Below are 45,290 nucleotides of genomic sequence, written 5' to 3'. Positions count from 1 at the left end.
CGATTAAGCCAAGAGTATCAATGAATATTCTGGTGGGAATAATTCTGGGGCTTGGCCTAGGAGTGGGGGTTGCCTTTATTGTGCACTCTATGGATACAAAGCTGCGGACTCTGGAAGATATGGAAGGCTTTGTCCGCTTACCGATAGTGGGAACGATTCCGGTTATCAGTGAGCCAGAAGGGAAATTAGCAGAGTTTAGTGAAATGATCGAGAAAAGCGACGGCGAAACCCGCCACCAACTTGTACAATCAATGCATTTCGTATTGCAGCAATTGGTATCTCATTATGCTCCAAAATCTCCTATTGCAGAATCTTATCGTACCCTGAGAACAAATATCCTCTCCCGCACGGCTGACGGTAGTGCCACTATGCTTGTTACTTCATCGGGCCCCAAAGAAGGTAAATCAACTTCTGTAGCAAATATGGCTATTACCTTGGCGCAAATGAACAGTAAAGTAGTATTGGTGGATATGGATATGAGACGTCCCACTATTCACTCAAAATTTAACATCGACAAAGAAAACGGTTCCAGCGATTATCTGATTGATCCAGATGTAAAGATTCATCAAATAATCAAAGAAACAGGAATTATGAACTTGAGCGTTATTACTAGTGGATTTGTGCCTCCCAATCCATCCGAATTGATAGCTTCTTCCCGAATGGATCAGATGATTTCCGATTTGCGTAACGAATTCGATTATATCCTTTTCGATACACCTCCAGTAATTGCGGTTACAGATGCTCTGATTTTGACCAAGAAAGTTGACATGACCTTTGTAGTGGTAAGGTGTGGTCAAACCGAGAAAGGTATTATTAAGCGGACAAAAGAGCTTATGGAGAACATTGATGCCAGAATTGATGGCATTATTGTAAATGGCATCTATGTACAGAAGTACTATAATAAGCAAAACTATTACTATTATTACTATTACTATTATTACTATGGGGATGAGGTGCCCAAGAAGCAGAAAAAGAATGTTAGCCGCTTCTTACGCAAAAATAAATCTATTTCTTGAGGTATTAGATCGCCTTCCGGAAAATTACCATAAGGTCAATACTGTTTTATGCAGTATTGACCTTTTTGACGAGATCAAATATGTTTTGACAAAAAGAGAGTCCATAATAGTTTGGTCTTCGGTTGCTGAGCTAAGTGGTGAAAACAACCTTATCTATAAGATAGCCAAGTATTTACAAGATACTTACAAGGTGTGCGCCGGAGTAGAAATCTACTTGAAAAAGCGGATTCCAATTGCTGCGGGATTAGGTGGGGGAAGTTCAAATGCCGCCAGTGCTATTGAGGTACTGAATAAGCTTTGGCAATTGCAGCTAAGCCAAATGGAAAAGGAACATATTGCCGCCAGCTTCGGGAGCGATATAAACTTCTTTCTACATGGTGGAACTGCAAACGGTGAAAACCGGGGTGAAAGGATCACTGAAATGAGCGATATCATAATTGATAACATAGTTTTAGTGAATCCCGGCATATTAATATCTGCCGGTGCTGCTTATGGCGCTGTGGAAGTCCCGCTTCCAAGTGAGGTAAAGCTGTTTGATCCTAATCATCCAATTTCTACAATGTTTAACAGACTTGAGCCGGCAGTACGTAAGTTGTACCCTGTTGTGGATCGATTGCTAGATCAAATTAGTTTACACGGTGCAGTTAAAAGCATGCTGAGCGGCAGTGGGTCAAGTTGTTTTGGAATATTTAAGGACGCAAAGAAAGCCAAGCTCTGTGCGGATTACTTTGCAAAGCTGGGTTATTTTACCCATCACACAAAAACGATATCACAAAGAGAGTACAAAGGATGTTTTCCAAACTAAAGCTAATAACAGGCAATGCCAATCGTCCTCTGGCAGAGGAAGTGGCAAGATATGCAGGCATACCTTTGGGCGATATAGATTTGTTTAAGTTTTCCAACGATGAATCGTTTGTGAAAATAAATGATAATGTGCGGGGAGCAGATGTTTTTGTCATCCAACCAACCAGTTATCCTGTTAATGACAATCTGATGGATCTGTTAATCATCATAGATGCATTAAAACGGGCAAGTGCTCAACGCATCAACTGTGTAATTCCATACTATGCTTATGCCCGAAGCGATAAAAAAGATCAACCTCGAGTTCCGATCACGGCAAAACTGGTGGCAGATATTATAACTGTAGCCGGAGCAGACCGGGTGGTCACTGTAGATCTTCATGCCGATCAGATACAAGGTTTTTTTAATATTCCGGTTGACCATCTTTATGCAATTCCATCATTTGCTCGTTACTTTAAAAGTATCATGCAAATGGAAGATATAGTGGTGGTATCTCCAGATTCTGGAGGGGCAAATCGTGCGCGAGCATTAGCTAAACGTCTGAACTGTGGCTTGGCAATTGGCGATAAACGCCGTAGCGGGAATAATGACCAAACTGAGTTGTTGAATATAATCGGTGATGTTTGCGGTAAGACAGCAATTTTATACGACGACATTATCGATACCGGTGGGAGTTTGATAAAAGTAGCGAATGCTCTTCAAGAACAGGGCACCAAAAAGATATATGCTGCTTGTACTCATGGCGTTTTATCTGGCAAAGCAATAAGCTCTTTGGAGGCTTCACCAATAGAAAAACTATTCGTAACCAATACTATTATGTTAAATGAGCAAAAAAGAAATTGTAAAAAGATAGTACAACTCTCCATTGCGGAAATGCTGGCGATAGCCATCAAAAAGATCCACATTGGAGAATCAATTAGTCTGTTATTCAGATAGTAAATAAATGGAGGAATAAATGATATTTACTCTAAACGCAGAAACAAGAAACACCAAAAAGAAAAGCGATCTTACCCAGCTGCGAGCTCAGGGCTTGATCCCTGTAATTGTATACGGTGGAGACATGGAATCCATAAAGCTTTCCATAAATAGTAATGAGTTTCAGAAATGCTACAAAAAGAGCTTTTCAGAATTAGCTTTCTACGAACTAAATGTAGATGGCACTAAGTACCACACTATTATTAAAGATAAGCAAATCCATCCAGTTAACAGAAACTTCCTGCACCTAGATTTCATGGTTGTTGGAGCAGACAGCGCCATAGATGTAGATATTCCGCTTCATTATATGGGAGAGGCAATAGGCATCAAGGAAGGCGGATTTATGGATGTAATTCAACGCACAGTAAAGGTAAACTGTAAAGCCTCAGAGGTACCAGAAGGGCTTGAGCTAGATGTTAGCGACATGAAAGTTGGCGATTCCAAACATATACGCGATCTTCCACATGGTTCTTGGACATATAGAGACGCCGACGATGTAACGCTTGTGGTTATCCATGCCAAGGCCACAGCTGCGGTTGAACCCACTGCCGAAGAAGCCGAAGAGCCAGAAACAATAGAAGAAGACTGACCCTGTTTATGAAGTTGATTGTGGCTTTAGGAAACCATCCTCAGCGCTATCATCGTACAAGGCATAATATTGGCTTTATAGCGCTTGATAAATGGGCAAAATCACATCAATTGACGTTTAGACAGAATGATCTTTTCGATTATATTGTGTATAAACAAGCGGTTGCCATCAAACCAAAAACATACATGAACTTGGTAGAGAAAGCACTTAAGGCAGCTCTCTTGCGCTGGAAGATATCTGAAATACTAGTAATCCACGATGATATAGAGCTTCCTTCTGCTTCCTTACGACTAAGGAATGGCGGGGGTGATGGTGGGCATAATGGATTGAAATCACTGTTTCAAATCATGCCCCCAACAGAACTGAAACGTATAAGGATAGGAATTGGAAGATCCGATCTTATTCCTGCTGAAAGGTATGTCCTTGAAGATTTTGAGGAAGTTGAACTGACAAGGTTTAACGAAAGCTTAAAACAGGTAGTCCGCTTTTTAGATACATTTATAAAAAGCGATTTCAACAGCATGTTGAATGAATATAGTAAATGGAAGAAATCCTATTCCGATGGTAAAACTGTCGGAATCAAATGTCCAAAGGAGGAAAAGGATGATTAAGGATTACGAACTTATGGTGATGTTTACCCCGAAGCTTAGTGCAGAGAATGCAGATGCGGCTAATGAAGCAGCATTAAAAACGCTGCAAGAAGCCGGTGCTGAAATCATCAAGACAGATGCTTGGGGGAAACGCATGCTTGCATACCCTATCGATAAGCATCAGGAAGCGTATTATTACGTGAACTACATGAAGATGGATAGCCTTTCAATTAAAGCCATCAAACAGCAGTTCAACATCAACGAAAACATAATCCGACATATGTTCGTTGCTCGTGACGAGAAATAAGGAGGTATTATGGCAGACCTAAGATTACCCAGACTCAATAAGTTTATTGCAGCAGGAAGAATAGCTAACGATTTGGAGCTAAAATTTACACCCAAAGGAACAGCGGTAATGCGCTTCACTCTTGCTGTAGACAGAAACTACAAGGATGAATCGGACCAATGGCAAACAGTTACAAGCTGGATAGATTGTGTTGCCTGGAGTAAAACAGCCGAATATCTGGATAAGAACGCCCATAAAGGCAGTGCAGTTATTGTAGAGGGGCGAGTTGATACCAGAAATTGGACTGACCAAAACAACCAAAACCGTAAATCAACGGAAGTGACTGCGGATAGTATTCATTTGTTGGAGTGGAAGCCTCGTGATGGTGAAGCACCTCAGTATGAAACAGATACGCCAATGCCTTCGGAAGAATCTACACAGACAAAAAATGCAACTAACGATGATGTTCCATTTTAGGAGAAACAATGAATTATAGCGATAGAAAAAAGAAATTTAGCCGCAGGAAATACTGTAAGTTCTGCGCCAATGCAGATATTGTAATAGATTACAAAAACATTGATTTAATGCGTCAATATACGTCGGATGTTGGTAAGATCGAAGCAGCTCGTCTAACCGGGACATGTGCCAAGCATCAGCGCAAGTTGGCTACAGAAATCAAACGTGCTAGGCAGATGGCGCTTATTCCCTACGTAGTAGAATAAGCCGATGTTCATTTTGCCTTTCCTGAGTGGCACATTATCTCTTATCAGCCCCTTTTTGGGGATGATAATGGTAATGTATTTCAGTGCAAAGGTATTGGGTCCTGCTTTAGTATCTCCGCAGAGAGCGATTATCCTCTTTTTTGTGATGCCAATCCTTGTGTTGCTGATTGACGGTCGTAGAGGCGATACCCCTTTACTTGCTTGCGATGCAATATTTGGAGTTGGATTGGTTGTCTATATATTCTTGCTTATTCTCAGGCGCAATCAGCTATTGAGTGAAGCCCTGCTAGCGGGGATTATGATGATTATAACCTATTCTCTGGCGAGGATGTTTATTTTTGATGGGATACTAAATGCAGCCTATACGGAAGGAATGAAGATGGTGCAAGAGCAGATGCCGGCTTTTATGGATCAAGAGTATATGCAAATTAGCGCAAACTTATGGCAGAAAGTGATGCCGGCATTTTGGGGAGTGGGGCAGATATTTGCTCTAATGATTGGATATTTGATCTTTCATAAAACCATTCATATTCCCTTGGATACTGGAGCCATGAAGTTTAGCGTATTATACAACGTTCTAATTATGGCATCACTGCCCTTATATTTCTATGAAGCTACTAAGGTAGTATTCTTAAACACTCTAATTCTATTATGTACAGTTCCGCTTATCCAGGGTTTTTTTCTGGTGTGGAATTTTATTTCCAGAGTAATTACAAACAATATTATTAAAAGCATAGTTATGATACTAGCATTGATCTATGCTTTTATCCCGCTTGTTTTAATCGGTTTTGCCGATAGTTGGATAAGCGGAAACAAAACACGTGGAGGAAATACCGCATGAAAGTTATCTTGCTCGAAAATATAGAAAAGTTGGGCAAACAAGGCGAAGTAGTAAACGTAAAACGCGGATACGCCAGAAACTATCTTGTTTCCCGCAATTATGCACTTTACGCCACCCCATATAATATGAAACGTCTCGGTAGCATACAAGAAGAGATTCAGGCTACCGAAGAAAAAAAGATTACAGAATTAAAAAAACTTGCCGAAAAAATCGCTTCTATTAAACTGTCTTTCGTCCGCAAAGTAGATGAACAGGGAAGCTTGTTTGGCTCAGTTTCAGAAAACGATATTGTTCATGCTCTTCAGCAAGAAGGCTTGGAAATCCATCGTTCTGCGGTGCAAATGGAGCACCATACCAAGGAATTGGGCGAACACAGCATTCAAGTTAGACTACATAAAGATGTGGTTGCCGATCTTAACTTTGTAGTTGAAGCAGAAGCCGAATAATATTTCCGGGAGGTTCCCATGCATGATAAATTATTTAAATTTAAGCAGATAGCAGGCTTGGTTTTCTTCATCGCAGTCCTTTCTACGATGGGCATGATAACCGGGCGCCCTGTGATGATGCTTGTATATGCTGCCTTCTTTCTGGCACTAAGTTTTGTAGTATATCTTACTCTTAAAAACAACCAACGCCATTTTGAAGTAAGCCAACGATCGAACAAAACGTTTAGAAAAGTGTTAGCAGGCATTTTAATGCTCTTGGCCGTCGCATCACCTTTATTTATCACTTTACGTACCAGTGTAATAAACCTGCCGGAAAGCATGAGCGTAGGTGTTGTTATTCCACTGATGCTTGGTCTTAGCATTTTGTTTATCGCACTGGTTTTAACCACAGTGGTATTAATCAACCGCAAGGGTACTACTCTGGCAAACCGTGCCATAGGCTACATTGTCTTTGTAATTGCTTCAATCATCCCTGGCATTTTGATGTCGAGAGTTGATAGCACTACTATGGGTATCGGTTCGGTATATTATGTGTCTATGGCAGTATTGATCCTGGCGTACAACGCCATGGGTCTTTATTTTAGCGAAGAATAAAACCAAATTATACGGGAGTATTGGTCACTTTTGGGGGTAATACTCCCTAAATCTATTATATGTCTTTTATTCGTGCAGACAGCAACTTTCATAAACTCATCTTGGCATTGGGTGGGGAAAGATATAGCCATTTTATCCAAGCATATTTTTGTTGGCAAAGGATTGTTGGTGACCTTTTGGCAGAGCGCTCTCACCCGATAAAACTAGACAATGATATCCTTTATGTAGGGGTACAAAACAGCACGTGGATGCAGGAATTGGTTCTACGAAAGGCAGATATCATTAGTAAATATGCGGCGTATGGAGAGAATATAAACGATATAATCTACTTAATTAACAGCCCAAAGAGAAGAAAGAAATGAGTATAAAAATTGCAGCGTCGGTTCTTTCAGCAGATTTTTCCCACTTGGCAGACGAGATAAAACTTTTGGAAGCAGCCGATATGATTCATTTGGACTTAATGGACGGTCATTATGTACCAAACCTCAGTTTTGGATACCCACTGGTTTCTGCCATCCGCAAACTAAGCATCAAGCCTTTGGATGCGCATCTAATGGTAACAAATCCTCAATCTTATATAGAGCCATTGGCAGATATTGGCATAGAGTGGATTTCATTCCATCAGGAAACGGTGTATCACAGTCACCGTATGATTCAAAAGATAAAATCTTTGGGTATTAAGGCGGGAATAGCGCTTAATCCTGCTACTCCAATCAATTCATTGGACGCAATTTTAGAAGACTTGGATTATGTTTTATTGATGAGCGTTAATCCGGGTTATTCGTCTCAGAGATTTATCCCTTCAGTAATAGATAAAGTAAGGCAATTATCAGCTTATAAAAAGCAATATCCTCAATTACAGATTGAAGTAGATGGGGGAGTGAATGCAGATAATTGCACTCAACTCATTGAAGCTGGAGCTAATATTTTGGTATCGGCTTCATACATATTTGATGCGCAAGACTATTCTCAAGCAATATACAAATTAAGGGGAAAATAGATGTTTAGCAGCTTGTCTGAACGGCTGGATACAATTTTTCGTAACCTCAAAGGGAGCGGATATCTTACAGAACAGAATATAAAAGATAGCATGAGGGAGATTCGTCTTGCTTTGCTTGAGGCAGATGTTAACTTCAAGATAGTGAAGAACTTCATCGCAGAGGTGGAAAAACGAGCTGTTGGTGCGGAAGTAATGAAATCTCTTACTCCCGGTCAGCAGATTGTAAAAATAGTACACGAACAACTTATCGCCCTTATGGATACCGAGGGCTTTGAGATGAAGGTATATAACAATAAACTTACAAAAGTAATGATGGTAGGTTTGCAGGGCTCGGGTAAAACTACGGCATGCGCCAAACTTGCGGCGATGTATCGAAAGAAAGGGATCAAGCCGATGATGGTTGCATGTGATGTATATCGTCCTGCAGCTATCGAACAACTTAAAACACTGGGGCGGCAGATTGATATTCCCGTAGTTGCAGAAGAAAGCAAAGATGTAATTACAATTGCAGATTCCGCACTAAAGCAAGCATATTCAGCCTTTAGCAACCTGCTAATATTTGATACAGCAGGCCGTCTTCACATCGATACTGACATGATGGATGAAGTAGCTAAATTAAAAGCGTTCATCAAGCCAGATTACATATTCTTTGTTGCTGATGCTATGACTGGACAGGATGCTGTAACTGTTGCTGATGAATTTCACAAGAAACTAGATTTTGATGCTGTTATCCTCACCAAGCTTGATGGTGATGCCAGAGGGGGTGCAGCGCTATCGATTAAGGCTGTAACTGGAAGACCCCTCGCTTATGTGGGTACGGGGGAGAAGATTCCGGATTTGGAAGTTTTTTATTCCGACAGGATGGCTTCCAGAATTTTGGGAATGGGCGATGTATTAAGCCTAATTGAAAAAGCCGAAGAAACTTTGAATGCCGCAGAAGAAGAGAAACTGGCACGCAAGATGTTGAAGAACCAGTTTACTTTGAACGACTTTCTAAAGCAACTTCAGAGTATTAAAAAAATGGGACCTTTGGATTCCATTATCAAAATGATCCCTGGTATAGGGCCCAAGATGCCTGCTGATCTTAAAATTGACGATAATGCCTTAAAACACGTTGAAGCCATTATTCAATCTATGACCTATAATGAAAGGGAGAAACCAGACTTGTTGAACGGGAGCCGCCGATTAAGGATTTCTAAGGGTTGTGGAAGACCAGTAATGGAAGTAAACCGCCTGATGCGTCAATTCGAAGACATGAAGAAAATGATGAAGAAGATGAGCAGCCCTAAGGGAATGAAACAACTCGAATCCATGATGAAAGGAAAACAATAGGAAAATTCGTATCGTTGTGTGGGTTTCGCCAAAGACTCAAATTGATGAAGTATCATTCATTTTATCGGATTGATTGTTTCTATCTTGTCGAATCGGGCTGTTATTAACAAGGCTTTATATTGGGATTCTCCTGTTGGTAAGGGAGAATGGCAGCTTGAATCATAGTTTAAATTACAGTGGTGTATCAAGATTGCCAATCGCACATAACAAGGCGAGGACTAAAAGAGATTAAAATTCTATGAAGGGAAGGGCTTTTCAAAGTGTGGTTCAGATAATTTCGCTCAACCAACAACGATTTATCTCACGATGCTTAGAATGGGTGGTTTTATGGAATAACTGTCGTCTTTTATCAAAGCGAGATATGCTGTTATTTAAGCAAGTAGCCCATCGATTAGGGTCTAAAGAGATAATTCGTTGATAAGCATTTAAAAAACTGGTGACAAGGTTGATAAACTCTTTATAATCGAACTCATCTGCCCAAAAAAGTAAGAGGTGAGTAATGTCGGTTTCTGGATAGTCTATCTTACTATCAGTAAAATCAACAAAATAATAAACAGATCCAGTCAAGAGGATATTTTTGGGTTGATTATCAAAATGACACAAACACTTGTTTGAAGTTAAACTTGCTTTATGGAATTCAGCCACAGCCAGTCCCATCTGAGAGGCGTTAAAAAAGCTTTCATCCAGATATGGCTTTCCTTTGACGCGTTTGGTTGTGATGTACCATAAATTGCTGTTCATTGCTTCCGTTTGACCATAGCTCAACAATTTTGGAACGTGAGGAATATTCAATTTATAAACGAACAATTCGTTTTTGTATAAATCCTTATTGCTAAATGTTTTGGTAACAACACTGGGATAGATGATTAAATTTATATCAACTGACATCAATCAAGCGGGATTCTCTCGATTTTATTGTGTTTGAACATAGGCACCAAAAGCTCGTTTCCGGGCAGATGATAATATATGTCTGCGGCGCCGTCATATCCTTTGAAATTTGTAACAAATCGGTTTTGTTCTTGTGGAATCTCAATGATCATGTTTTCTTTCCATGAGCTAAAGAAAATTCTACCAAGATCATCTATTGCAATGCCATCAAGATCTGAATACATAGTATCCTTAAAGATACTAAAACTCTTATCTCTGGTATTGAGACTAATAATGGGGGAATGCTGGCTAAGATTAACAATAAACATCTGCCAGCGAGGTTTATCGTATATTATACCGTTTGGAGCTTGCAATAAAGGGCTAGAAAGGCGTTCTTGAGTTTTGGAAGTGGGATCGTAAACAAAAACACAGTTATCGATGGTATCGGTAATATAAAGTTTGCCATATTCATCTATGGCTATGTCGTTGAGTCCCTTAGCCCCCTCTATATAAAAGCTTTCTACAATCTTGGCTTCGCTTAATTTTACTACGTGAATTTGATTTGGATCGGTGATGTATAACTTATCAGCTTGGATAATCATTCCCTTAGGTGCATCAAATTCGCCGGAAATGAATTCGGAAAGCGATCCTTGTTCGTCCATTGCCACAATGTTACCATTACCAACATTCGAAATGAGAAATTTCTCTGACACCGGATCGTAAACTATACTTTCTGGCTTATCGAGCTTTACTTTCCCGAAATTGCGAAACACAAGGAAAAGTGTAATAACGGCAGCAAGTATAATGATAATCAGAATGATTTGTTTTGTTTTCATGTTTTCTTACCTCAGGCTCCAACTACTACCATCAGGACCGTCTTCTATCACGATGCCCAACTGATGTAAGTCATTTCGTATTTTGTCTGAAAGCTGCCAGTTCTTATCTGTGCGGGCTTGGGTTCGATAGCTGAGGATCAAATCTATTAGGGCTATAGTTATATCTGGCATTTTACTTTCTTGTTCTTTAGAATCAATTTGAAAAAATCCCAATACTGCTCCCAATTTGAGCATTAAATGAGCTGCTTGTTTGCGAAAGTCTTCGTTAAGTGATTGATTTCTGGCTTTATGACTTAGGTCGAAGAGGATAGCCATAGCCTTGGCAGTGTTAAAATCATCATTCATTGCATCCTTAAAACTTTCCTCAATGCTTATAAGTTCAGTATCTATAAGGTTTACTTCGTGCAGGGATTGTACCTTATGGTCTTTTAGTGCCTTATAGAAATTCTGAATTGCTTTATGCGATTCTTCTATCAATTCACGGGTAAAATCTATGGGTGACCGGTAATGCTTGGAAAGAAAGAAATGGCGTATTGCTTCAGCATCATATTCTTTTAATATATCACGAGTAGTAAAGAAGTTTTTTAAGCTTTTACTCATCTTTTCGCCATCCACATTTAAAAAGCCATTGTGCATCCAATATCGCGCCAGAGGCTTTCCAGTTAAGGCCATTGCTTGGGCATTTTCGTTTTCATGATGAGGAAAAACGAGATCAATGCCACCGCCGTGGATATCGAAAGTCTCACCCAAATAGTGTTGACTCATTACTACACATTCAGTATGCCATCCTGGACGTCCATTACCCCAGGGACTTTGCCAAAAAGGCTCTCCTGGTTTGCTTTTCTTCCACAAAGTAAAATCTGCCGGATGACGCTTTGCAGTATTCTCTGCTACTCTTGCTCCAACCATTTGATCGTCAATCTGTTTACCCGAAAGGTATCCGTATTCTGGTAGTGAGGCGGTATCGAAATATACGTCTCCATCTACTTCGTACGCATTGCCTTTGGTTTCCAGAGTTTGAATAAGCTCAATAATCTGGGGCATAGTTTCGGTAGCACGTGGTTGATGAGTAGGGCTTTTAATTCCTAATGAGCGGCAATCTTTTAAAAAAGCTGTAGTATATTTATCGGCAATCTTGCTAAAATCTTTGTTTTCAGCGATGGCTTGGTCAATTATCTTATCATCAATATCGGTGATATTTTGTACATATGTTACAGAGTAACCAAGATACTCAAAGTAACGGCGCACTACATCAAAAAAGATGAATGCCCGTGCATTTCCAATATGAAAATAGTTATAAACAGTAGGCCCACAGGCATATAGTTTGAGCTTACCTTCTTGGAGGGGGATAAATTCTTCTTTACTCCGAGATTTTGTGTTGTATAGTTTCATAAGACACCATTATTTATAGATTACCAGACGTTCGCGTTTTTCAATGCTATTTCCATCTAAAGTTTTAGCTTTTATCCTAATAAAGTATGTGTTGTTTGCTAAGTTATCTCCAAATTCGTCCTTACCATCGAAGAATATCTTGTTGAAGCCCTGAGTCGCAATAGTTTCTATACGACGTAATCGTCTGCCACTGATGCTAAAAACATCTAAGGTAACATCTGCAGATTGCGAGATTATGAAGGTAATATAGCCTTCTTTATTCATGGGATTTGGATAAATGAGAAAGTTCTCCAGAGATATTGAACCACTTTCTTTAGCAATAAAGTGAGTGCTTGCCACTTCAGGTAAGTTGTAATTATCGAAGGCAATTAGCTGAATTGTATGATTACCCTCACTAAGCTTGGGTAATTGATATACTAAAGTACCTTTGGTAAAAGAATCTGTATCGTAACTAAAATATGACGTAACTGATGTTGGTTGTAATGAATTATCTAAAACCAAGAGAATGTTATGCCCGGCACTCCCAGTTACATTGATTCCATTATCGTCAGAAATACGGGCATATAACACCGGAGAGGTTCCCACTTTGTCACCGGGGCGAAAATCGTATGAACCCAGCGATATTTCAATTTTTGGGGGACCGTCATTTTCTGGAGTATCCTGTAAAACCTCGTCAGAAAGCCTCAGAGGGTGGTAATAGCTTATATAACCTTCTTTCTGATTCTCATCCCAAAGGTAGGATAGAACCGTGCCAGTATCACCACTCATGATGTCGTCCGGAATAAGCATTCCGGCATCAAACTGAGAATCCTTAACGCTAACCTTTCCACGAAAGATTTGGTTGCCATTTTGGCTTACTGTATTGCCTCCCAAGGAGTAAGTTCTTTCTGAATCCGTAGCAATAACTTCTGCTTCTCCCGCAAGTCCCATCTCTTTGAAGGATCCACTAAATCTTGCTGTTTGGCGAGAAAAATAGGTTTGATCTATGTTTTCTTCTACTAGGGGTAAGATTAGATTAGAGTGTTCTGGAGGGCAAGTATAGATATTGGGATCTCCCAACACAATATACATGGCATCATTGTTGGTGCTTGCAGTATAGCTAGTTTTGGCTTTGGTAAGCGCAGCTCCAAGCGGAAGATGGCTATTGGTTAAATTTGGTATGAAGAACGACATCAAACCGTGATTGGGATCAGGAAAACTTTTACGGGTAGAAGCAACGGAGGCAATCGCTCCGGCATTCTTCAATAATACAGATTTCTGGCCTAAACTTTCGTATGCCCAATGGTCAAAAGAACTAACGTCACAAGATGCGGCGACAAATAAAGGCAGCATTTCTGGGTTTTTAAACATGCCCATATCTGTTGAGCCGGTATAATAGTTTTGCATGCTGAGCGTGTCAAATGAACCGTGACCAATATAGTACCAGATTACTTTTCCTGCATTTATCTCTTCAAACATGGCATCTCTAACTCTGGGTTTGTTAAGAAATTCATCGGTGTCATAATCGGCAGCAAAGATCTTGTGCGTGAATACGGCGGGATTGATCATGTTGGAAAGAGCTTGCATATCTCGCGTATGTTGCCAATCCATCGTATTCGTTCCATTAACATTATCATCGGCTAAGAGCAGCAAGCTATTTTTCCATAATCCAGGTTTGGGTGTTTGAGTATAGCGGCGGAAATTATCCATCATTGTATTCAATTCGGTAAGATTACTAACTGGATATCTACCTATGGCTATTTCGGGGTGGTTCAGGTTAGTAAGCATCCCAAAGTAATCATCGGAAGTGATGTCATTTGAAGAGTGTTGGAAAATCATGATGTGGTTCTTGCTGGCAGCAGATCCAGAAAAGTTTCGCCAATCAATTGTTCCCATGCCCAAAAGAGTGAGAGATCGAATCTTGGGTTCCGGTAAGTTATAGTAAAGATATCTTAGGTATTGTTTAATTGCCATAGGGTCGGGGTACCCGCCGTTAAACTGGTTAAAAATATCGCTTTGCAATACTACTTTGGTTTTCATATTCCAGTTTTGGAGATACATATTTGCCAATTCTTGCGCTTTATCCATAAATCCTGGAGGCGTAATTATTACGCTTTCAATAGGTCCTTCAATAGCAGAAAGATCAGTGGGTTCAAAAATATTCACAGTGACCGGATTATAAAGTTCATTGGCTTGACATACAAAGAATTTGGTATTTTCAGATCCTCTAGAAACAAAGTAGAAGCCGTCAGCTTGTGGCTCTATCTCAATTTTGCTAACCTCAGAAAAGGATGATGTACGGTATACATTCAGGTTAGTCATCGATCCTCGAAAACTATATTTTATACTAGACGCAGAGTAGGGTGTTTGATCGTTTACAACGTACTGAGAGTTACCTTTTTCCAATTTTCGTGTATAATTGATGCGAATGTAATCCAGAAAAAGGTTATCCGTGTTATAGCGTACTACTCTGAGAGTAATTTGGTTGTTTCCGGGGACAAAAAGATCTGTATGCATAGAGAAATCATAGTGAGAATTTCCTGTCCAACTAAATACGCTTCCGTTGTCAGCGAAAATTTGTCCATTTATTAAAACGGAAAATCTATGAGTAGCCAGAGCACTTGCATCTTCAGGCTTGATGCGGAATTCTAAATGATGAAATGATTGAGTATCTAAGTCTGGCAAATTTACATTAAATGAATAATCTAAGGTGCTGCTGCCAAACATACGGCTCATGTACCACAAATATCCAGTTGTTGAACGGCGGTGTTTCTCTTCTTCTAGATGAATTGTATAGAGTTGTGTATTGACAGAATCTTGTTCAGTATGTTCTACGGAATCTTCCATTCTGATGCGCAAGGGATCGCCATCAAAAGTTCCAGCGTGTGTTAACCAGTATATGCCATTGTGTGAGTATGGGTTATGATAAATAGCTTGATCGGTTGCTTGTAAAGCATCATTATTTTCGTAACCAGTACGATCTGAACCAAAAAATACTATATAATCATTTGCATCAAAACTTCCATCTTCTTCGCCAACGACTTGAATTGGTATTTCGGTAAAAGCTTCGCCAGCAGTTAAGTAATTTTGATTCATCAGCTTGCCGCTGGTAGCAAATAGCCGGAAACTGCGAGGGTCGATATCTTCAACAGAAAACCCGCTAAGTTGGCTGGGAGTAATCCTAAACATTCCCATTTTGTCTGTTTCAATTTTTGCCCACCAGGGAGATTTGGAGAATTCTGCGTAGTTAACGTTACTCCTTTGAGGAGCTAACCAGTATTTAGCTTCGCCCTTATTGATAAGCTGATCAAGAAACAATTCTGCCATCAAGTCATTGCGTGGTGCGGCTTTATTGTTTGTATTTCCTTGTATTTGAATCTTTATTCGGGCGTAAGTTAGTATATTTAAGGAGTTGTTTCCATCATAGACGAATGGATGGATAATGAATGGAATATGAGGATGCTCTCTAAAAGTATGAACACCGGCGTTCCGCATTATGCTTTCTCTGGGTGCGGTATAAAGCTCTTCATCAATCTCATAACGGTAGTGAGACATACCGTCTATAGATTCTGGGAATGGAACCGGTTTTATCCGTTTGTTTAAAGTCACCTGTTCTTGTCTATCTAGCAAAATTGTGGCAATTGCATTTCCAGAGGGGGGTATGCCGACTTTAAACTCAAAGGATGGTAAAGATGGAGCTCCTGGAGTTTCTGGATAGCCCGCTTGCTCCATTCTGATAGAGCAGAAATCTTGATCTTCTACTATATCATAAGTATTCAAGTGGAAATCCAGGATGATTTCTGTTTCGTTGCTTTCCACCACATCAAAGCCGGCGCATAGAGGCAAAATGCAAAGAAGCAGACTAATGGCTATAATTATTTGCTTCATTTGTTTCTCTTGGTATTAAATATCTTTTCCAAACCGTAGATTAGCATGTAGAATATTCCCGTAAAGATGAATATTCCCAGCATGCCCTGGCCCATCATCCAGAGCGCATATTGAATGGTGTCTATCCTACTGATAAGTACTTGAACCATTATTCTCTTTCCTCTTATTTACTCGATGTGATATCGTCTGCCATGTGAAATCATCATGGCTCGATATATCTGCTCAATTAGGATTAGTCGCGACATACGATGAGTAAAAGTAAGGCGCGACAAACTAAGACACAGCTTGGCAGATTTCTTGAGCAGAACACTGCTGCCATATACTCCACCAATAACAAACACGATATGCTTTATATATGATATACTAGTTAGAAACTCAGCAAACTCAAGAGAAGTCTTTTCTGTTCCTTTTTCATCTAACAATATCATGAAATCTGTGGGTTTGATTTTGGCAAGCACCAATTGAGCTTCTTGTTCAATTACTGCATTTACGTTTCCGGTATCTTTGATGCTTACATCTTGCAGTTGGTAGATTTCTAGCTTGCAAAAAGGTTGCAATCTTTTAGTGTATTCGGCGATAGCTTCTTTCAGCCAGTTGTCTTTATCTTTACCCAGCTGTATGATTTTGATATTCATCTTTAGAGCATGGATGCCAAACCCAAAGCCATGCATAGCATCTTTGTTTCTCCATCGTCTGCACGTGAAGGAATCAGAATTGGAGCTTTGGTTCCCATAACTACGTGAGCAACTCTGTATTTGCAATAGTAAGTTAGCATTTTACCGTAGATGTTTCCAGCCTCAATGTTCGGCACAATCATAATATCTGCATTTCCTCCAACGGGACTGCTTATTCCTTTAAGCAGGGCAGCTGTTTTATCTACCGCGTTGTCAAATGCTAATGGACCTTCTATAATGCATCCAGGAATTTGCTTGCGTTCATTCATCTTTGCTATCAAGGCTGCATCGATAGTGGCTGGCATCTTTGGGTTAACAACCTCTACTGCCGATAGTATAGCTACTTTTGGGTTGGGGTTCTCCAAGTAGTGAGCTACCTGCACAGCGTTTTTAATTATTGCAACCTTCTCGCTTATTTCCGGCAAGATATTTATGCCACCGTCACTCATAAGTTTGATTCCATCTGGGTGCTCATAAGCCAAAACGTCCGAGATAACTTCACTGATTCGCAATCCCATTTCTTTATCTAATACTGCTCGCAGGAGAGTAGAAGTTTCTGTTTTACCTTTCAGAATAATATCCGCCTTATTCTCGCGAGCCAAAGCCACAGCCGTTTTTGCCGCTAGCACAAGGTCTTTGCCGGTATCAATTATCTCAAAGCTTTGTAAATGCTCAGGTGCCATTTTTTGTAATAATTCTCGTATTACTATAGCATCACCCACAAGGATGCTTTCTGCAAGAGATTCGTTTTTCGCCAAGATGGCAGCATCCAGCACGCTTTCTGTTTGAGCTGCGGCTATTACAACAGTGCCACGTTTTGCATTCTTAACTTTCTGTAGTAGTTCATTAAAGTCTTTTATCATTGCAAAAGCTCCTTTGTTTAGTATTCGTAGCGCTCTAAGAACTTATCCACAAAGCTGTCTTCTCCGGGTTTGAGTTCTACCAAAATTTTCTTAAGTGCTTCTTTTTGGATTTGACGCACGCGCTCTCTGGAGAGACCCATGACTTCGGCAATTTGAGCAAAGTTTTTGGTTTCATGTCTATCATTTAAGCCAAAGTAAGTACGAATGATCTCTGCTTCGCGATGCTCTAGCTTATCTATTGCTTTGTGGATACGCTTATTAAGTCGTTTTTGTTGATATAACTGTTGAGGATCCAAGCTGTCTTTATCTTCTAGTAAATCGCGAGTTGTATAACTTTGAAAATCGTTTGTTTGCAGCACATCATCATAAGATGATGTTTCAGGCATCTGAGCTTTTAATAAATCTACGGATTTCTCTGTGATGTTCAGTCTATCGGCAATTTCTTCCGTACTTGCTGTTTCTCCAGTTTCGGAAAAAAGACGTTCTTGGGTAGCCTTTATACGATGTGCTGTGCTTGATTTACCCAAAGGGACTCGAATTAGCGATGATTTTTCGGATACAGCTAACATGATTCGCTGTTTGATCCACCAGATTGCATAAGAGATCAGTTTAATATCCTTATCAGGATCAAATTTCTCTATTGCTTTTATTAGTCCGATATTACCTTCGCTAATCAGCTCAGAAAGCGATAATCCTCTGTTTTGATATCTTGCGGCTATCTTAACTACAAACTTCAGGTTTGCCTGAATAAGACGATTCATGGCGTCCGCATCTCCATTTCTAGCTTTAATTCCCAAGTCATGCTCTTCTTCACGACTAAGGGTTTTGAATTTAGAAATCTCATTCAGGTAACTCTGTAATGCTTTATCGGCAAATACACTTTCTCTTCTCATTTTTCTAATATACCTTTTGCCATCAATCTATGGGCAAAACCTTGCGGGGGTTTATCGCTTTTCCCTTGATGCGATACTCAAAGTGTAGATGTGCTCCAGAAGCATTACCTGTAGCCCCTACCATAGCTATTTGTTCACCTTTTTTAACTTTTGCGCCCACTGCAACAAGATTCTTCTCGTTGTGTGCATATACAGTCATAACAAAATCTGGATGCTCTAAAACTACTACATTTCCATAGGCTCCCTGCACCCCAGAGTAGACCACAGTTCCATCCAAAACTGCAAAAATGGGAGTTCCGTTTTTTGCTCCCAAATCTATTCCTTTGTGTGGTCTGCCGTTGCGTAAACCATATTCAGATATAATTTTGCCTTCTACAGGCATGACCAAGTCATCGCGTATTTTGTCTCTTTTTATAAGTTCTTCTTCGTTGATTATTGAAGATACAGTGGGGCTGCCAGATGGACGCGGGCTTCCGGCTAAGTATATTCTCTGACCTACTCTAATGTCATTTGATGTTAAAGCATTAATACGTTTAATCTCTTCAACTGACACATTGTTTTCTCTGGCTATTCTGTATAGTGTATCTTTGGGCTGAACAATATAGACTTTTTCTATAACAACTGTATCTGGTTGGGCAGTGCTGATTGTGGGGAGTTCAATGTTAGAATTGGCAGCTTGTGGGTGTGCAGTCGCATTTTCTTGTGGAGGAGCTTGATAGGGATTCTTAATTATTACACGTTGACCGGGATAAATCGAAACATCAGCGTTTTCAAAGTTGTTCCATTTCAATAGGTCTGCTAGAGGCACATTATGATTCTTTGCAATCCTAAATAGATTGTCCCCGCGCTGAATAATGTAGAAATAATCCGCTGGAAGCGATGAACGCTGGATTTGACGGGGTTCAATTGCTGGCGATGAGGGTGTTTGAGAACTGTTATCATCAGTATTTTCAAGGTTTGGATTAGTAGATGTGCTATTTGCATTTGATTGGTCATCAGAGGGTTGTGCCGTTATCTTTATTACCTGCCCAATAGATAGATTGGTACTTGTTAAATTGTTGAGGTCCATAATTTCCTGTACAGAGACACCGTATTTTTTACCAATACCGTAGAGAGTGTCTCCGCGCTTAACTATGTGATTCTGCACTTGAGCACTCATTATTGCCGGCAACAACAATAAGAAAAGCACAATGCAGATGAATCTATCTAATTTCAAAACCATGATACTTATATTCTGAATCCATTTTTTCTATATTGATTTGCCTCACCACAGAGAATCCATTTCCCCTTCGAAGCATCTCACAATAACCGTCTATAAGAGATTCCTGTGTTTCAGCAACTATGTAAACCGAGCGGTCTGCCAGATTCTTTACATAGCCACTAATGCCAAGCTGTAAAGCGCATTCTCTCGCATGATAACGAAAGCCTACTCCTTGCACCCGACCTAGCACTTGTATCTCGTAAACGGGCATAATTACTCACCTTTATATTTCAGTTCTTTGTATTTCATCCCTTGATATTTGTCAAGCATTCGTTTCGTCAATTCTTACATATCCAAACTTATCTTATGATCTTCTTTACCAAGGCCGCTGGATGCTTTTAGAGAGGCGATAAAACCGCTTTCACAGATAGCGCTTTATATATTGTAAAGATGATCATTCGTAAGCGTTTGATATATAAGTATGTTAGAGGGAATACAAGAGCAAGTATCTTATTGCTTAAACTCCGCTTTGAGATCTCGCGACATTAAATCTCGCATTGCAGTGAACGGATCTTTGTGCTCATACAAAATTTCATATACTTGGCATACAATAGGCATTTCTACTCCCAGCTTAGCAGCCAATAGATAAACAGCTCTTGTGCTAGCAATACCCTCAGCTACCATTGCCATCGAATCCTGAATCTCCTGGAGGCTTTTTCCTTTGCCAATTTCGTATCCCACATAACGGTTGCGACTGTTCAAGCTGATCGCTGTAGTAATAAGATCACCAATGCCAGAAAGCCCTAAGAATGTTTCGGTTTGGGCATGCATAGCTTTGCCCAATCTGCCTATTTCCACAATTCCGCGGGTTAGCAGAGCTCCAAGTGTATTGTCGCCGTACCCCAACCCACTTACTATGCCCGCGGCAATAGCGATGATATTTTTTACCGCGCCACCAATTTCTACTCCAATTATATCCAAGCTGCGGTAAACACGAAAATATGAATTTGAAAACACTTCTTGCAATTGCATTAATAATTCTTCATTCTGACCGGCAATAACTACTGTAGTAGGAATACCTCGAGCAACTTCTTCTGCATGACTTGGTCCCGACAAAGCGCAAATTTTGTGGTGCATTTCATGAGGTAATTCATCATAGAGGATTTGATCAATTGTCTTAAGGCTCTGTTCTTCAATGCCTTTTGCAACATTTACAAGAGCGATCAAGTTTTGATTTTGCCAAATCTTTTGAGCTACTTCATTGGGTATGGATCGAAGCGTTTTACGAATAAACTGTGATGGGGTAGCCAGTAGAATGATCGTGCTTTCAAAGTTAGCTATAGTGGAAAATGAATCTGTGTATTTAATGGAGAGTGGTAAGGTTATATCCTTCAACAGGGTTGGATTGCTATTTGTTTCTTTGAGTGAGGATAAATAACTGGCATTATATTCCCAAACCAATACTTCATGCTTGTTTTCTGTAAGCAATTTGGCTAAGGCCAAGCCCCATCCGCCACCGCCAATTACCGATATTTTCATTTTTTAATTAGTTCACAAAATGTCTCAAATTCCTCGCCATCTTCGTCATCATCAAAATCTTCATCGTCTTCGTTTCCTGCAATCCAATCCGGGCAAAAAAGAAGGTCTTCTTCGTAATCCCATCCGTCTACATTGGCAAAACCGAATTTGCTTAATGTTTCATCTTCCCAAAATGCGTAATGGCATACTCCATCAAAAGTTGTCCAAACCAATACCGGCTTTTTATAGTGACGCAGTTCTACTTTGTGATTCTCAACCAAATTAAGGAACTCACGTATTTTTTTGCGATCATTCTCTTGGTGAAACTCCATGTAATACCTCCAAGATTTAGAATTTATAGCTTACTGAAGCAGAGAAGCGGTTTTCGCTAAACTCTTTAAGCCTTAGCACACTCTCATTCGGAGACTCTACATTTCTGAATATATGCAAGTAGTCAAGAGATAATTTCCAATCTGGATGAAGTTTAAAATCCAAGCCGGCTATAGTATTGTAAAATCTGTATTCTCTACCACCGTACCATTCGCTATTACCTTGATAAAAGCGGTCTTCCAGGCTGAGTTCCAGATAGGGTTGCCAGCTTTGTTTTTGTATGCTGTCACCGCTCAGTGGCATAGATTTCATCCGCAGCACACCTCTATAGATGTTGCTATCATAACTGCCATCATCTTCATTCAGTTTGGCAAAGTTGGTATTATCGTAGCTTCTGTAAGTATAAGAGCCCTGTACTGTAAAGGCGGGGAATCTGTATCGAAGCCCCGTTTCCGTACTCACACGATTACCGTCTGCCTCAGTAAAATATTGGTTGTAATAAAGGTCTTCATAACGTATATTGCTGAATGCAGTGAGGTTTTTGATGGGACGCACAATCAAATCTGCTCGGTAATAGTTACGATTGTAGGAATATTTTTCCGCTTGATCGGTACCATCGCCATCGTTGTAATGACGATAGTAAATGTAGGGATAGTAGCCATATAACACACTTGCACTCCAATAATATCGATCTGCCCTAAATCTTATTAGAGTATCGGTTCGATATTTTTCTTTGTTACTAATGTTTTGGCTCAATCTTCCAGTAATTGAAGGCGTAAAAGTCCACCAACGGTAGGGAATGGGGTATGCCAGATCTATGCGACTGAATATATTCAGATCATCAGTTGAGTCAGCCCAATCTAGGGCTGAACTATTGTTATCCCACCTACTGATATCGTAATCTGAGAGTTGGAACAAGTTATCGGAGTATGTAGCTCCCAAACTTATTTCTCCTTCAAACTGGGCATGCGCGGCAACAGAACCAAACAGGAACAGGGCGAGGCAAAGTATTATGGGCTTGAAGTTTTTCTTTCGGGTTAAGCTTCTATCATTTCTGATTTTCTTTTCCTCCAGATTCTTCAATTCATCTTGAATATCTGGGTAGATTTCCCTTTGTACTTTGTCTCCGCTGCTTATTTCTTCGGGGCAATACATGTTCCATCCTATTTTTGGAGTAAGACCGGGCGTGCCATAAACATGTGATTTGATTCAGCCCGAAATTCATACTCGCTGCTATTTGGGTTTTTGGGTAAATCAATCTTTTTTCCGATAGTAAGATATTTTACTCCCTGAGCGCTGTATTTAGTTGTGCGCGCAAGACTAAATTCATATTCTTGTACTTTCTGACCATTGTGCCACAAACTAAATTTGGGCAATGAGCGATCTGTCAATCGAGCTCGTACATATACTATTCCATCTCGTGCATTATTGTGCGTAAAGCGAAGTACTTGAGTAGGATTAAAGGTATAGTATTCACTAGTAGTGGAATTATGAGAAATATCTATCATTCCTGCATGAGCGTTTATTTGTCGATTAGGTATTTTTATCGGCTTCACTTTGGGAATAATCTCTTCCATCTCGTATGCCCGCATATATATATGACGTTTATAGCAAAGAACTTCAATGCTATCTGTATCCTCGGGAATCTCAAATTCGATATCTTCAAAGAAGTAGTAACCATCTGCAAAATTGTTAAATGTGAGATCAAACGGAATACGGTTCTTACCTATAATGATAAAGATCTGCGGGTTTCGTGGTTTTTCGATGCTAAAGCTACGGATTTGAATACGGTTAATTCCTTCGGTGTTCAAAATCATAGTTTTTTCAGGAAGACTACGGTAATACCAATGGTTTGTTCCTTCCATCCGGCGGATTCTACGGCTTCCAGGGTTTTCAAAATCCATAATTCGGGTACGATAGTTTTGTGCCAAAACTGCAGATGCCATAAGGCAAATCATTATTATTATGCTTATTCTTTTTTTCATTTAAGTTAAAATCTCCTATAATTCGTCATCGGGATCGACAATATTGCTCATAAATCGCCGATCATGACGATCAAAAACAATAACTGCTATAATTGCAGCTACCAATATTATAAGACATATCACGGCTATTGTAACGTTATGAATAGTGGAGCTAAATACGCTGCCTTCTCCTGGAACCGGCTTGGCTTCCGAAGAAAGATTTAGATCATATTTCTGTGCCCAGCGTAGAATTCGGCGTACATGAAGAACCGGGATATTCTGTTTTGCCATCTTCATCATAACTCCTTCTTTCTCAAAATTACGTTCGGCAAGTTTGCTGTTTAAACCTTCAGGTATCAAACGCGCATTGGGCCCACTGCCCACATTTGCCAAACCAGCACCGATGTTTACGAATAGTTTGTAACGATTCCCCTTATCTATTAGTTCATCATAAGCACTCATGCGCAGGGAAACATTTTCTTCCAAATTGGCACCTAGAAGTAAGGGCACAGAGTTGCGGCTCATAGCTTCACGTAAAGATTGCATTCCAAAATCTGAAAGCCCAATGCCACGATCTTCGCTGCCACCAATAGAAGCATATTTTGCCCCAAACTTCAACAATCCCCTTTCCTTGAGTATTGCTTCCATATCCAGCCAAGTCAATTCCTCTCTATTAGCTCCATAAGAAGCAGAAGAAAGCGATACGATTATTTGGGGATCTAAATCTAAAACAGTCATTGCCGCATATAAAGCCAAGTTTACTGCTGGATTACTGCCGGTAATACCAACGGCTATTTTGTCTTTTGCTTTGGTGCGTGAAAGTTCTTCGACAAATATTGCCGCAATATTTGGATTGATTGCTGCCTGTTTTTCAGAAAGTAATCCTCTATCTGTGGTTATGGAAGACAATCGTAATCCTATCAATCCTGTTTGGAAAGGATCATTAATTGGGTCTATCTCGATGTTGCGAGCCAGAATCTCCTCTTGCAAAGTATCCAAATACTTTTGCATAAGCGTTACTGCCTCAAGTTTTGCTTCGTAATTACTGGTACGAATCTCAACAAAATTATTGCTGGCTACTAAATACAGGATTACAGAAAGAACGAAGAGCAGAATTAACGACCAACCGGATTTTAAGCTGGGACGGTACATTTTGCGATACATCCTAAACCTCCCCGCCAAAAATCACAATAAGTATCAGTTTTACCAAAATTGCTGCAATACTCATTGTAGATAAGGTTTTCCAGAAACCCTGCCGCTCAAACCAGTTGGCTATTAAACCGGGAATGATATAGCCAATAGATTGCATTTGAAGTTGATGAATAGTAAACTCGTGGAAAACCAAAAGCCGTGATGCCCATCCCAAAATGAAACCCACCAAAATGCTTAATACCATTCGGCGTTTTCCAAACAGTAAAGTAAATTTGCTTACCAAACGGATGATGCCCCAAGTTAGCAGACTTATAATTAGTGTTCCTAAAATCTGCATCGGTTTATCCAGGTGTAGAGCAATGTAGCCTGGAACAACTATACCTCCGGCAGATGCTCCCAACAGTTCAGAAAAGATCAAACTAATAATTACGCCGAGTCCAACTGCGGCTTGTACTACTGTGTCAACCACGACCAGCTCCTTTATGTGCTTTTGGTATTTTATGTTTAAAGTGTGCTACTATTTGTGCTCCGTACTTTATCTCTCCGGCAATATTGCCAATGCCCAACACATGAGCTTCTTTATTCGTAAGCTCCCATGTTTTCTTGTAAATCTCTTCTGTAAGAGGCTGCCCCATAGCAAATAGGCGGTTCTTGGGAATGCCGTGACTAAGTGCATAATCTTCTACTTTTTCGGGGATTTCTCCGGTTAGTAACACATAATCGTATTCCACCCTACTAAGCGCATCTATCAACTGCTGCGAACGGAACAATCGATCGGAGCGAGAGTTTAGAATAATGATTTTTTGCACTCCACTCAAATTGCCGGTTACCATCTTGATTATGAATACTGTAGATTCTGGATCGTTAGCGGCAAAAACATTGTAAAAGTGGATTGTTTTACCTCGATCTTCTACTATATATTTTTTGAGTGCCCCTGGATCCGGAGAAGCTTTTTGCATTCCGGAAAGTGCTACATCGCGAGGAACACCTGCTTTGGCACATACAGCAAGGGCAAGTTGCACATTGTCTTTGTGTTCTATGTAACGAAATCTACTCATTTCTTCATCAGTAATATCTGTTGGGACTACCTGGTGAATCTTCGTTTTTCGATTTTCCGCAACTTTCTTAAGTATGCCATATTGATGTGTTTCTGATGTGTAGCACAGACCATTCGATGGAATTGTATTTGCCAGGCTCATACTTACGCTTTGAACTGTGTTGCCCATAAGATCAAGATGGTCGGGACGGCAATTGGTTATTACTGAAATAGTACTCTTTACAAATCTTCTTTCGGTAATCCATTGAAATACAGGGTTCACCGCCATACACTCTATTACTATGGCATCCGGTTTTTCTTTAGCTGCATATCGATAAATGTACTTTTGCTCGATTATATTTGCGCCTTGCAATCGAATTATTGCCGCTTCTCTGCCATCCGGTAGTACTACTCGTGGTAAAGTGCCAGTAATTTTGGCTATAGTCCGCTTGCCACCAGCACGTAAGCCGGCGGCTATCAAGCGAGTTACGCTCGATTTTCCTCGTGTGCCGTTAACATGTATGCGGATTGGAATTGCCGCAACATTTCGGCAATGTCTGCGATACTCTAAAACCCAATATAAAATCAGGATCAAGGTCGCAATAATCAATATCGTCATTTATGTCCTCATAGTATTGAATATCTATGTTTTGTGGTGGGCACCATTATCTGCAATAAACCCACTTCCTGTTATTTGGAGCAATATCTATTCCAGTATCAAATTTAATATTGCCCGTTTATAAATTTACCTCTTTTCTCTCTCATAGTACATCAGGCTATCTATAACAAAGGATTCTCCCGAGATTAAGCTATACTTGCTGGATGATATCTACTTTAATCATGGCTAAGAATAGGTTAATCTAAAGGGCAGGAATATGGTGTTGGTCGAAATTGCTTACAGAAAATATGCTTGATGATCAAAAATCACTCCGAGACTGTTGCTAAAAGAAATCTAATAAACAGTGTTTTCTTATATAGAATGGTAAGCTGTTCTTGTCTGATCTATTTCCACTAACTAAGCTGAGTCCGTTGCACAACCATATATAGCAGTTTTTTATGCACGAGATATCGGTTTTGGCGGACTTTTTTTGATCGTAGCTAAGCCCACCCATCATCCTTGTAGTATGGGGCGTTGGCTCATGTCCCGATTATTCCAGTGTCTTACTCATCGGAATGCTTGGAATATTTGCGCACAATAAAGCCTCCGGGAATGGAGGCTTTATTGGGCTTTATCGGTGTTATTTTATACGTTTAACTTGAGTGCACTCAATAACTTATCTTGAGTTTCGGGCTTTTCTTTAAGGTCGCTATCTTTCAAGAAGTCTATTCGTTGCTGGAATCTGTCTTTAAGCAGCGATTTATATTCGCTTAGGTTTTCGCGTTTTGCTGGATCATATCTATCATAATATCCGGGCAGGATCTTTTCGATAGATTCTCGGGTGGGAATCATTGCTGTAGGCAATGCAGACCATTCTTCCCACTCAATCTGATCAGTTAGAATTGCTGTTTGTAAAGTAAGCGAAGTTTTTAGAGGAATAGCTTCTAGTACGCTATCAGATTCTTTCCAATAACCCCGTGAATTGAAGCAGTAAAACTCTGCTCCATTTTCGGCAACGTGGATGAAGGCTTCTACATCTCTGTATAGTTCATATACCCTAAAAGGATTGGCGAAAGGCTCGAATACAAGTTTTTTGAGATCTTCTTCGGTAACATTTTCGGCGCGGTTACGCTGAGTCATAAGAGCAGCACCCATAGCAATGGCAAGATGCTTATCTTTCAGCTTCAATACAGGAGGCAAAACGCTATCTTTCATAAGCCATACTAAGGCTTTAGGGAAGGCACAACGGTTAACATAGTTTCCTAAAAGGCTACGATCCAAAAGCGCTCTTCCGTTTTGATTGCGCAGATCTTGACCAACTGGTATGCGTTTACCATCAATATTCAAAACAGCATGATTCATCAATGCTAAAGCATATTTCCAATCTGGATGATCGGTGGGGCGAGAGTCAGTCTTATCAAATAGAGTGGGCTCCCAAGCGCGGCATACCTTGTTTTCCAAATCTATCTGGAAAGCGTCGTCATGTAAAACTACTTTAGAGAAGCCTTCAGGAAGTGTTCCGGCATTGTCGTGCGAGTTGGTATGACTGGATTTTCCAGTCCCAGAAAGTCCGTAGAAGGCAATTGAGCGTTTGCCGAATTTGTGATAAGCGGAATTCTTACAGGTACCGAAATCAATTTCCTTGATGCCACCATGACAGGCAGCCATCCCAATTCGGATACCAGAAGTCCAGGCTAAAGTCAAAGTTCCTTTCTTGCGTTCACCAAAGTAGCGCATACCCAAGTTTACAATCACATTGTGTTTTTCATCCACAAGCGCTAACTGGGGAGCGCCAACATTGTTGTAAAAAGGATCGTCACATGTCCATTCATTAAATGCTATAATAATGATATCCTGAATTGGAAGCTTGGGGCTTGTGGCGTATTTTTGGGCAACCGATTCGAATGGGGCAAAGTTCAAGAGCCAATTATATACGTTAGCAGCATCGCTTTCGGTAGCGATTAAAGTAGCTTTTATCATCAGATCTTCATCCATGCCAAGAACGGCTTCGGCTTTAAGTAGCGGATAGTGCTGCATCTGCCATACAGCTTCGCGAAAATCTCCTTCCAGCTTGTTCTTCTTGCTGCTATCCAAACGATGGTAAAAGCGTCTGGCTTTGGCGGTTCTGCCAAGGATGTTGCCATGGCAATCATTCAAAACTTTGGCGTCTGCCGGGAGATTGTGTAGTTTTACAAATTCTGGATACATGGGGATGTCCGTTATGGTTACCCCTGGTTGCTTCTTCGCCATTTCATAGGCTTCACGAATGTCAACCTTTCTTACAAGATGATTGTTCATTAGAGTCTCCGCAATCGCGCGGATGGGAGACATAGCTTTGAGGTCGCTGTAATAATCAGCACTACTCTTGCTTGCCATTATTCCTCCATCTATGGCTATTTTTTTGGTATTAAAATCAAGTAATTGGCAATTAAAACTTATTGTCTTTCTTGTCAAGCAGAGTTTTTTTGTATAAAAGCATTCACCAAATATGCTAAAACTCTGTTCAGATTATTCCTAATTCTTTGCCAATGATTTGAAACTTATCTAGGGCCATATCTAACTGGTCTTTGGTATGAGTTGCCATAAATGAACACCGGATCAAACATCCGTTTGGTGGTACTGCCGGAGGAATTACCGGGTTGATGAAAACCCCTTCCTCGCCAAGACGCGCCCACATGTTAAATGCGCGCATCATGTCTCCTACGTGGAGCGGAATAACTGGAGTACAGCTGGTGCCGGTATTATATCCCATTCTTTTAAATTCATCCATCATATAATGAGTGTTTTCCCAAAGCTTAGCAATGCGTTCCGGCTCTTCTTTCATAATCTTAAGTGCAGCTAAAACACTAGCAGTAGAAGCAGGAGGTAGAGATGCACTAAAAATAAGAGCTCGCGATTTATGCTTGAGGTAATGGATTATAGTCTCATCTGCAGCAATGAATCCACCAACAGAGGCAAGAGACTTGCTAAATGTTCCCATAATAAGGTCTGTCTTTGGAGTAAGATCAAAATGAGCAGCAGCTCCTGCTCCATTGTTTCCCAATACTCCCAAAGAGTGTGCTTCATCAACCATCAACTGAGCGTTGTATTTGCTTGCTAATACCGATATTGCGGGAATGTCTGCGATATCGCCCTCCATAGAGAAAATGCCATCTACCACAATTAGCGCAGATTCTCCTTCCAGCTTCTGCAGGCAACGCTCTAAAGATTTCATATCGTTATGATTGTAACGCACCATAGTTCCATCGGAAAGCTTACATCCGTCAATAATGGATGCGTGATCGTATTTATCAGTAACAATATATTCGTTTTTGTTTACCATAGTTGATATGCAGCCGACATTGGCTTGATACCCTGTTGGGTATGCTAAAGCAGCTTCTTTGCCTACCAACTTTGCAAGTTCGGCTTCCAATTCGAGGTGTATGTCCAAAGTTCCGTTCAAGAACCGAGATCCGGCACATCCACTACCGTATTTATTCATAGCTAATATGCCCGCTTCTTTTACCTTTGGGTGGTTAGTTAGGCCCAAATAGCTATTTGAGCCCATCATTAGCATTTTTTTACCGTTGCAGATTACTTCAGTATCTTGTTCAGAAGAGATTTCTCTAAAATACGGATAGTATCCCATTGCCATCGCTTTTTTGGCATCAGTGTAGTTATAACATTTATCCAGTATGCTCATTACATCCTCTTATATAATTCTATATTCTTTCAAGTTTATATACAACACGCTAATCAGACTGTAGATCAAGTACACAAGCGGTACAGAAACCAACATCCACAGTATTCCACCATACCATCCTCCCGCTAGAACGGTTAACAACACCAATAAGGGATGCATTTCGATGGTTGTTCCCACCACAACGGGATACACAATATTATTATCGATAACTTGAACCATCCACATCGCTAAGGCAGCATACACCATATGAATGAATGGTCCTCCTTCAAAAAAGACGGTTAAAACTGCCAATGCCCCTCCGAAAAAAGGACCAAAATATGGTATAATATTCGCCACGCCTGCGGAAATACCCAGTAACACAGGATTGCTAACCCCTACAATGCTTAGAGCTGTTGATGCCATGATGCTTACCGCAATTACCTCAAAAAGCATTGCCCGCAGATATGTTCCCACAGTTTTATCAATTCGTCCTAATAGTATAATTGCTAATTCGAAATAACGATTTGAGCTTAGCTTCAGTATGCTTTTGCGAATCTTGTACTTATCTTTTAACAAGAAGAAACTGATGAGTGGAACCATACCCAAAAAAGAAATAGCACCAATTATGCTGGAATAGTTATCCAACAGAAACTTCGGTAAGCGAGCAAAGAAATCTGTAGCTCCATCTAGCACTTCAGTGAATCGTTGAGCTAGAGATAAACTCGGTATTTTTGCATCGAGCCCAACTGCATATTCATAGATGCCATTTACGAAAGGGATTTGCATAAGGTATTGGGAACTCATAGTATCGTCATGCCCTAATATAGAAAGCAAATTATTCGCCTGAGTAGTGAGCTCCGGAATGAATCTGCTGGTAAACCAAGCTATTAGTCCAATTACACTCAAATAAAGCACTACAACTGCTCCCCAGCGCGGGAAATGTCTGTGCTCGAGCCAGCTAACCGCAGGGTCTAAAATATAGGAAAATAACACAGCGGCTACAAGGTAGCTAAATACCCAACGATAGAATATTAGAGCCGCTACTACAGTGATTGCTAAAATGATATTAAAAACTATCTTTGTCCAATTCATTGTCTATCTTGTGAGTTATCAGTTAAAACGATGTTACTTAGTTCTTTGATTATAGCTCTTAAAATCTTCATTCCAGCTAGAGGACGGGATTTTATATAATCATCAAGATCTGTGCGAGAGATTCCTAGTACAACTACTTGGCTTTGAGCAATTGCTGTGCTACAACGTTGTAAAGAGTGGAACATGTCAAATATCCCCAGATGTTGTCCTTTTCTTAGTACCTTGTCGTAACTATTCCCTTTGTTTCCTTTTAACAGGATTTCGCCAGATTGGATAAAGTAGATTACTTCCAGTGGGTATCCAGATTCAAAGATCACCTCTTCCGGTTGAAACTTTCTTACATGCATCAATTCATCTAGTAAGAACAAATCAAATGATCCAAGTTGCTCAAATATGGAATATTCCTTCAGCTGTAAATAGGTTTGACGACCTTTAAACCAAGCACCTATCCAATTGAGTATTCGTTGCATGCTTTACCTCGCATTTTTTACCAAGGGGACGAAAGCGCAGGGAAGATGTTCTCGATATTTCAATTCCCCCTTTTCGCGCTTGACGATATAGAGCATTTGCGGAACCCCCTTACCAACGGGACTTATCATTACTCCTCCTTCCGCAAGTTGATCGCAGATTTTTTGGGGTATCTCAGAAGCAGCGGCAGAAACAACTATTTTATTGAATTCCTTATATGGAGGATAGGCTTGTTGCCAGCCTTGCCAACCATCCCCAATTCTAAAATAGATATTTTTAAACCCAGCTTGTTTAAGAGTTTTTTGGGCACGTAATGAGAGGATGTCCCGCAGCTCAACTGTACACACTTCTTTTACGATTTTTGCAAGAAGTGCAGTTTGATATCCACTACCAGTACCAATTTCCAACACAATATCATCTTCGTGAAGATTCAGTTCACAGAGCATAATTGCTATCATTTGGGGTTGCGAGATAGTTTGATCTTCCAATATGGGCAAAGGACTGTTGCGATAGGCATATTCTCGGTATTCCGGCAAAACATAATCCTCTCTGGGGATACTTAAGAATGCCGAGAGGATTCGCTTATCTGTGATACCGTTGTGTTTAAGCGCTTCTACCAGTTTCTGTCTCTGATCTTCAAAGCGCATCTAAGCCTTTACCTCAAGCAGTTTCCGAGATTCAATCCAACTTAAAATAGGTGGAAATGCTTCGGCTTTGCTAAGCTCAAAACCAAGCGGGGTAATAGAGATATAACCTTCGTTTATAGCCTCAGAATCGGTTCCCGGTTCCAAATCCCACTGAGGAAGGTCTCCGCCTATGCGATAGCTAAAATTATCTTCCTCCTCATGAATTATCGAGATGAAATTATAGTATTTACGGTGTCCAGTGCGAGCTAGCCGAAGCCCTTTCACCTCTTCAAAAGGGATATTAGGGAAATTTATATTGATAACTTCGTAAGGTTTAGTAAGACTATCTATACCAAGTTCTAAAAGTTTGATAAACCACTTGGTAGCAGATTCAAATAGTTGTTCTTTATAGGCATTGATCGAAAGTGCCATCGCCCTTTTTCCAAACATGGCAGCCTCCACGGCGGCAGAAACTGTGCCAGAGTAGAGCACATCTTCACCCATATTCTGCCCGGCGTTGATTCCCGAGATCACCAAATCGATTTCTTCCGTCAAGATCTTTTGCAAGGCAATTACCACACAATCAACTGGAGTTCCGCTTATTGCCCATTCTTGTGGAGCAATCTTTGTGGCATGTATATCTTTTCTGAGAGTAATGGAATGAGAAGCGGCACTGCGTTCGGTATCTGGGGCTACAATAATAACATCGTGTCCTGCTGCACTTAATGCGGCTTGCAAGGATCTGATGCCTGGTGCGTTAATGCCGTCGTCGTTAACAAGTAGAATTTTCAAAACGTCTCCTTAAAATATCAGATGGGGATAGTTGATTAATACCAATAGGGCAGCAGCAATTACAATCAAGATCACAAGAATTGGCCAAAATACAAGAATCGAGAACAAAAATCCACTTTTATGCATTTTACGCCGATGTGCATTGTATTTGCGCTTCGAAGTAACTCGTTGCATTAAAGACACATGTTTTATCTTTGCATCTCTCATGCTTCGCTGGGCCTGGGTGAGCCATTTTACTTCGGAATACTCATCCAAATATGGCTTATAGCCTAGCTGCAAATAGTGCTGAATACGGGCTTGGCTAAAGCCTTTAACCTCATTTGGATCTAGTTCCTTGATTATCTTAGTCCTTTTAGCACTCATCAAAGCTCCCATTTTACTTATGTCTTTTTTGATACAGTCAATTTGTCAAGAGGAATTTTGATTCTATAGGTCTTCATTTAATGTCCCTGCACTCAAAAGTAGCGATATTTGTAGGCACAAATCAGGACTAGTTTCGATGCCGAAAGAAATAGCGCAAAAATCACTGAAAAAGTTTTAAAGCAGGGCTCACTATCGAATTATCTGGATATCTGCCATCCCTTTCTGGCGTACATAGAAGTAGTGATCCAACAATACCTCTCTGGATGCAAGTTAAAGAGCCCTTCAGGTATCTGAAAAGCGAAATTATGGCGCTAGATAAAAATACCCTTACTCACCGTAGATGAAAATGAGTCTTAAGCTACAGCATAAAAAAACCTCCCCAAAGGGGGAGGCAATGATTGGTGCAGAAGGCGGGACTCGAACCCGCACACCCGTTACAGGCACAAGATCCTTAGTCTTGCGTGTCTGCCAATTCCACCACTTCTGCTGAAATTTATTCGCCCTGAGAGGGAGTTTCGGCTGGTATGGGCGCTGGTGCAGTCGCTGGTTCTGCTGGAGTTTCCGTATCCGGAAGCTTACTTTGACGTTCTTGCACTTCGCTAAGTGTACCACCACGCATATCTTTAACCAAAAAAGCAAGCAGGATACAAGATGCGGCAAAAATAAGCGCTAAAATCTGAGTCCATTTCTTGAGCATTTGAGAAGCGCCACTTCCGCCAAATACGTTCATGGCAGCTCCGCCAAGGTTGGCATCAAGCCCACCTTTTGAAGTCTGCGCAAGAATCACCAACACCAAAGCGACGCTGATAATTACGTGAATAACTAGGGCTATTGTGTATAAAACCATTTATAAATCCTTAAGATAAGTGTTTCAATATTTACGTTCGAACACCCAAAAATGGAGTGCTCTTTCTGTCAATAATTTTTTTGGGTAGAGATACTTTAGTTATAGCAATAAACATCGTCAACGCTCAAAATGAGCATTGAATAATAATGGGTAAGGGACAAAACCCTTTCAGTAGAGTGGTGGGTAGAAAGCAATAGAAAAAAACTTCACCATACTTCAAGTTAGAGCGCATTTTCCTTTGTTTATTTGTATGTGGGAAGGTCTATTTTTGTGTCTATAACCCTTGTCAAGGCGCATTAAATCCACTTTATCTCCATATTGCATTAGGCTGTTGTTACCCAGAGTTCAAGCAATGATCATCGTATGCAGGCAGGAGTATCTCTGAGTAAACCATTGCTAATGGTGGCTTAACCCGTTGGGGGTCATTTGGGGAAATAATCTGTAAAAGTCCGTTGAATAACCGGGGCACAAAGAAAAGTCCCATACTACAAGGATAGTGGGTGGGCAAAGCTACGATCAGAAAAAACCCAGCAAACCGATTTTTCGTGCATAGAAATCTGCCATACATGAATGTGCAACGGTCTCTCATATATTATCTCTTGAACAAAAAGATTCTCCTAATATCAAATGAAATTTGGGTAGAGCAAAAACTCTTTTTAGTGGCAATAGCAGATTTGCTATATTAGCGGATTACTATCTTTGCCAACTTGGAATCCAAATTTCCATTCTTTAGGCTTTTAGCCCAGTGAGCACGCAAGCGTAACTTGGAAACCAAAGTTTTTGATCCACATAAAATATAAGCGGTACTTCCCTTGCAGTGCTGCTTCAAGAAATCGCCCAAAGCTTGGTAAATCATGCCAACATCATCAATATTTGAAAGCCTTATTCCGTAAGGGGGGTTAGTGATGATAACGCCAGTGTAATTTGCACTATAGTTCTCAAAGCGCATTACTTTTAGATCAATTCTATCGCCATAAGGAAGTCTTTCCAGATTTTCTCTAGCAGCAGAGATAGCTTGGGGATTGATGTCTGATCCCATTATAAGACCCTTCGGAAGTTCTCTAATCTTAGAGTTTGACTGTTGTACAACCCGATTCCAAAGTTCGGAATCGAAATATGGCATCTGGCTAAGATTTGTTTTTTGTAGCAAATATCCCGCCGGGATATGACAATACAGCATCAGTGCTTCCGCTAAAATCGTCCCACTGCCACACATTGGATCCCATAACCTGGAAGTAAGATCCCAACCGCTAAGATGAAGCATGGTTGCCGCTAGTGTTTCTTGTAATGGGGCATCAACTTTGGCTATTCTATAACCTCTTTTATGCATGCTGAACCCCAAAATATCCAAAGAAACACTAACTTTATTATTATGGATATGCAGATTGAACAAAATATCGGGGTCGTTATTGGTGAAATTGGGCCTATCTCCATATTGCTCTCTAAATCTATCGCAGATGGCGTCTTTCAATACTTGCCCAGCATATAGTGAATGGCGGGTAAAAGAATTACTAACATTACTATCTATCCCAAAGGATTGCTCTGGTGCAAACAAGGTTAGCCAATCAATATTCTTATATGCTTGTTGATAAAGATATTTGGCACTGTGGCAGTCGAAATTCAGTAAAGGCATCAAAATTCGCTGCACCAGCCTTGCTTCATACAGTATTTGATACAATGTTTGCTTATTACACGAAAAAAGCAAACCTCTTGGAACTTGTTGCAATACTTCAGCGCCAAAGCTATTTAATTCTGCCTGGGCATGTTTCTCCAAGCTGCCCGCAATTACGGCAAAGTATCTATTGTTTTCCAATCGTCGAATATCCCCAAGCAGATTAGGTATTAAGAGTATTGGTAACGCTTAATCTTTTGAGTGGGAGTCTTTTGAAAAGGCTCGTTAGCAATCTGGATTTTAACTATGCGACTAAAACTTGCCAGAGATTTGTTGAGTTCGTTGCGGTTATCTTCCATAATTTTTGGAATTTGGTTCTCGGGGATACGATCTGCGTCCAGAGCTTCAAAATCTGGATATACCATAGCGTGCAATTGGCGGTCTCGCTCTAAAACTAAGGATTCGCCAACATAAGGTAAGTTATTTAGTTTCTGTTCAACCAATTCAGGGTAAATGTTCTCTCCGCTGGGTCCTAATATCACGTTCTTAATCCGCCCGCGAATATAGATAAAACCATCTTTATCTATGGTGCCAATATCTCCGGTATGTAGCCATCCGTCTCTTAAAACTTCTGCAGTAGCCTCATCAAATTTGTAATAGCCTTTAAACACTTGTTCTCCACGTAAGACTATTTCTCCAGGTGTGTTTTCAGGATCCCGCGAATTGACCTTAATCTCCATGAATTTCAATTTCTTGCCGCTGGATTCAAAGCGATGTTCTTGCCAATTTGCATACGAAATAAGGGGTCCGCACTCAGTCATTCCATAGCCAATAGTAAAGGGGAATTTAATCTTTTTCATAAAAAGCTCAACTTCTGCATTCATGGGTGCGCCTCCAGTGATAAGTTCGCGGATGTTCCCTCCAAAGGCTTGCATCAGTTTGTCATGGATTTTCTTGAGGATGATCTTATTTAGCACAGGGATCTTTAGAAATATTTGCATCTGGGGCTTTTCTATGGTAGGCTGAAGCTGCTTTTTATAGATTTTTTCAATTAGAAGCGGAACCGTTAAAACTACTTCTGGTTTAAGATCTTTCATGGCAGCAAGCAATATCTTAGGGGCTGGAATTTTATCCATGAAATTGATGTGATTTCCGCGTGTGAATGGATACAAAAAATCAAAACTGCTAGCGTAGGCATGCGCTAGGGGTAAAAATGCAAATACCTTAGCCCCAACGTTGAAGAGCAGATTTTCGTTAGCTACAATAAGATTTGCCAACAGACTGCGGTGTGGCAGCATTACGCCTTTGGAAAAGCCGGTTGTGCCGCTGGTGTAGATGATGGCGGCAATATCTTCGTTATCACATACGTCTTTCAAAGAAAAGTTTTCGCAATTTAAGTTCTTAAGATCTTCACAGTCTTCAAACTTGGGTATAGCTTGTTTATATTTTTCCATTCTATTATCTAAGAGGTTAAAATCTTCTAGAGCATATACCTGTTTAACCTTTTTAAGGAGGTCTCCATCAATAAGATCGTATTTATCTTTGGTAATAAAAACCATTTCGGCATCACAGTGATTTATAATATGCTGAGTATCTTCAGGAGAAAAATTCGCCAAAATCGGGACGATGGTTGCCCCGTATGTGACTGTACTCAACCACAATATTCCCCAATTACTGCAATTTTTACCCGCAAGAGCAATCTTGCTGCCTTTCTTCACGCCAGTTGCTTGAAATTGACGGTGTAACCATACAATGCGTTTTGCCACATCCCCATAACTTAGCGCTGGACCGGGATAATCCGTAAATGCGGGATAGTCCCAATATTCTTTAATAGAGTTCACAAGTTTTACAATAAGTTTTTCTTCGATCATTTCAACTCCACTGTTCTGTTTTTACCTAAAGGAATATATTTTCAGACTATATACTTGAAGGCAATTACAAACGTGATTACATATAAGGCATTGTCAAGTAAAAGATGCTGTCTTGCTCTAAATCTTGCTATAGACCATCAGCATACCTTACATCACCAAACTTCAAATGTCCAAATCCCAAAGATGATGAGCCAGACTAGTCGAATGTTCTAAACATGCTAAATACTTTCAGATCTATTTATTGTTATTGTGTATATAGCACTAAATTCAGCAAAACCATAGGATTTATCCAAGTGCTTCAATAATCGGAGGCCAGATTTGGGAATCTCCCCGCAAGCGTTCTCGTGGGTAGTAAAAGCGCCAAACCCTGAAGGAAACAGGGCTTGGCAAAGCGTGAAGAAATGCGATACAGAAGGTTTCTCTAGTTATAGAACTCATTGTTCAGCATGCTGTTGATCGGACTCTTTAGCTTGCTTGCCTGGAGGCTGGCTATCCCAGAAAACAGAGAACATGATCCCTGTAGAATAATGATCAGCATCAAATACAACATGTACTCTATCGAATGTCCCTTTTCCTTGCCTATACCACATTGCCGCAGAATTTGCACCAGCTTGAAGCGCTTGAACACATAATGAGCATAGTTCTCAACCAGATTTGAAGTTTTAACTTGACTCATTTGGGCTATTCTCAGGAAACTCATCTTAACACCTCGTTTTGTTTTGTGGCTTTAGTTACAGTGCCACAATAACATGCGGGGTGTTTTTGTCAAGTACTATTTTTGATTATTTTACTGTTCCACAATGGCTTATACAACTGCGAAAGATTAGTTATTATATGATTACGTGGTCTTTTCCCCATTTGCTAACATATTTTTGTTTTGCTGTCTGAATTGCTTCTGAAGCTTGAACTTAGCTTTTAGGCTTGAGAAGATTTCACAATTAGCTCTTTTTGCTTGCGGATTTCACCCGGAGATGGAATGTGGATTGGTTTTCCAGTCTCAAAATCCAAGCCTGTGTAGTACATGCAAGTGCTGATCGTCATAGGGGTGGGGGTAAATTCTTGTGCTTGTTCCACATGTATTTTGTGTTGACGCAACCAGTTCTTTAAGGCAAGCGCATCTTCCATTGTAGTGCCGGGGTGACCGATAATTATATAAGGTATAATCTGTCTTTTGATTCCAGCCTTACGAACCTCTTCAAAATACTCGTTAGCAAAAACCTCAAAATGCTTTATGGGTGGCTTACCCATAAGCTTTAGTACCTGTGTGGCACTATGTTCTGGAGCCAATTTTAGCCTGCCACCGGTGTATTTTGTGGCAATAGCTTTGATGTAGCGCCTATTGCCTAGAACAAGATCGTGCCGTATGCCGCTAGCGATAAATACATGATTTATGTTTGGAAGCCGGGATATCTTATCCAACAATTGTAACTGGACTTCATGATTCAAAAAAAGATTGGGGCAGATTTCCGGAAAGATGCAGCTCCGGCGGGAACAGCTATTTGGAAAGCCAAGCTTGCAATAGCTTTGGTACATGTTTGCGCTGGGACCGCCCACGTCGCTGATTGTACCTTTCAACTTGCAAGCTTCTTTTAATATCGATTCCACTGAGCGTGATTGGATCTGGCGTCCCTGATGCGCTGCTATGGCACAGAAGTTACAGCCTCCATAGCAGCCACGATGGCTGGTTATACTTTGTTTGATCTGATCCCAAGCGGGAATACGTTTACCCTTGTACATGGGGTGCGGAGAGTTCATAAAGGGTAGCGAATAAATCCTGTCCAATTCTTGAGTGCTGAGTGCGGGGGAGGGGGGATTGTGTTTGATCCAGCGTCCGCCATTGAGTTGGTATAATGGCTTTAAGGCATATTGGTCATAAAACTGGTGATTTAGCTTGTGAAATGTAGCCTTATCAGAGCATTTTCCGGCATCCGGCAAAATTGTTTCACCCGGTTCGTGTACAAAGCACACTGTCGAGGGCAAGTCTGTTAATTCAGATACATTATGCCCCTTTTCCAATGCATGAGCTACTTGAATTATCGTGTGTTCTGCCATGCCATAGATTAGAAGATCAGCTTTACTATCTGCCAAGATGCTGTTGCGAACCTTGTTTTGCCAGTAGTCGTAATGCGCAATGCGGCGTAAGGATGATTCCACGCCACCAATCACTACCGGAATGCCTTTAAACAGCTTTTTAACAATATTGGTGTAGATCATTACCGCTCTATCCGGTCTTCTACCAGGTTTAGCATCTGGAGAGTAGGCGTCATCCGAGCGTAAACGGCGTTGTGCAGTATAGTGGTTAACCATCGAATCCATGTTTCCAGAGCTTATTCCAAAAAACAAGCGTGGACTGCCCAAAACCAAGAAATCTTCGTCTTTACGCCAATCTGGTTGCGATATAATACCTACCTTATAACCAGCGGTTTCGAGAGTTCGGGCGATAATTGGTACTCCAAATGAGGGGTGATCTATGTAGGCATCTCCATTGATAAGAATGATGTCGCATTGGGTCCAGCCTCTGGATCTTATATCTGCTTGGGAAACAGGAAGAAATGGCAAGTTATGATCCGCTATGTTTTATTTGAATAGAATCTACTGATAAGAGGAAAAACCTCAAGACATAATAAAGGGCGCCACTTGGCGCCCAAAGATCAAGCAGTCAAAATCAGGGATTAATCCGGATTATATTAATAGCTTGAATACCTTTTTCTGTTTCGATCAAATCAAAGGTTACTTCTTCGTCTTGTTCAAGTACCTTCAATTCACGGGGAGAATTTGTGACAATGGATTTCCAATGCACAAAGTATTCTTTGTTGTCGTCTGTAAGAATAAAGCCATAACCTTTATTTTTATTAAACCACTTAACTTTTCCTTTCATAAGAACCTCTTTTACATCATATGATGTCAATAATTGCAAAGCGGTATTTATCGTCAATATAAATATTTCAAATCTGTGCGTTTTCCAGTATTCATGTTCGTATCGGTTCGGTTTTGAGTTTTTTTCATTGACTATTATATGCATGTATGGATAATGCCACAAAGTGAAAATTTGAAAAAAGCGAGGTAGCCCAAATGGAAGCCCGTATTCTTCTTGTGGATGACGACCGCCTCCTTCGAGAGGTAATCAGTGAATGCTTGAAACTCAACGATTACCAAGTTGACATGGCTGAGGATGCTACTGCTGCTTTAAAACTATTCCAACCGGATAAGTATGACTTAGCGCTCATAGATTTAGTAATGCCTGGCATGAATGGTTTGGAATTGATGCAAAAGATTATGGAGGAAGACGCCAATATTTTCTGCCTAATTATGACGGGGTATCCAACCGTCGACAGTGCCTACAAGGCTATGGTGGAGGGCGCTTCAGATTATATTATCAAACCCTTTCAACTCAATGAATTAGTTGCCGCTATTAAGCAACATTTAGAATCATGACCTATAGCATTAGGATTGTTGATATTAGAAGCGATGATGCTGTCCAAATTTCCGCTACTTACGGTTATTGGCACAATCCTATTTTTATGTTAGCTGTTGCAGAAATGCACAAACTAATTCCTCTCCAGCTTCAAGTATTTAAGGGGGAAGAACTGTTTGCCGTTTTACCATTATATGAACGCAGCAAGATGGGTGTTAGGGCTTTGGTATCACCGGTTGGGGCATACTATCAAGGCATCTGTTTTGCTTTCGAGGAAAACGCAGGGAAGGCAAGAATAGTCTTAGATACAGTTGCCGTATGCACAGAGATTTCTCAATTTTTGACAAAGCGTTACAAGCGCATCCATATCAAACTGAATCCCCAAAACTATGATGTGAGAGGCTTTACTTGGAATGGGTTTAAGGCTTTTCCACTATACACTTTTCGGTATCATGTGGGCGAGTCTTTGCCCAGTCTGGCAGACGAGCGAAAGAAATATAGAACTGCTCAAAAACACGATATGAGGATGGAAGAACGCTTCGATCCGGATGCTTTTATGCGGTTACAAAAGGATTTGGATTTGCGTAAAAAGCATGAGCTTGGAATATCTTATTCCCGGTTAAAAGAGTTTTTTATAAGATTGTATTCGGAGCAGTTGTTGAAACAATTCAACATTATCTGGCAAAATGAAGTAGTTAGCGCCAATATTTTGCTCTACGATGGTGGAGATGTAGCTTATACTTTATTTAAAGCAACTGCTGAAAAAGCACTACGAAAAGGTGCAGCTACCTTTCACAGCATAAATTTGTTGGAAGAATTGCCTCTGGGAACCAAATTGTTTGATTACTGTGGTGCAAATGTACCGGAAGTAGCTCGATTTAAGGCAGCAATAGGCTTAGATTTATGTAGTTTTTACCAGATTAAAATATAAGAGAGGTATATGAAAAAAGTCATTGTTTTAAGGGGTGGAAGCTCTCCCGAAAAAGAAATATCTTTAGTAACTGGATCTGAGATCGCAAAAGTTCTGAGAGATCTTAACTATGAAGTGCGAGAGATGGATCCAGATAATTACCCCAATCTGTCTCAATTACTATCTGATATTGAGAAAGAACAAGCATTTATTGTATTTAACGGTTTACATGGCGGTAGCGGAGAAAATGGAGAATTGCAAGCCGCACTCCAATTGGCAAAAATTCCTTTTACTGGCTCACTTAGCAAAGCTTCAGCCTTGGCAATGGATAAGTATATTGCAAAACTAATCGTAAAAGAAGAAGGGGTTCCCATACCAAAGCACATTTTATTGCGAACCAACCTGCTGGATGATTATAACGATCCTTCTGACTATCAAGCATTTGTACAAAACTTGGGTTTACCCTTAATTGTTAAGCCAAATGACTCTGGAAGTTCAGTGGGGATTGCCGTAGTTCAGAATATTGGGGAGCTAAAACCAGCAGTATTGGATGCTTTCAAATATTGCAAATCGGTATTATTGGAAGAGTTTATCCCTGGTCGTGAGCTTACCGTCAGCATCCTTGATGGTAAAGCTTTGCCCGTAGTGGAGATCAAGCCCAAAGCTGGCTGGTACGATTATGCAAACAAATACACGAAAGGCAATACAGAATATCTGTCCCCAGCCCCAATAGAAAGCAAAATTGCAGAATTAGTACAACTCTATGCCGAGCGTGCATTCTTTGCCCTAGGTTGTGCGGTGTATGGTAGAGTCGATTTTCGTTTAAATAACCAACAACTATACTTTTTGGAAGTAAACACACTGCCCGGAATGACTCCTTTGAGTCTTACTCCCATGGCAGCAAAGGCAGCAGGACTGTCATTTAATGGCCTGCTAGAAACCATAATAAAATGCTCCGTGAGAAATCACGTGGAGGTAATATGAAACGCATACTTTTTATTATTGCCGTGCTTCTTGTATGCCTTAATATGTGGGCGATAGATTTACGCTTCAACCCACCAGTTATTGAGGTTAATCAACTTAGCACATTTAGTTTTGACCCCGTAGCCCCAGAATCACAGCCGATCTTGACCAATCTTACCATTACCAACGACAACGTGCCAAAAAAGATCAAACTGCAAGTAGTGGTAAAATGGAACAATACTCCCATTCTTGATGAAGGTGAGGCTATATTTATAAGCATAAATGAGCTTGAATCTGGCGAGGTATTGCTTCTTTCTAATCGAGATCTGATAACCGAGCAATCGAGCCAATACTTTGTAGAAGAATCTGTAAATATCGATTTCATGGATATTATTGAAAGTATTTCCACTTTGGAAGAAGCGGTACTTTCTGGTTATTTTCCCGATGGAAACTTGCGGCTTGAAGTTTCTGTTAAGCCAGAGGAGGAAAACAATTGGACAGAAACAGCATTGTTTACAATCAGAGTACGTAATGCCGGTGGTATTTTCCTTGCTTCTCCTGGAGCGCAAATTGGGCAAAAAGCTCCCGAGGTAAACGATTTACCTGTTAGTTTTATCTGGAATGCAGTAAATACCGGTTTCAATGAGCAGCACATAGTTATTCGTGAATTTCCCCCTAACAATCCTCCATCGCTATCAAACATAAACAACTCGGGAACGGTTGTTTTACAAAAAGAGGGCGTAGATAGCGGATTTAGTGACTATATTCCCTTTAATGACGGTTACTATTATGCTTGGCAAGTGTATATACCCTTATATGACGAGACTCATTATCATGCGCCAGCTCAAGATAGAGCGGGGAAAATTGCCAAACAACAAGAAAGCCCTTGGTTTGTTTTCCGCTATGTAATGAATGCGGATGGGAGTAGTTCTTCTGAAGACATTCAAGCCATGTTAAATGTGCTTCAAAACAGCGAATTGCTAAATCTGCAAGGCTTAGGCTACTCACCTACCGGCGAAATTATCTATGACGGGAGGCTATACAGGGGACAGGATGCGCTAGATATTCTCAGCAGCCTTATTGGGAAACAACTAACAATCAAAGTAATAGATTGAGGAGTCAAAGATGAAACGAGTTTTAATATTATCCCTCATTCTCTTAGTTGCAAGTGTTCTGTTAGCAGATAGCGTTGCTATTCTTTCTGCCAGCAAGGGTAAGGTAGATCTCGAACGTGCTCGTAAGCAAGTAAAGTTTAAGAAAGGGGAATTGTTACAGAACAAAGATGTATTAAGAACAGGCTCAGAAAGCTTTGCTGCGTATAAATTTATAGATGCGTCATCTATGATTAAGCTCTTTTCGAACTCAGTAGTTACCATCAATGCTAGCAAAAGCGGAACTCAGCTTTCAAAAAAGGTAAACGTAAATAAAGGCAATGTTCTTACCCAAGTAAAAAAGGGTACAGGCGCATTTACCGTACAAACGCCTACTACCGTAGCTTCGGTAAAGGGAACCGAGTTTATGACCAGAGTAGATGATGATGGTTTTAGCACCTTTATTGTAACCGATGGCGAGGTGGAATTAAGAATTTTGGATACCGATGAAGTAAAAAACGTTTCCAAAGGTAATACAGCAGTTATAGATCCAGATGGGGAGGTGGAACTACGCCAAAGCTCTGCGCAGGATATCAGTGAGATTGAGCAAGCTGAATTGGAAGCTAATCAATCCAGCGAAACCAACACTATCCTCATTCGCGTATTAGATAAAAATGGAAATATAAAACACATAGAAGTTACATATTAATGCAGGAGTTCAATATGAAACAATTGATTTTAATACTAGCTCTGATACTCAGCAGTATTTCTTTATTGGCAATTTCCGCACTGCATGTTAGCCCACAAACTTTTGTGCCTGGAACAGACGTTGAGCTTCTTTTGGAAATCGTGCAAGGGCATGAAGAAATAAGCACAGTTGAGGTTCAATATCGTGCCGTGGGTACTACAAAATGGTATAATGAACCTATGCGGCAGGATGACCCCAACTCTCTTTACTGGCGAGGGATTATTCCTCGCACTGCCGTTAAAACCGATGATATAGAATATCGTTTCGAGTTCATAATGCCTAATGGCAGCAGTAGTTATTTGCCAACCGATGATGGTATCACTCCTTTGTACACCATCAAGCTAAATGCTCCCAAAGGTTCTCTTACCGAAGGCTTTGTACTGGTTTCGGATGAGAGCTCCGTTTCCGCTGATGACGGTTATGTGTTGGCTGTTAGTTACCTTGCGCT

50 protein-coding genes and 1 tRNA gene are annotated in these 45,290 nt (G+C 40.4%); 20 read left to right on the top strand and 31 right to left on the bottom strand.

Translation table 11 applies throughout. From position 1 onward, the window contains the following. The 14 genes from LHW48_03685 to ffh form a co-directional block, all read left to right on the top strand. Window positions 1–1,016, top strand: a 1,016-nt coding sequence (locus LHW48_03685) for a polysaccharide biosynthesis tyrosine autokinase (protein ID MCB5259560.1), incomplete at its 5' end; no start/stop codon positions are given. Continuing rightward, entirely contained in the window at window positions 976–1,821 is an 846-nt protein-coding gene (gene ispE / locus LHW48_03680) for a 4-(cytidine 5'-diphospho)-2-C-methyl-D-erythritol kinase (GenBank protein ID MCB5259559.1), read from the top strand. The genes LHW48_03685 and ispE, both read left to right, overlap by 41 nt. Further along, on the top strand, window positions 1,806–2,753 hold the full coding sequence (locus LHW48_03675; GenBank protein MCB5259558.1) for a ribose-phosphate pyrophosphokinase: 948 nt from the start codon (window positions 1,806–1,808) through the stop codon (window positions 2,751–2,753). Before ispE ends, LHW48_03675 begins: the two co-directional genes overlap by 16 nt. Window positions 2,754–2,772: 19 nt before the next feature. After that, window positions 2,773–3,381 (top strand): 50S ribosomal protein L25, encoded by a 609-nt coding sequence (locus tag LHW48_03670; protein MCB5259557.1) that lies wholly within the window; start codon window positions 2,773–2,775, stop codon window positions 3,379–3,381. Between the two features lie 8 nt (window positions 3,382–3,389). Then, on the top strand, window positions 3,390–3,992 hold the full coding sequence (gene pth / locus LHW48_03665) for an aminoacyl-tRNA hydrolase (GenBank protein MCB5259556.1): 603 nt from the start codon (window positions 3,390–3,392) through the stop codon (window positions 3,990–3,992). Next, window positions 3,985–4,278: a 30S ribosomal protein S6 gene (gene rpsF, locus LHW48_03660; protein MCB5259555.1), complete on the top strand. Its 294-nt coding sequence runs from the start codon at window positions 3,985–3,987 to the stop codon at window positions 4,276–4,278. The genes pth and rpsF overlap by 8 nt, the downstream gene beginning before the upstream one ends. A gap of 9 nt (window positions 4,279–4,287) precedes the next feature. After that, complete coding sequence (locus LHW48_03655) at window positions 4,288–4,734, top strand: single-stranded DNA-binding protein (protein MCB5259554.1); 447 nt, start codon at window positions 4,288–4,290, stop codon at window positions 4,732–4,734. An 8-nt stretch (window positions 4,735–4,742) separates the two neighbouring features. Next, window positions 4,743–4,979: a 30S ribosomal protein S18 gene (gene rpsR / locus LHW48_03650; protein MCB5259553.1), complete on the top strand. Its 237-nt coding sequence runs from the start codon at window positions 4,743–4,745 to the stop codon at window positions 4,977–4,979. A 4-nt stretch (window positions 4,980–4,983) separates the two neighbouring features. Beyond that, on the top strand, window positions 4,984–5,820 hold the full coding sequence (locus LHW48_03645; GenBank protein MCB5259552.1) for a hypothetical protein: 837 nt from the start codon (window positions 4,984–4,986) through the stop codon (window positions 5,818–5,820). After that, window positions 5,817–6,266 carry a 50S ribosomal protein L9 gene (gene rplI, locus LHW48_03640; protein ID MCB5259551.1) on the top strand — a complete coding sequence of 150 codons (450 nt, stop codon included), beginning with the start codon at window positions 5,817–5,819 and terminating at the stop codon, window positions 6,264–6,266. The genes LHW48_03645 and rplI overlap by 4 nt, the downstream gene beginning before the upstream one ends. An 18-nt stretch (window positions 6,267–6,284) precedes the next feature. Beyond that, window positions 6,285–6,860, top strand: coding sequence for a hypothetical protein (locus LHW48_03635; protein ID MCB5259550.1), 576 nt, complete (start codon window positions 6,285–6,287; stop codon window positions 6,858–6,860). Between the two features lie 59 nt (window positions 6,861–6,919). After that, window positions 6,920–7,222 carry a DUF721 domain-containing protein gene (locus LHW48_03630; protein MCB5259549.1) on the top strand — a complete coding sequence of 101 codons (303 nt, stop codon included), beginning with the start codon at window positions 6,920–6,922 and terminating at the stop codon, window positions 7,220–7,222. Next, window positions 7,219–7,860 (top strand): ribulose-phosphate 3-epimerase, encoded by a 642-nt coding sequence (gene rpe / locus LHW48_03625; protein MCB5259548.1) that lies wholly within the window; start codon window positions 7,219–7,221, stop codon window positions 7,858–7,860. The genes LHW48_03630 and rpe overlap by 4 nt, the downstream gene beginning before the upstream one ends. Continuing rightward, window positions 7,861–9,192, top strand: coding sequence for a signal recognition particle protein (gene ffh, locus LHW48_03620; GenBank protein ID MCB5259547.1), 1,332 nt, complete (start codon window positions 7,861–7,863; stop codon window positions 9,190–9,192). 267 nt (window positions 9,193–9,459) lie between these two features. Here the strand turns inward: ffh and LHW48_03615 are convergent, their stop codons facing one another. The 31 genes from LHW48_03615 to LHW48_03465 form a co-directional block, all read right to left on the bottom strand. Beyond that, the gene (locus tag LHW48_03615) at window positions 9,460–10,080 is read right to left on the bottom strand and encodes a phosphotransferase (protein ID MCB5259546.1); all 621 of its coding nucleotides are present in this window, start codon (window positions 10,078–10,080) and stop codon (window positions 9,460–9,462) included. Then, entirely contained in the window at window positions 10,080–10,895 is an 816-nt protein-coding gene (locus LHW48_03610) for an SMP-30/gluconolactonase/LRE family protein (protein ID MCB5259545.1), read from the bottom strand. Before LHW48_03610 ends, LHW48_03615 begins: the two co-directional genes overlap by 1 nt. Window positions 10,896–10,901: 6 nt before the next feature. Beyond that, window positions 10,902–12,287, bottom strand: coding sequence for a cysteine--tRNA ligase (gene cysS / locus LHW48_03605; protein MCB5259544.1), 1,386 nt, complete (start codon window positions 12,285–12,287; stop codon window positions 10,902–10,904). A gap of 9 nt (window positions 12,288–12,296) precedes the next feature. After that, window positions 12,297–16,154, bottom strand: a complete 3,858-nt coding sequence (gene porU / locus LHW48_03600; GenBank protein MCB5259543.1) for a type IX secretion system sortase PorU — start codon at window positions 16,152–16,154, stop codon at window positions 12,297–12,299. Then, on the bottom strand, window positions 16,151–16,303 hold the full coding sequence (locus LHW48_03595) for a hypothetical protein (GenBank protein ID MCB5259542.1): 153 nt from the start codon (window positions 16,301–16,303) through the stop codon (window positions 16,151–16,153). Before LHW48_03595 ends, porU begins: the two co-directional genes overlap by 4 nt. An 18-nt stretch (window positions 16,304–16,321) precedes the next feature. Continuing rightward, on the bottom strand, window positions 16,322–16,789 hold the full coding sequence (locus LHW48_03590; protein ID MCB5259541.1) for a 23S rRNA (pseudouridine(1915)-N(3))-methyltransferase RlmH: 468 nt from the start codon (window positions 16,787–16,789) through the stop codon (window positions 16,322–16,324). Window positions 16,790–16,791: 2 nt separating this feature from the next. Beyond that, on the bottom strand, window positions 16,792–17,691 hold the full coding sequence (locus LHW48_03585; protein MCB5259540.1) for a phosphate acetyltransferase: 900 nt from the start codon (window positions 17,689–17,691) through the stop codon (window positions 16,792–16,794). A 17-nt stretch (window positions 17,692–17,708) separates the two neighbouring features. Further along, entirely contained in the window at window positions 17,709–18,584 is an 876-nt protein-coding gene (locus tag LHW48_03580) for an RNA polymerase sigma factor RpoD/SigA (GenBank protein ID MCB5259539.1), read from the bottom strand. Window positions 18,585–18,606: 22 nt separating this feature from the next. Continuing rightward, entirely contained in the window at window positions 18,607–19,731 is a 1,125-nt protein-coding gene (locus tag LHW48_03575; GenBank protein MCB5259538.1) for a LysM peptidoglycan-binding domain-containing protein, read from the bottom strand. Window positions 19,732–19,786: 55 nt separating this feature from the next. Next, the gene (locus LHW48_03570; GenBank protein MCB5259537.1) at window positions 19,787–20,056 is read right to left on the bottom strand and encodes an acylphosphatase; all 270 of its coding nucleotides are present in this window, start codon (window positions 20,054–20,056) and stop codon (window positions 19,787–19,789) included. Window positions 20,057–20,295: 239 nt separating this feature from the next. Continuing rightward, window positions 20,296–21,324, bottom strand: a complete 1,029-nt coding sequence (locus tag LHW48_03565) for an NAD(P)-dependent glycerol-3-phosphate dehydrogenase (GenBank protein MCB5259536.1) — start codon at window positions 21,322–21,324, stop codon at window positions 20,296–20,298. Continuing rightward, window positions 21,321–21,635, bottom strand: a complete 315-nt coding sequence (locus tag LHW48_03560) for a hypothetical protein (GenBank protein MCB5259535.1) — start codon at window positions 21,633–21,635, stop codon at window positions 21,321–21,323. The genes LHW48_03565 and LHW48_03560 overlap by 4 nt, the downstream gene beginning before the upstream one ends. Before the next feature lie 16 nt (window positions 21,636–21,651). Then, window positions 21,652–22,788 carry a porin family protein gene (locus tag LHW48_03555; GenBank protein ID MCB5259534.1) on the bottom strand — a complete coding sequence of 379 codons (1,137 nt, stop codon included), beginning with the start codon at window positions 22,786–22,788 and terminating at the stop codon, window positions 21,652–21,654. A gap of 8 nt (window positions 22,789–22,796) precedes the next feature. Continuing rightward, entirely contained in the window at window positions 22,797–23,618 is an 822-nt protein-coding gene (locus LHW48_03550) for a hypothetical protein (protein MCB5259533.1), read from the bottom strand. A 15-nt stretch (window positions 23,619–23,633) separates the two neighbouring features. After that, a complete protein-coding gene (gene pgsW / locus LHW48_03545; GenBank protein MCB5259532.1) occupies window positions 23,634–24,761 on the bottom strand; it encodes a poly-gamma-glutamate system protein in 1,128 nt (375 codons plus the stop codon). A gap of 1 nt (window position 24,762) precedes the next feature. Continuing rightward, window positions 24,763–25,218 carry a poly-gamma-glutamate biosynthesis protein PgsC gene (gene pgsC / locus LHW48_03540; GenBank protein MCB5259531.1) on the bottom strand — a complete coding sequence of 152 codons (456 nt, stop codon included), beginning with the start codon at window positions 25,216–25,218 and terminating at the stop codon, window positions 24,763–24,765. After that, window positions 25,211–26,404: a poly-gamma-glutamate synthase PgsB gene (pgsB, locus tag LHW48_03535; GenBank protein MCB5259530.1), complete on the bottom strand. Its 1,194-nt coding sequence runs from the start codon at window positions 26,402–26,404 to the stop codon at window positions 25,211–25,213. Before pgsB ends, pgsC begins: the two co-directional genes overlap by 8 nt. A gap of 624 nt (window positions 26,405–27,028) precedes the next feature. Continuing rightward, window positions 27,029–28,759, bottom strand: coding sequence for a phosphoenolpyruvate carboxykinase (ATP) (locus tag LHW48_03530; protein ID MCB5259529.1), 1,731 nt, complete (start codon window positions 28,757–28,759; stop codon window positions 27,029–27,031). Between the two features lie 127 nt (window positions 28,760–28,886). Next, window positions 28,887–30,065: a pyridoxal phosphate-dependent aminotransferase family protein gene (locus tag LHW48_03525; GenBank protein ID MCB5259528.1), complete on the bottom strand. Its 1,179-nt coding sequence runs from the start codon at window positions 30,063–30,065 to the stop codon at window positions 28,887–28,889. Window positions 30,066–30,074: 9 nt separating this feature from the next. After that, window positions 30,075–31,136 (bottom strand): AI-2E family transporter, encoded by a 1,062-nt coding sequence (locus tag LHW48_03520; GenBank protein MCB5259527.1) that lies wholly within the window; start codon window positions 31,134–31,136, stop codon window positions 30,075–30,077. Further along, window positions 31,133–31,606 (bottom strand): cyclic nucleotide-binding domain-containing protein, encoded by a 474-nt coding sequence (locus tag LHW48_03515; protein MCB5259526.1) that lies wholly within the window; start codon window positions 31,604–31,606, stop codon window positions 31,133–31,135. Before LHW48_03515 ends, LHW48_03520 begins: the two co-directional genes overlap by 4 nt. A 3-nt stretch (window positions 31,607–31,609) precedes the next feature. Next, complete coding sequence (locus tag LHW48_03510) at window positions 31,610–32,251, bottom strand: protein-L-isoaspartate(D-aspartate) O-methyltransferase (GenBank protein MCB5259525.1); 642 nt, start codon at window positions 32,249–32,251, stop codon at window positions 31,610–31,612. Next, a complete protein-coding gene (gene surE, locus LHW48_03505) occupies window positions 32,252–33,022 on the bottom strand; it encodes a 5'/3'-nucleotidase SurE (protein ID MCB5259524.1) in 771 nt (256 codons plus the stop codon). 9 nt (window positions 33,023–33,031) lie between these two features. Further along, a complete protein-coding gene (locus LHW48_03500) occupies window positions 33,032–33,385 on the bottom strand; it encodes a hypothetical protein (protein ID MCB5259523.1) in 354 nt (117 codons plus the stop codon). Window positions 33,386–33,784: 399 nt separating this feature from the next. Then, a tRNA-Leu gene (locus LHW48_03495) sits at window positions 33,785–33,872 on the bottom strand. 6 nt (window positions 33,873–33,878) lie between these two features. Then, entirely contained in the window at window positions 33,879–34,232 is a 354-nt protein-coding gene (gene secG / locus LHW48_03490) for a preprotein translocase subunit SecG (GenBank protein MCB5259522.1), read from the bottom strand. A 682-nt stretch (window positions 34,233–34,914) separates the two neighbouring features. Next, complete coding sequence (locus LHW48_03485; protein MCB5259521.1) at window positions 34,915–36,045, bottom strand: THUMP domain-containing protein; 1,131 nt, start codon at window positions 36,043–36,045, stop codon at window positions 34,915–34,917. A gap of 29 nt (window positions 36,046–36,074) precedes the next feature. Then, entirely contained in the window at window positions 36,075–37,715 is a 1,641-nt protein-coding gene (locus LHW48_03480) for an AMP-binding protein (protein ID MCB5259520.1), read from the bottom strand. 421 nt (window positions 37,716–38,136) lie between these two features. Continuing rightward, on the bottom strand, window positions 38,137–38,415 hold the full coding sequence (locus LHW48_03475; GenBank protein ID MCB5259519.1) for a hypothetical protein: 279 nt from the start codon (window positions 38,413–38,415) through the stop codon (window positions 38,137–38,139). Between the two features lie 215 nt (window positions 38,416–38,630). After that, the gene (locus tag LHW48_03470; protein ID MCB5259518.1) at window positions 38,631–40,274 is read right to left on the bottom strand and encodes a YgiQ family radical SAM protein; all 1,644 of its coding nucleotides are present in this window, start codon (window positions 40,272–40,274) and stop codon (window positions 38,631–38,633) included. Window positions 40,275–40,380: 106 nt separating this feature from the next. After that, window positions 40,381–40,593, bottom strand: a complete 213-nt coding sequence (locus tag LHW48_03465) for a cold shock domain-containing protein (GenBank protein MCB5259517.1) — start codon at window positions 40,591–40,593, stop codon at window positions 40,381–40,383. A gap of 194 nt (window positions 40,594–40,787) precedes the next feature. Between LHW48_03465 and LHW48_03460 the strand changes: the two genes are divergently transcribed. The 6 genes from LHW48_03460 to LHW48_03435 all read left to right on the top strand — a co-directional run. Beyond that, a complete protein-coding gene (locus tag LHW48_03460) occupies window positions 40,788–41,150 on the top strand; it encodes a response regulator (GenBank protein ID MCB5259516.1) in 363 nt (120 codons plus the stop codon). Then, the gene (locus LHW48_03455) at window positions 41,147–42,061 is read left to right on the top strand and encodes a hypothetical protein (GenBank protein ID MCB5259515.1); all 915 of its coding nucleotides are present in this window, start codon (window positions 41,147–41,149) and stop codon (window positions 42,059–42,061) included. Before LHW48_03460 ends, LHW48_03455 begins: the two co-directional genes overlap by 4 nt. A 9-nt stretch (window positions 42,062–42,070) precedes the next feature. Then, entirely contained in the window at window positions 42,071–43,024 is a 954-nt protein-coding gene (locus LHW48_03450; GenBank protein MCB5259514.1) for a D-alanine--D-alanine ligase, read from the top strand. Continuing rightward, a complete protein-coding gene (locus LHW48_03445; GenBank protein ID MCB5259513.1) occupies window positions 43,021–44,118 on the top strand; it encodes a hypothetical protein in 1,098 nt (365 codons plus the stop codon). Before LHW48_03450 ends, LHW48_03445 begins: the two co-directional genes overlap by 4 nt. Window positions 44,119–44,128: 10 nt before the next feature. Then, the gene (locus tag LHW48_03440) at window positions 44,129–44,803 is read left to right on the top strand and encodes a FecR family protein (GenBank protein MCB5259512.1); all 675 of its coding nucleotides are present in this window, start codon (window positions 44,129–44,131) and stop codon (window positions 44,801–44,803) included. Between the two features lie 14 nt (window positions 44,804–44,817). Then, a partial coding sequence (locus tag LHW48_03435) for a hypothetical protein (GenBank protein ID MCB5259511.1) occupies window positions 44,818–45,290 on the top strand: 473 nt, incomplete at its 3' end.

This window comes from Candidatus Cloacimonadota bacterium (assembly GCA_020532355.1).
Taxonomy (GTDB): Bacteria; Cloacimonadota; Cloacimonadia; order Cloacimonadales; family Cloacimonadaceae; genus UBA5456.
Note: the sequence above shows the minus strand (reverse complement) of the source record. Positions and strands in the feature narration are given on the sequence as shown.

Bases quoted from the DNA above. Each gene is read 5' to 3' on its own strand.
- ispE (MCB5259559.1), top strand. From the start codon at position 976: ATGTTAGCCGCTTCTTACGCAAAAATAAATCTATTTCTTGAGGTATTA.
- LHW48_03675 (MCB5259558.1), top strand. From the start codon at position 1,806: ATGTTTTCCAAACTAAAGCTAATAACAGGCAATGCCAATCGTCCTCTG.
- LHW48_03670 (MCB5259557.1), top strand. From the start codon at position 2,773: ATGATATTTACTCTAAACGCAGAAACAAGAAACACCAAAAAGAAAAGC.
- pth (MCB5259556.1), top strand. From the start codon at position 3,390: ATGAAGTTGATTGTGGCTTTAGGAAACCATCCTCAGCGCTATCATCGT.
- rpsF (MCB5259555.1), top strand. From the start codon at position 3,985: ATGATTAAGGATTACGAACTTATGGTGATGTTTACCCCGAAGCTTAGT.
- LHW48_03655 (MCB5259554.1), top strand. From the start codon at position 4,288: ATGGCAGACCTAAGATTACCCAGACTCAATAAGTTTATTGCAGCAGGA.
- rpsR (MCB5259553.1), top strand. From the start codon at position 4,743: ATGAATTATAGCGATAGAAAAAAGAAATTTAGCCGCAGGAAATACTGT.
- LHW48_03645 (MCB5259552.1), top strand. From the start codon at position 4,984: ATGTTCATTTTGCCTTTCCTGAGTGGCACATTATCTCTTATCAGCCCC.
- rplI (MCB5259551.1), top strand. From the start codon at position 5,817: ATGAAAGTTATCTTGCTCGAAAATATAGAAAAGTTGGGCAAACAAGGC.
- LHW48_03635 (MCB5259550.1), top strand. From the start codon at position 6,285: ATGCATGATAAATTATTTAAATTTAAGCAGATAGCAGGCTTGGTTTTC.
- LHW48_03630 (MCB5259549.1), top strand. From the start codon at position 6,920: ATGTCTTTTATTCGTGCAGACAGCAACTTTCATAAACTCATCTTGGCA.
- rpe (MCB5259548.1), top strand. From the start codon at position 7,219: ATGAGTATAAAAATTGCAGCGTCGGTTCTTTCAGCAGATTTTTCCCAC.
- ffh (MCB5259547.1), top strand. From the start codon at position 7,861: ATGTTTAGCAGCTTGTCTGAACGGCTGGATACAATTTTTCGTAACCTC.
- LHW48_03615 (MCB5259546.1), bottom strand. From the start codon at position 10,080: ATGTCAGTTGATATAAATTTAATCATCTATCCCAGTGTTGTTACCAAA.
- LHW48_03610 (MCB5259545.1), bottom strand. From the start codon at position 10,895: ATGAAAACAAAACAAATCATTCTGATTATCATTATACTTGCTGCCGTT.
- cysS (MCB5259544.1), bottom strand. From the start codon at position 12,287: ATGAAACTATACAACACAAAATCTCGGAGTAAAGAAGAATTTATCCCC.
- porU (MCB5259543.1), bottom strand. From the start codon at position 16,154: ATGAAGCAAATAATTATAGCCATTAGTCTGCTTCTTTGCATTTTGCCT.
- LHW48_03595 (MCB5259542.1), bottom strand. From the start codon at position 16,303: ATGGTTCAAGTACTTATCAGTAGGATAGACACCATTCAATATGCGCTC.
- LHW48_03590 (MCB5259541.1), bottom strand. From the start codon at position 16,789: ATGAATATCAAAATCATACAGCTGGGTAAAGATAAAGACAACTGGCTG.
- LHW48_03585 (MCB5259540.1), bottom strand. From the start codon at position 17,691: ATGATAAAAGACTTTAATGAACTACTACAGAAAGTTAAGAATGCAAAA.
- LHW48_03580 (MCB5259539.1), bottom strand. From the start codon at position 18,584: ATGAGAAGAGAAAGTGTATTTGCCGATAAAGCATTACAGAGTTACCTG.
- LHW48_03570 (MCB5259537.1), bottom strand. From the start codon at position 20,056: ATGCCCGTTTACGAGATACAAGTGCTAGGTCGGGTGCAAGGAGTAGGC.
- LHW48_03565 (MCB5259536.1), bottom strand. From the start codon at position 21,324: ATGAAAATATCGGTAATTGGCGGTGGCGGATGGGGCTTGGCCTTAGCC.
- LHW48_03560 (MCB5259535.1), bottom strand. From the start codon at position 21,635: ATGGAGTTTCACCAAGAGAATGATCGCAAAAAAATACGTGAGTTCCTT.
- LHW48_03555 (MCB5259534.1), bottom strand. From the start codon at position 22,788: ATGTATTGCCCCGAAGAAATAAGCAGCGGAGACAAAGTACAAAGGGAA.
- LHW48_03550 (MCB5259533.1), bottom strand. From the start codon at position 23,618: ATGAAAAAAAGAATAAGCATAATAATAATGATTTGCCTTATGGCATCT.
- pgsW (MCB5259532.1), bottom strand. From the start codon at position 24,761: ATGTATCGCAAAATGTACCGTCCCAGCTTAAAATCCGGTTGGTCGTTA.
- pgsB (MCB5259530.1), bottom strand. From the start codon at position 26,404: ATGACGATATTGATTATTGCGACCTTGATCCTGATTTTATATTGGGTT.
- LHW48_03530 (MCB5259529.1), bottom strand. From the start codon at position 28,759: ATGGCAAGCAAGAGTAGTGCTGATTATTACAGCGACCTCAAAGCTATG.
- LHW48_03525 (MCB5259528.1), bottom strand. From the start codon at position 30,065: ATGAGCATACTGGATAAATGTTATAACTACACTGATGCCAAAAAAGCG.
- LHW48_03520 (MCB5259527.1), bottom strand. From the start codon at position 31,136: ATGAATTGGACAAAGATAGTTTTTAATATCATTTTAGCAATCACTGTA.
- LHW48_03515 (MCB5259526.1), bottom strand. From the start codon at position 31,606: ATGCAACGAATACTCAATTGGATAGGTGCTTGGTTTAAAGGTCGTCAA.
- LHW48_03510 (MCB5259525.1), bottom strand. From the start codon at position 32,251: ATGCGCTTTGAAGATCAGAGACAGAAACTGGTAGAAGCGCTTAAACAC.
- LHW48_03500 (MCB5259523.1), bottom strand. From the start codon at position 33,385: ATGAGTGCTAAAAGGACTAAGATAATCAAGGAACTAGATCCAAATGAG.
- secG (MCB5259522.1), bottom strand. From the start codon at position 34,232: ATGGTTTTATACACAATAGCCCTAGTTATTCACGTAATTATCAGCGTC.
- LHW48_03480 (MCB5259520.1), bottom strand. From the start codon at position 37,715: ATGATCGAAGAAAAACTTATTGTAAAACTTGTGAACTCTATTAAAGAA.
- LHW48_03475 (MCB5259519.1), bottom strand. From the start codon at position 38,415: ATGAGTTTCCTGAGAATAGCCCAAATGAGTCAAGTTAAAACTTCAAAT.
- LHW48_03465 (MCB5259517.1), bottom strand. From the start codon at position 40,593: ATGAAAGGAAAAGTTAAGTGGTTTAATAAAAATAAAGGTTATGGCTTT.
- LHW48_03460 (MCB5259516.1), top strand. From the start codon at position 40,788: ATGGAAGCCCGTATTCTTCTTGTGGATGACGACCGCCTCCTTCGAGAG.
- LHW48_03455 (MCB5259515.1), top strand. From the start codon at position 41,147: ATGACCTATAGCATTAGGATTGTTGATATTAGAAGCGATGATGCTGTC.
- LHW48_03450 (MCB5259514.1), top strand. From the start codon at position 42,071: ATGAAAAAAGTCATTGTTTTAAGGGGTGGAAGCTCTCCCGAAAAAGAA.
- LHW48_03445 (MCB5259513.1), top strand. From the start codon at position 43,021: ATGAAACGCATACTTTTTATTATTGCCGTGCTTCTTGTATGCCTTAAT.
- LHW48_03440 (MCB5259512.1), top strand. From the start codon at position 44,129: ATGAAACGAGTTTTAATATTATCCCTCATTCTCTTAGTTGCAAGTGTT.